The following is a 56,927-nucleotide window of genomic DNA, read 5'->3' as shown; positions in this document are numbered from 1 at the left end:
GGATGCCGGATGAAACCGCTTGCGAGACATAGGCATGCAGGAAGGCGGCAATCGCCTTTTCGGCAGCAATTCCGTGCGCACCGGAAACCGCCCCGACGGCAACGGGATAGGCAACATGCTTCGGCAGGCGCTCGAACACCGCATCGGGCCAGGCTTGCGCGGCCGACAGGAAAGCGTCGCCCAACAGCATCGTCTCCTGATGCCGTTCACGCGAACCGGCCAACGCTTCCGAAAGTTCCGCCACAGCGGCCAAGGCTGCGGCATCGCCCTGCACCCGATGGCTCTCGGCAAGCAGCACCGCATCGTTCCACACCGCGCCATGCGTCAGCAACGCGCCGACCCAGTCGCCGAGGGAGCTGGCGTCCCTGACCAGCCCATCATGCACGGCGCGCTCCAGCCCGCCCGAATAGGCAAAGGAGCCCACGGGAAAGGCCGGCGACAGCCACGCCATCAGCCGCAGCAATGCCTTGAGATCGCCGTCCTCGGTCATGTCGGATCAGTCGTCCTAATGGTCATGCCCATGCGAATGGCTGCCGTGAGAATGATAGGCGCCGCGCGCCGGCTGGAACGGCTCGGTGACATCGGTCACCGTCGCACCCAGCCCCTCGAGCATCGCGCGGATCACGTGATCGCGCAGGATCAGGATGCGTTCGTCCTCGATCTGCGCACCGAGGTGGCGATTGCCGAGATGCCAGGCGAGCTCGATCAGATGCAGGCGATCCCTGGCCTTGATCTCGAACAGTTTCTCGTCGGCGGCAACGATCTCGATCAACTCGCCATCGCCAAGCACCAGCATGTCGCCATTGGCAAACAGCACCGGCTCCTTCAGGTCGAGCATCACCATTTCGCCATTGTCGAGATGCAGCAGCTTGCGCCTCAGATGCCTCAGATCATGCGGCAGAACGACCTTGCCGGTGGGATGAGAGGATGGCGTGCCGGCCGGCAGGTAGGAGGTGATGTACTGCATGATATGTCCATTCGGGTTCAGACCGTGACCATGCAAAATAGCCTTGGGGTAAGCAAGGGCCAAAACACCGGAACGAGCACTATCCAGCGTTCCGGCCAACCGCCATCTAGTGCATGACGGCAGACCGGCCGTCATGCGTGATCTCGTCGGGGTTGCGCAACCGGCGCTGCAATCCCTCGTCTTCGTGAATGACCCGATTGCGACCGAGTGTCTTTGCCAGATAAAGCGCCTTGTCGGCAGCAGAGTAGACCGCCTCCTTGCTCCGCCCCTCACCCAGTTCGGCAATACCGGCCGACACGGTGATGTTGACCATAAGGCCGTCGACGGCGATCGGGTTCTCCGCAAGCGTTGCACAGACCGACTTGATCTGCGCGACCCGTTCCTCTTTCAGGGGGGCGACGACCATAACGCCGAACTCTTCGCCCCCAAGCCGCGCCACCATCGACTTGCCGGTAAAGGCAGCGGCAAGTTCGGCGGAAACCGCAATGATGACGGCATCGCCGCAGGTATGACCGAAGCGGTCGTTGATCGCCTTGAAGCGGTCAACGTCGAAGATGGCAAGACAAGCCTGGCCATCCACCTTGTCGAGCGCCTCGGTAAAGGCGCGGCGGTTGAGAAGCCCGGACAGCATGTCGGTGCGGCTCAGCCGCTCGAACTCGGCCCTGGAGACGCTGAGCTGATGCATGGCATAGCCGGCAACCAGTGCCAGCACACCGGAAACGATTCCGCCGATCAGCCAGGAGAGAGCCACGCCATAGATGACAGCATGCTCCAGCGGCATCGGCAGCACACCGGCCCAATCGAGCGGCAACAGCAACAGCGCGATCACCACCGATGACAGCATCACCGCGACGAAGCTCATCTTCAGTGCATATGTGTAGATCGTCAGGCGATTCCTGAAATCGCCAAGCTCTGCCTGGAGTGAAATGTTCATCCGAATCGACCCTTTTGCCCAGCGCCAGGCATATTGATTAGATGCCAACCGCTGCCGAGTTCTTAAGTGAACCATTCAAAATTGAATGAATTTTGCAAATTGATCATGCGCTGCACAATGGCTCAAAACGCGACGGATTCCTGGCCGAATCGAGCCATTGGGGTTCGAAGCTAAGGAATTGATAAAAAACAAATTTTAGGATTTTAGCCGTCGCAGCGTCTCATTTCGGACGCGCCGCCCCAAGGTGGAGCAACACACAGACGAATAACAACTTTAAGGATACGTTACCGAACGTGTAGCAGGAAGTTGGGCCGGCGCCCGGGCGCCGGCCCTTGCAGGGCTCTAGAACAGGAAGTAGCGCTGCGCCATCGGCAGAACCGTCGCCGGTTCGCAGGTCAGCAGCTCGCCATCGGCGCGCACTTCATAGGTCTCGGGATCGACCTCGATATGCGGCGTCAGGCTGTTGTGGATCATCGACGCCTTGGAGATACCGCCACGGGTGTTCTTCACGGCCACAAGCTGCTTGGCAACGCCGAGGCGGCCCTGCAGGCCGGCATCGAGCGATGCCTGCGATACGAAGGTGACCGACGACGTCGTGCGCAGCTTGCCGTAGGCGGCAAACATCGGCCGGTAGTGCATCGGCTGCGGTGTCGGGATCGAGGCGTTCGGATCGCCCATCGGCGCCGCTGCGATCGAGCCGCCAAGCAGCACCATCTCAGGCTTCACCCCGAAGAAGGCCGGGTTCCAGAGAACCAGATCTGCCCGCTTGCCGACTTCGATCGAGCCGATCTCGTGGCTGAGGCCCTGGGCTATCGCCGGATTGATCGTGTACTTGGCGATATAGCGGCGAACACGGAAGTTGTCGTTCTCGCCCTTCTCTTCCTTCAGGCGGCCACGCTGGCGCTTCATCTTGTCGGCCGTCTGCCACGTTCGGATCGCCACCTCGCCGACGCGGCCCATGGCCTGGCTGTCGGACGAGATGATCGAGAAGGCACCGATATCGTGCAGGATGTCTTCGGCAGCGATCGTCTCCTTGCGGATGCGGCTTTCGGCGAAAGCGATATCCTCGGGGATCGACGACGACAGGTGATGGCAGACCATCAGCATATCAAGATGCTCTGCAATCGTGTTGACCGTGTAGGGCCGCGTCGGATTGGTCGATGACGGAATGACGTTCGACTGGCCGCAAATCTTGATGATATCAGGCGCGTGACCGCCACCGGCACCCTCGGTGTGGAAGGCATGGATGGTGCGGCCCTTGAGCGCGCCGATTGTGTCCTCGACGAAGCCGCTCTCGTTCAGCGTGTCGGTGTGGATCATCACCTGGATGTCGTATTCATCGGCAACCGACAGGCAGCAGTCGATCGCGGCCGGCGTCGTGCCCCAGTCCTCATGCAGCTTCAGCGACGACGCGCCGGCCAGCACCATTTCCTCAAGGGCCGCCGGCAGCGAGGCGTTGCCCTTGCCGGCGAGCGCCAGGTTCATCGGGAAGCCGTCGAAGCTTTCGATCATCCGCTCGATGTGCCAGGCGCCGGTGCAGGTGGTGGCGAGCGTGCCGTGTGCCGGCCCGGAGCCGCCGCCGAGCATGCAGGTGATGCCGGACATCAGCGCTTCCTCGATCTGCTGCGGGCAGATGTAGTGGATATGCGCGTCCATGCCGCCGGCGGTGATGATCTTGCCCTCGCCGGCAATCGCTTCTGTCGATGGGCCGACGATGATGTTGACGCCCGGCTGCGTATCCGGATTGCCGGCCTTGCCGATCGCCGCGATACGGCCGTTCTTCAGGCCGATATCGGCCTTGACGATGCCGCTATGGTCGATGATCACGACATTGGTGATGACGGTATCGACGGCACCCTGCGCCCGCGTTGCCTGGCTCTGCCCCATGCCGTCGCGGATGACCTTGCCGCCGCCGAATTTCACCTCTTCGCCGTAGGTGGTGAAATCTTTCTCGATCTCGATGAACAGCTCCGTATCGGCAAGCCGGACCTTGTCGCCGGTGGTCGGGCCGAACATGCCGGCATAGGCGGCGCGGGAAATCTTGTAGGCCATATGTCAGGCTCCTTGGGAGGAAGAATGGGAGGCCGCCGCGTGGAACCGCGTAACGCGGCCGGCGGCGACATAACTGTCGATGAGCTGCCTTTCGGCAGCGAAGGGATGCCACTCCCAGCCCTGATGGCCGAAGCCTGCAAGCGAGACGTGGGCATCTGGAAATTTGTCCATGACCGCGGCGATCACGATCATGCCGCTGCTCGGCACGATGTAAGGCGCGGGGTCGAAAGCCTTGAGCGCCTGATCGACGCCCTCATGAATCAGTTTGTCAACGACCACATGCGCCTTGCCAGCAATCTCGCAGAAGCTGTTGAATTCGTTGGTGTAGTCATCGCAGAAATCGTCGAGATCCGTGTGTGAAACGGCCAACGACGCGCGCATGGCCGCAAACTTTTCCGGATCGCGCACGCTCCAGATCGCTTCGGCCTCGCGCACAGCCGGATGTCCGGTCCATTGCTCGGAACCAAGCATCGCCTTGGCTGGACGCCCGGTATTGCAGACGGCAACGACGTCGGAGCGGCCGGGGCTGGCTTCATAGGAACGGCACCCGTTGAACCGGATCACGAAGTCGGCTGCAGCGACCGCCGCAGCACCCTTCTCACCGATGTCACCATTGCCGACGATCATGATATTGCCTGTCACCTCAGTTGCTCATCGCGTCTTCAAGTGTTTTCAATTCTTGGGTCCGTGCATCCGTCACGTTGGCGATGCAGCCGGCAACCAGCATCGGCTCCATCGTCCCGCCACGGGCTTGGAACCCCTCCGCCTCGCACTCCGCATCGCGGTAGGCGATCCAGGCGCGCTGCGCAGTGACCAGCACCTTTTCCGCACCCTTCATGTCGCCATCCAGATCGCTATCGGCAGCGACCATCGCAGCACGCGTCTTCTTGTACTGCACGTTCAAAGCCTTGTCGGCCTCGTCCTGACGTACCTTTTCGCACAGCGTCATATCGCTTTGCGTCGTCGGCTCCTTGCAATCAGGCTCCTGCGCACCGGCAGCATCTGCCGCCAGCATCACGACAACACCCGCTGCCATCCACAGTCCAGACCGCATCGTCCTCTCCCGAGATCGGCTCACAGTTTGCCCATCACCAACTGACGGAAGCCGTAGACTTCGCGCTTGCCCGACAGCGGAATGAGCGTCACCGAACGCGTCTGCCCCGGCTCGAAGCGCACCGCGGTGCCGGCCGGAATGTCGAGCCGCATGCCATGTGCCTTCTCGCGGTCGAAAGCGAGGCCGGCATTGGTTTCGCCGAAATGATAGTGGCTGCCGACCTGCACCGGGCGGTCGCCGGTGTTCGACACGTCGACGGTGATGGTCGGCGCACCGGCGTTGAGTTCGATTTCGCCGGATGCGGCAATGATTTCGCCTGGGATCATGGTCTTCTCCTCACGCAGCCTTGACGGGCGCGCAGCCCTCGGCCTTGAGCACACGTTTCGTCGATGCCGGATTTCTGATCAGCGCCGCCACCGGCCGCACCGGTCGGCGAACCAGTTCGCCGCTGCAATTCGGGCAGATGCCGCCAAGCACCGTCTCCGCACAGGATATGCAATAGGTGCATTCGAAGCTGCACATCATCGCCTCCCGGCTTTCGGCCGGCAGGTCCTTGTCGCAGCACTCGCAGTTGGGTCGAAGCTCAAGCATGTCGCAACCTCAGCGAATGGGCTCGTGGACAGTCACCAGCTTCGTTCCGTCAGGAAACGTCGCCTCGACCTGCACGTCGTGGATCATTTCGGCGATGCCTTCCATCACCTGATCGCGACCGACGACATGGGCGCCGGCTTCCATCAGCTCGGCCACCGGCCGCCCGTCACGCGCGCCTTCGACGACGAAATCGGAGATCAGCGCGATGGCCTCGGGATAGTTGAGCTTGACGCCCCGCTCCAGCCGCCGCCGGGCGACGATCGCCGCCATCGAAATCAACAGCTTGTCTTTTTCTCTCGGTGTGAGGTTCATCGTGCATCCATCTGCTTGAACTATAGATTCCAGACTTTCGGCACAGGCGCGCCATTGCGCAAGGCTGAAATGATCGGGATCAGGATTTTTCTAAGGGCAAAGCCATCGGCCGCCGCCAGCCGAACCACGAGCTTGCCCGCCCAGGCGCTGGCGCCGCCCATATGGCCACCGAGCAACGGCCTGATAGCATTGAGATAGGCTTCCGCCTGCGGGCCGACATAGAGCAACGTCGCAAACGCCACCTTGCCCGACAGCACCGCCTGCTCGGCGGAAAGCTGTTCCACGCTACCCGCGAGCCTGAGATCCTCGGCATGGCAAAGCCTGCCTTCGCGGCGTATCCGCCAGCGATCGCGAAAGAACCCTGACACCACCGCCTCGCCCATCATCTTGCGACCGAGCAGCACCGCTTCGACCGCCAGAAACTCGGCGCCCTCGTCAAGATCGACATCGAGCCGGCGATAAAGCGACGAGCGATCGAACAGGATGGTCTCCTGCGGCAGCCAATCGACACGCGCATTGGCGCCGACCTGAATGCGGGTGGTGATCTCTGCTGTGCCGGCAGAAGCCTTGTAGATCTTTTCGCAGGCCTGCGTGGTCACGTCGATGCGCGTGCCGGGACCGGCAACCACGCTCCAGTCCATCCGGTCGCCACCGGTGAGCCCGCCGGCCGTGTTGATGATGACGGCCTCCATCGAGGCATCGAACGTATCGGGCAGGCGGATCTTCGCCGCGCCCTCCTGATAGAGCTCGCGAATGCGGGTGTGGCCACCGAGCGCCTTGGCGGCCAGATGCCCCCGGCCCTCGGCCCTTTGCGGTCGCGTGGTTGCCGCAGCACTCGTCATTTCCACCCCTTCGAAAGCCGCCGGTTTGCCCGGTCGCGCCCATTCAATCCTCTAAGAGATTGAAAGCAAGCAATTTTTATGCCGCTCCACGATCCTTTGGATGACAGGGCAAGTGACCTCGGACTTACCGAGACCTGCTGCCTGCAAAAGCGGCGATTGCCGTTCTGACAGCCAGAAGGCCGGGCAGCCGGGAGACAAAAAGTCAGACGGTCAGGTGGCGACGCGCTTCCGGCGTATCCAGCGTTTCGGCCAGCCCCTCATGCACGATCTCGCCACGGTCCATGATGTAGACATAGTCGGCAAGCTCGCGGCAGAAATCCAGATACTGCTCGACCAGCAGGATCGCCATACCGGTGCTGTCACGCAGATAGCGGATCGCCCGGCCGATATCCTTGATGATCGATGGCTGGATGCCTTCGGTCGGCTCATCCAGCACCAGGATCTTCGGCCGCGTCACCATCGCCCGGCCGATCGCCAGCTGCTGCTGCTGCCCGCCCGAGAGGTCGCCGCCACGCCGTCCGAGCATGGTCTGCAGCACCGGAAACAGGCTGAAGATATCGTCGGGGATGTTCCTGTTGCCGCGCGACAGCGGCGCAAAGCCGGTCTCAAGGTTTTCCTTCACCGTCAGCAGCGGAAAGATTTCGCGGCCCTGCGGCACGTAGCCGATGCCCTGCTTGGCGCGGGCATAAGGAGGCAGCCCGTTGAGCGTGGTGTCGTTGAACGTCACCGTGCCGCCCGATAGCGGATGCTGGCCGGTAACGGCGCGAAGCAGCGAACTCTTGCCGACCCCGTTTCGCCCGAGCACGCAGGTGATCTTGCCCATCTCCGCCTTCAGCGAGATGCCGCGCAATGCCTGGGCGGCGCCATAGTGCAGATTTGCGTTTTCGACTGTCAGCATGATGGCATCTCCTGGCGAATTGCGGGTTCGAAGACCCCTCCCCAACCCCTCCCCACAAGGGGGAGGCACCGACGCGGCGCAACCGCCTCGCATCCCTTCAAACCTTGGAGGATCGACTGGTCATGACAATGAACGGGCATCTCGGTTGAGTCCCTCCCCCTTGTGGGGAGGGGTTGGGGAGGGGTTTTACCCACACTGATAGCGACGAGATCAATCATCCCCTCACCGCCCCAGATAATTCTCGATCACCTTCGGATCGGAACTGACGAAGTCGATCGACCCCTCGGCCAGCACCGACCCTTCGGCAAGGCACGTCACCTTGACGCCAAGGTCGCGGATAAAGCCCATGTCGTGCTCGACGACGACAACCGACCGGGTCTTGGCGATCTCCTTCAGCAGGATCGCCGTCTCCGACGTTTCCGCATCGGTCATCCCGGCCACCGGTTCATCCACCAGCAACAGCTTCGGCTCCTGCGCCAGAAGCATGCCGATCTCCAGCCACTGCTTTTGCCCATGGCTGAGATTGGCGGCTAGGTCGTCGCGGCGATGCGTCAGGCGTACCGTCGTCAGGATCTCGTCGATGCGGTTGCGATCCTCGGAGGACAACCGGTAGAACAGCGTTGAAAACACCCCGCGCTTGCGGTTCAGCGCCAGCTCCAGATTGTCCCAGACCGTATGGCTTTCGAACACCGTCGGCTTCTGGAACTTGCGGCCGATGCCGAGCTGGGCGATGTCGGCCTCGTCAAGCTTGGTGAGATCCGTCTGGCCGTTGAAGAACACCTCGCCGGCATCCGGTCGGGTCTTGCCGGTGATGATATCCATCATCGTCGTCTTGCCGGCGCCGTTCGGGCCGATGATGGCGCGCAACTCGCCGGGCTCGATGACGATCGACAGCGAGTTCAGCGCCTTGAAGCCATCGAAGGAGACGGAGACGTTGTTGAGATAAAGGACACTGCTGGGTTTGACGTCGGGGATCATGGCGCTCACTCCGCAGCCTGGATTTTAGCATCGACGCCGTCTTCCTGCTTGGCGGAAGGAGTGTCGCTCGGGGCAGGCTTGCGCTTGCCGAGATAGGGAGCCAGCGTGCCGACGATCCCCTTGGGCAGGAACACCGTGACGGCCACGAACAGGCCCCCCAGCGCAAACAGCCAGAACTCCGGGAACAGGCCGGTAAAGACCGTCTTGCCGCCGTTGACGAGGATGGCACCGATGATCGGCCCGATCAGCGTCGAACGACCGCCGACCGCCGTCCAGATCACCACCTCGATCGAGTTGGCCGGTGCGAACTCGCCGGGATTGATGATGCCGACCTGCGGCACGTAGAGGGCACCGGCAATGCCCGCCATCATCGCCGAGACGACGAAGGTGAACAGCTTGAAGTGCTCGACGCGGTAGCCCAGGAAACGCGTGCGGCTTTCCGCATCGCGAACGCCGACCAGCACCTTGCCGAATTTTGAGCGCACGATGGCAGATGCCAGGAGCAGCGAGAGCGCCAGGAAGATCGCGGTGGCCGCAAACAGCGCAGCACGGGTACCGTCGGCCTGGATGTTGTAGCCGATGATATCCTTGAAATCGGTCAGGCCGTTATTGCCGCCGAAGCCCATGTCGTTGCGGAAGAAGGCGAGCAGCAGCGCATAGGTCATCGCCTGGGTGATGATCGAGAGATAGACGCCGTTGACGCGAGAGCGGAAGGCGAACCAGCCGAACACGAAGGCGAGCAGCCCCGGCACGACAAGCACCATCAGGGCCGCGAACCAGAAGTGGTTGAACCCATGCCAGAACCACGGCAGCGCCTTGTAGTTCAGGAACACCATGAAGTCGGGCAGGATTGGATCGCCATAGCTGCCGCGCGGGCCGATCTGACGCATCAGGTACATGCCCATCGCATAACCGCCGAGCGCGAAGAAGGCGCCGTGGCCAAGCGAGAGAATGCCGCAGAAGCCCCAGACGAGATCGAGCGCCAGCGCCAGCAATGCGTAGGTCAGGTATTTGCCGAACAGCGACATGATGTAGGTCGGGATGTGCAGCGGGCTGGAGGCCGGCGTCATCAGGTTCAGCGCCGGCACCAAGACGGCAAGCGCCAGAAGGATGACCAGTGCGACGATGATCTTGCGATCGAGAGATCGGAGAAGGAAGGCCGTAATCATGCTTCCACCGCCCTTCCTTTGAGTGCGAAGAGCCCACGTGGCCGCTTCTGGATGAAGAGAATGATGAGAACCAGCACCAGGATCTTGCCGAGCACGGCGCCGGCGAACGGCTCAAGGAACTTGTTGACCACGCCGAGCGAAAGAGCGCCCACCAGCGTCCCCCACAGATTGCCCACGCCCCCGAACACCACGACCATGAAGCTGTCGATGATGTAGCTCTGGCCAAGGTTTGGCGAGACGTTATCGATCTGCGACAGCGCCACACCAGCCATGCCGGCAATGCCGGAGCCGAGCGCGAAGGTGAAGGCATCGACCCAGCCGGTGCGGATACCCATCGACGATGCCATGCGGCGGTTCTGGGTGACGGCACGCATCTGCAGGCCGAAGGCGGAGCGCTTCAGAAGCGCCAGCAGTGCCACGAACACCACCATCGAGAAGACGATGATCCACAGGCGGTTCCAGGTGATCGACAGGCCGCCGAGTTCGAAAGCACCCGACATCCAGCTCGGATTGCGAACCTCGCGGTTGGTCGGTCCGAAGATCGAGCGAACCGCCTGCTGCAGGATCAGCGACACGCCCCAGGTGGCCAGCAGCGTCTCCAGCGGCCGTCCGTAGAGATAGCGGATGACGGAGCGCTCGATCACCAGGCCGACGAAGCCGGTGAACAGGAAGGCTGCGGGAACTGCAAAGGCCAGCGAATAGGTAGCAAGGCTTGGGAAGGCCGAGGTGATGTATTCCTGCACGACATAGGTCGTGTAGGCGCCGATCATCACCATCTCGCCATGCGCCATGTTGATGACGCCCATGACGCCGAAGGTGATGGCCAGACCGATGGCGGCCAAAAGCAGCACCGAGCCGAGCGACAGGCCGTACCAGGTGTTCTGCACGACATCCCAGATCGCCAGGCTGCGGTTGATACCGTTGATATGCGCCTGAATCTCGCCCTTCAGTTCGTTAGGCGCGGTCGCCAGCGCACCGGTCAGGATGGTCAGCGCATTGCGGCCACCGCGTGCGGCAATCGTGTCGATGGCGGCTTTCTTGTCCTCGACGCTGACGTCGCTTTTCAGCATCATCACCGCACGCGCTGCTTCCATCGTTGCCTTGACCTCTCCATCCTTTTCATCGGCCAGGGCCGAATTCAGAAGATCGAGATTTTCAGGATCGGCATCCCTGAGCAGCCCCTGGGCCGCCGTCAGTCTGGCACCGCGATCAGGAGACAGCAGCGTCAGCTGGCTCATCGCCGTGCTGATAACGCCGCGAAGCGTGTTGTTGACCCTCACCTTCGACATCATGTCGGGATCGATGTCGGCAACAGCCTCACCGCTGATCGGATCGGAAAAGGTCGGCTCGTCATCCGTGCCGCCCTGGAGCAGAACCGGGCCACCGCTTTCGGAATTCACATAGAGCAGGCCGTCGCTGAGCTGCTGCAGGATCTGGCTGACATGGGCGTCCTTGGATGCGACCAGCGCCTTGATGGCAGCCTCGCGTTCCGGGAAATCGCCGACGCCGAGCGCATCGATAAGCGGGTGAATATCTTCCTGTGCCTTGAGCACCGTCGCAAAGGCCGGCATGGCCAGGCACAATGTCAAAAGGAAAATCTTGATGGCGCGATACATCGGCGTCTTGCCTCGGTTATCGTTGGCCTACTGCATCGGCCAGAAAATCGGGTTCGATTTTCGAAAAGCTCGATGCCGCAGCTTAAAAAGGGTTAGCGCGTCCTGTGTGCGTCCATTGGGAGGCACGGCGCGCTAGCGGCGCAATCGGGAAAAATATGGCTTCAGGTCGGGGTCGATCCGCAGGATTGGACCGTTGCCGTCCGAAGCATCAAGGCTGCACTTCGGAGTAGAGAACTTCCGCCCGGACAGGAGGGCCGGACGGAAGCTGTTTCAGGCTATCAGAGTGACGGGGTTCGCACTCAGGAGCCCTTGCCGCCGCACTTGCCCGTTGCGACATTGAAGTTGCCGCAGTTCATGGGCTTGCGCCAATCGGAGATCAGATCCTTGGAGTCAGGCAGGAAATCGGACCATTCGTCGCCAACCACAGCAGGGGTCTGCTGGACGATTTCGAACTGGCCGTTTGCCTGGATTTCACCAATCAGAACCGGCTTGGTGATGTGGTGGTTCGGCATGACAGTCGCATAGCCGCCCGACAGGTTCGGAACCGTGGTGCCGATGATCGAGTCGAGGACCTTGTCCGTGTCGGTCGTGCCGGCAGCCTGGACAGCCTTAACCCAGGCGTTGAAGCCGATATAGGCAGCTTCCATCGGGTCGTTGGTCACACGCTTGTCGTTCTTGGTGTAGGCATGCCATTCCTTGATGAACTTCTTGTTCGCCGGGCTTTCGACCGACTCGAAGTAGTTCCAGGCAGCCAAGTGGCCGACGAGCGGCTTGGTGTCGAGACCGGCAAGTTCTTCTTCGCCGACCGAGAAGGCGACGACAGGAATGTCCGTTGCCTTGACGCCCTGGTTGCCGAGTTCCTTGTAGAATGGAACGTTGGCGTCACCGTTGACGGTGGAGACGACGGCAGTCTTCTTGCCGGCACCGCCGAATTCCTTGATCTTCGACACTTCCGTCTGCCAATCGGAGAAGCCGAACGGCGTGTAGTTGACGATGATGTCTTCCTTCGGAATGCCCTTGGCGATCAGGTAGGCTTCCAGGATCTTGTTGGTGGTGCGCGGGTAGACGTAGTCGGTGCCTTCGAGAACGAAGCGCTTAACGCCTTCCTTTTCCATCAGGTAGTCGACAGCCGGAATAGCCTGCTGGTTCGGAGCGGCACCGGTGTAGAAGATGTTGCGCGAGGACTCTTCGCCTTCATACTGAACCGGGTAGAACAGGATGGAGTTGAGTTCTTCGAAAACCGGCAGGACCGACTTGCGCGACGACGATGTCCAGCAACCGAACACGGCCGCGACCTTGTCCTTTTCGATCAGCTCGCGTGCCTTTTCGGCAAACAGCGGCCAATCGGAGGCCGGATCGACGACGACGGCTTCGAGCTTCTTGCCAAGAAGGCCGCCCTTCTTGTTCTGCTCGTCGATGAGCATCAACATGGCGTCTTTCAGCGTCGTTTCGGAGATCGCCATCGTACCGGACAGCGAATGAAGCACGCCGACCTTGATGGTGTCGTCAGCCGCAACGGCTCCATGGAATGCGGCCGAAGCCGACATGACGGCGCCGAGTACGGCACCTGAAACATATGATCTCAGTTTCATCTGGTTGATCCCCTCTTCTTGTTCGACAACAGGCCGAAAACGGACGTTAACTGTTGCTTAAGGGACTATCCGGTGCTGCACTGCGAAAGCGTATACGTAGAATGACGTAAGTGATGGGGCGAAATGTGCAGTTTTGCGTTGCAATGCACTCTTAAGCACCCCAACGATCCGTGTTACGAACATGTCACAAGAAGAATGAGGGGCCGATAGACAGGCATGGCAGCGCGGCAACGCATTATCCCCGTCAGGCGCGAGTACAATCGCTGGGTGGCCAACCAGACGCTCGAAGATTATGCGCTGCGCTTTACCGCGAAGAGCGCCCGGCAGTTCTCGTCGCAGCGCATCTCGCAGACCGCCATCGGCGCCATCTCCTTCCTGGCGCTCGAGGCGATCGGCGGCGCCATCACGCTCTCCTACGGCACCACCAACGCGTTTTACGCCATCATCGTCGCCTCGGTCGTCATGCTCGCCGTCGGCCTGCCGATCAGCCGCTACGCGATCCGCCACGGCGTCGATATCGACCTGCTCACCCGCGGCGCGAGCTTCGGCTATATCGGCTCGACCGTCACCTCGCTGATCTATGCCAGCTTCACCTTCATGCTGTTTGCGATCGAAGCCTCGATCATGTCCGGCGCGCTGGAGCTGACCTTGGGCATCCCCTTGTGGATCGGCTACATCATCAGCGCCGTCATGGTCATCCCGCTGGTCACCCACGGCGTCCGGCTGATCAGCCGCTTCCAGCTTTTGACCCAGCCGTTCTGGATCGTGTTGAACGTCCTGCCCTTCATCTTCATTGCGGTGATGGACTGGGAGAAATTCGACCTCTGGCGCGCCTTCGCCGGTATCCGCCATGCCTCGGGTCCACCCGGCACAATCGCCCCCTTCGATCTTGTCGAGTTCGGCGCGGCGTCCGCCGTCATCCTGGCGCTGATGTCGCAGATCGGCGAACAGGCCGACTTCCTGCGCTTCCTGCCGCCGGAAAAGCAGACCAAGTGGCGCCATCGTTTCGCCGTCTTCCTCGCCGGCCCCGGCTGGGTCATCATCGGCGCGCCGAAGCTTCTGGCCGGCTCCTTCCTGGTCGTCCTGACCTTCGCCTCCGGCGTCCCCGCCGACCGCGCTGCCGATCCGGCGCAGATGTACCTCACCGCCTTCGGCTATATGATCCCCTGGCACAACGCCGCCCTGCTGCTGATGGTCGCCTTCGTCATGGTCTCGCAGCTGAAGATCAACGTCATGAACGCCTATGCCGGCTCGCTGGCATGGTCGAACTTCTTCTCTCGCCTCACCCACAGCCACCCCGGCCGCGTGATCTGGCTGGTCTTCAACGTGGCGATCGCACTGCTTTTGATGGAACTCGGCATCTACAAGCTGCTTGAGGAAACGCTCGGCATCTTCTCGATCATCGCGATGGCCTGGCTCTGCACCATCTCGGCCGATCTGTTCATCAACAAACCGCTCGGCCTTGCCCCTCCCGGCATCGAGTTCAAGCGCGCTCACCTCTACGACATCAACCCCGTCGGCCTCGGCGCCATGACGCTGTCGGCAACAATCGCGCTCACCGCCCATTTCGGTGTCTTCGGCACCATCGCCGCCTCGCTGGCGCCCTACATCACGCTGGTCGTCGCCCTCATTGCCTCGCCGCTGATCGCCTGGGGCACCAAGGGCAAGTTCTACCTCGCCCGCAAGCCGCGCCAGAGCTGGAAGAACCTGACGAACATCACCTGTTCGGTCTGTGAGCATCCGTTCGAGCCAGAGGACATGGCCTGGTGTCCCGCCTATGCGGCGCCGATCTGCTCACTCTGCTGTTCGCTCGACAGCCGCTGCCACGACATGTGCAAGCCGAAGGCCCGCTTCAATGCGCAGGTCGGCACCGTCGCCAAGGCCCTGCTGCCCGAAACCATCGTCCAGAAGCTGACGACACGCCTCGGCCGCTACGGCATCGCCGTGGTGCTGGCGCTGACCGCCGTCGGCGCCATTCTGGCGATGATCGCCCATCAGGTCTCGTCTGCTTCACCGGCGACCGGCGAGGTGGTCAACCGCACCATCCTCATCGTCTTCTTCGTCTTCGCCGTCATCGCCGGCGTCGTCTGCTGGTTCTACGTGCTGGCCCACGACAGCCGCGTTGTCGCCGAAGAGGAATCCTCGCGCCAGAACACGCTGCTCTTGAAGGAAATCGCCGCCCACAAGAAGACCGACGCGGCGCTGCAAACGGCCAAGGAAACCGCCGAAGCCGCCAACCGCGCCAAGAGCCGCTACGTCGTCGGCCTCAGCCACGAACTGCGCACGCCGCTGAATGCGGTGCTCGGCTACGCCCAGATCCTTGAGCGCGACGACACCATCCCGACGCCGCGCCAGTCCTCTATCAAGGTGATCCGCCGCAGCGCCGAGCATCTCTCCGGCCTGATCGATGGCCTCTTGGATATCTCCAAGATCGAGGCCGGTCGCCTGCAGGTCTATTCCAACGAGATCAACATCCAGGATTTCCTCGACCAGATCATCGACATGTTCCGCCCGCAAGCACTCGCCAAGGGTCTGGTGTTCGAGCACCAGCGCGCACCCGCTTTGCCGCAGTTCGTCCGCACCGATGAGAAACGCCTGCGCCAGATCCTCGTCAACCTGCTGTCCAACGCAATCAAGTTCACCGACGAAGGCACTGTCACCTTCGACGTCGGCTATCGCAGCCAGGTCGCCACCTTCACCATCACAGACACCGGCCGCGGCATTGCCGAGAAGGATCTGAGCCGCATCTACGAGCCGTTCCAGCGCGGCGAGGCCGAAAGCATCCGCCCGATGCCCGGCCTCGGCCTCGGCCTGACGATCACCCAACTGCTGACCAACACGCTCGGCGGCGAAATCCTCGCCACCAGCGAGAAGGACAAGGGCTCCATCTTCAAGGTCCGGCTGATGCTGTCTGCCGTGTTGCGCGAGACGGCAGCGCCGCCGCAGGAAAAGAAGATCGTCAGTTATGACGGCCCGCGCCGCACCATCGTCGTCGTCGACGACAATGAGGACCACCGCGAGATGATGCGCGAAATCCTCGTGCCGCTCGATTTCGTCGTCCTGACGGCGGCCAGCGGCACCGATTGCCTGACACTGATCGAGGGCATCCAGCCCGACCTCTTCCTCGTCGATATCCTGATGCCCGGCATGAACGGCTGGCAACTGGTCTCGCGCCTGCGCGAGGCCGGCCAGACCGCCCCGATCGTCATGCTCTCGGCCAATATCGGCGACGCCGCCGCCCATAGCGACAGCGATTACAGCCACAATGACGCGATCGGCAAACCGGTCGATATCCGCCGCCTGCGCGACAAGCTGGCGCTTCATCTCGGCCTCAAATGGATCTACGCCGAGCAGATCCCGCCAACACCGGTGAAAACCGAACTGGTGCTGCAGAGCCCCGGCGACGCCCATGTGCAGGAATTGCTGCGATTGGGCGAAATCGGCTACATCAGGGGTATCGAAGCGAAACTAGCGGACCTTGCCAAGGTGGAGGCAAATCAGCCATTTACGGAAGAGCTTCGCTCCTATGTCGCCGCCTTCGATCTCAACGGCTTCATGACCTTCCTGCAGCGTTTCGACGAAAAGGTAGAACACATTGGCTGAACTCCCGCGCGATATCGTTCTGTTGGTCGATGACTCGCCGGAAGCGCTGGGCTTTCTCACCGATGCGCTGGAACAATCAGGCTTCTCCGTGCTGATCGCCACCTCGGGCGCTGCAGCGCTCAACATCGTCGAGCGCATCACCCCCGACCTGATCCTGCTCGATGCCGTGATGCCTGCCATGGATGGCTTCGAGACCTGCCGGAGACTGAAGGCGAACCCGGCGATCAGCCAGATCCCCGTGATCTTCATGACCGGGCTTACCGAAACCGAACACGTCGTCCACGCGCTGGAATCGGGCGGCGTCGATTATCTCACCAAGCCGATCAATATCGACGAGTTGCGCGCCCGCATCGGCGTGCACTTGCGAAACGCCCGCTCGGCCCAGAGCGCTCGTGTGGCGCTCGATGCTGCCGGCCGCCACCTGCTGGCCGTCAAGGGCGATGGCAACATCCACTGGTCCACCCCGCAGGCAACCCGTCTCGTCAACGCCGCCATGGGCAGCGATGACGGCATGGATACCGTCGTCAGCACCATCGCCGACTGGATGAAAAACCGCACCATTGCCACCCGCGATGCCACGATCTCGGTCAATTATGGCGGCCAGGACGTGCTGCACCTGGCCTTCCTCGGCACCATCGGCCCCGACGAATATCTGTTCCGCCTGACCGCCAACAACCAGCGCGCCAACGACGAGGTGCTGCGCCAGCGCTTTGCGCTGACCCAGCGCGAATCCGAAGTGTTGCTCTGGATCGCCAAGGGCAAGGCCAACCGTGACATCGGCGAAATTCTCGGCCTCTCGGCCCGCACCGTCAACAAGCACCTCGAACAGATCTACGTCAAACTCGGCGTCGAAAACCGCGCCTCCGCCGCCGTCAAGGCAGCCCACGCCCTGCACGAGATGTGAGGCGGCCGTGGCCGTCACAGGGCTGCCCCGCTAGAAAAACGCCAACGCTCACACTTTGGCAAGCTCCAACAGCTACGCTGGAAACCTCGCCGCTTCAGGCAGGCGGGCCCCTCTGCGGGTCGCGGCATCAAGAGATTTGGCGGATCATGACGGACAGGCTTTACTACGTGGACCGGCTGCGGATTTTCGCTTTTGCGATCCTGATCTTCTATCATTCCTCCGCCGCCTTCTTCCCCGACATGCCCTGGCTGATCCACAGCGACAGGACCAGCAGCACACTCGCGCTGATCATGGATTTCCCGCGCGCCTGGCGTCTGGCGTTGCTGTTTTTCGTCTCGGGCATGGGCGTCGCATTCTCGTTCCGCACGGATGCCGGCCTCAAATTTCTGCGCAGGCGGACGGTCCGGCTGCTCGTCCCCCTGCTGTTTGCCATGGCCGTCATCGTCGTGCCGCAGGTCTGGTACGAGCGCATGTATGAGAACGGCTATGAGGGCTCTCTCCTCGAATTCTGGCTGACGCGCTACTTCACCGAGGGCCGTTATCCGACCGGCAACTTCACATGGGCGCATATGTGGTTTGTCGCCTATCTGCTGGTGATGTCGGTGATCTGCTATCCGATCTTTCTCTACCTCTGCCGGCCCGCAAACCCGGTCGCCGCATGGTTCGAGCGCATCGCCAAAACCAACCTCGTCTATCTCCTCTTCCTGCTACCGCTGGCGCTCAATCTGGCACTGTCGCCGATCTTCCCGCGCGAGACCAACGCGCTCTACAATGACGGTGCCTGGTTCGCTGTCTGGGCAAGCTGGTTCGGCCTCGGCTTTCTGACTGCCCGCCATCACCGAGCGCTGATCGGCTCCATCATCGCCAAACGGTTTGTCAGTGCAGCCCTCGCACTCGTCACCACCGTGCTGCTTTATCTCTTCGCCTGGGCAGCACCAGCCGATCAGGCGATCGGCAATTATGTCAACGACACTCCGCTTTTCAAGGCAGCGATCTTCCTGCTTGCCTGGTCGATGATCCTGACGTCGATCGGCTTCGCCGCGCGTCATTTCAATGCGCCAGACGCGCGTCTGTTGGTGATGAACCGGCTGGTCTTCCCGCTCTACATCGTCCACCAGACCGTGATCGTCGCAGCACTCTATTACGTCCTGCCGCTGGATCTGCCCGTCGTCGCAAGCTTCCTCGCGGTATCGGCAGTGACCTTCGTCATATCCGGCGCCTTCGCCGTTGCGGCCGATTTCCTGCCCGGGCCGATGCGACCGCTGGTCGGCCTCACGACCAGCCGGCCCGCAGCGCAAACCCGTCGCCAAGCCGCCAAATTCGAGGCCTGACGCCCACTCTCCGCCTTGCAGAGATCGTCTCAAGCCACCCGGTCAGGCGGCTCCCTGCCCTCGAAGAAAGCGGTGATGTTGTCGACCACCTTCATGCCCATGGCATTTCGGGTCTCTTCGGTGGCGCTGCCGAGATGGGGCAACAGCACGACATTCTCCATGCCACGCAATCGTTCCGGCACATGCGGCTCGGCCTCATAGACATCGAGACCCGCACCACGGATCACACCCGCCTCAAGCGCTACGACCAACGCTGCCTCATCAACAACATCGCCGCGGGCCGTATTGATCAGGAAGGCGCCAGGCTTCATTGCCGCAAACCGCGCAGCGTTCATGAGGTGCCGGTTCTCGGCACCGCCGGGGCAATGCAGCGAGACGAAATCCGCCGTCGCCAGCACATCCTCAACGGTCGGCAACTGCCGCGCGCCATAGCGGGCCGCTTCGGCGGGATCGACGATCGATCGGTTGTAGAACACCACATCCATGCCGACGCCGAAGTGACAACGCTGCGCAAACGCCTTGCCGATCCGCCCGAAACCGATGATGCCGACTGTTTTGCCTGATACTTTCGTCCCGATCATGTGCGTCGGGCACCAGCCCTTCCATGCGTCGGCCCGGATCTGCCGTTCGCCCTCACCGCCGCGTCGCGCTACCGACAGCAGCAGCAGCATGGCGATGTCGGCGGTGCAATCGGTGAGCACTCCCGGTGTATTGGTCACCGCGATGCCATTTGCCTTGGCGGCGGCGATATCGATGTGATTGTAGCCGACGCCGAAATTGCCGAGGATCTTCGCCCGGATCGCACCGCCTTCGAAAACCGACGCCGGCAGCTTGTCCGATACCGTCGGCAGCACGGCATCATGGGTGCGCAACGCCTCGCCAATCGCATCCGCCGTCATCGGCAGGTCATCGATATTGAAGGTTGCATCGAACCGCTCTGCAAGAACAGCCTCGACGGCAGTCGGCCAGCGCCGGGTCAGGAGAATTTTGGGGCGGGGCATGGCAACAAATCCGTATCCTTGCTTGCCGCGTCGCGCCGCACAAGGCGGCGCCGGGACGCGGCAACATGTTGAATCTGCAAGCGATCCTAACCGCATCGGCCCCAATCGCAAGCGCTTTGCGCAAACTGGCAAAACTGCGCCACGAAACCTGCCTGTTGTTGTCCTGCCGACCATCGCACAAAGCAAAGAAGCCCGGCACGAGGCCGGGCTTCCAAGATGATCAGGAGATCAAAGGCTTACATTGCGCCCTGTGGGAAGTAGCTGAACTTGCCGTCCGGGCCCTTCTTCCATTCGTACATGATGTAGCCTGGGATCTTCGGGTCGCCCTTTTCGTCGAACGAGATTTCGCCGAGAACGGTCTTGAACGGACCCTTTGCCTTCATGGCTGCAGCTACGGCTTCAGCATCGGTCGAAGCAGCTGCCTTGGCAGCTTCAGCAATCGTCTGCATCGCAGCGTAGGAATACAGCGTGTAAGCTTCTGGGTTGAAGCCGGCAGCCTTGAACTTCGCAACGAGGTCCTTGTTGGCAGGATCCAGGGTCGCGTCAGGGCCGAACGTGTTCAGCGTGCCTTCGACAGCATCGCCAGCGATCGACGCCAGTTCGTTCGAAACGATACCATCGCCCGATACGAGCTTGGCCTTGAGGCCCTGGTCAGCAGCCTGACGGATGATCAGACCAGCTTCGGTGTGGAGACCGCCCCAATAGATGACCGAGACGCCGGCTTCCTTCATCTTGGCGATGAGGGCCGAGAAGTCCTTGTCGCCGACGTTGATGCCTTCGTACATGACTTCGGTGATACCAGCGGCATTCATGGCCTTCTTGGTTTCGTCAGCGAGGCCCTGGCCGTAAGGTGTCTTGTCATGGACGACAGCGATCTTGGCGTCCTTGAAGTGGTCGGCAAGGTACTTGCCGGCGATGCCGCCCTGCTGGTCGTCACGACCGCAGGTACGGAACGTGTTCCAGAGGCCACGCTCCGTGAACTGCGGGTTGGTCGCAGCAGGCGTGATTTCGAGGATGCCGTTTTCAGCGTAGACTTCGGAAGCCGGGATCGAAACGCCCGAGTTGAAGTGACCGATGACGAACTTGACGCCGTCAGCAGCAAACTTGTTGGCAACCGAGATGCCCTGCTTCGGGTCGGACACGTCGTCGCCGAGCACGATCTTGATCTGCTCGCCGTTGATGCCGCCAGCAGCGTTGATGTCAGCAGCTGCCTGCTCGGCACCCTTCTGGAGCTGAGCACCGAATGCTGCGTTCGGGCCCGTCAGCGGACCGGCAACGGCAACCAGGATGTCGGCCCATGCGTTACCGCTGAAGGCGACCATCGCCGTCAGAGCCACTGCCGACAGAAGAGACTTCTTCATTATGTTACTCCCAATTTTTTAGCGGGTTATGTTCCACTACCCAGCGCATTACCCGCTTTACTGCGCCGGGAAACTTGTTCCACTCGAAGAGGTAATCTGTCCCTAGTTTCAACCGGCTGTCAATGTTTAGCCTTCCAGGAGAAGGCGGAAGTCTTTTCGTAGAGCCAGTAGTAGTTATTGACCATCTGGTTGGTGCGGCGATAGCGATAGCCGGCCGTCGAGAAGATCAAAAGAAGCACCAGGTCGATGACGTAGTAGAAGACGCTGATCACCGGTCCGTCGAACAGCGCGTGATGCAGAAACTGCATCGCTGCGGCCAACAGCACGGTGTAGGCGATGACGATTGGATAGTCGCTCCAGTTTTCGGCCGCAGCCTTGCCGGAGCGCCATGCGGTCCAGAAGCCGATCAGCATCACCAGAAACCGGATGATGCTACGCACGCCGGTGTCGCTTTCAAAGAAAAGTCCCTGCATATCAAAGTCTCCCCTTCGTCATGCTCAATGCCGTCCGCCTTCGAGATAGGCGGCGCGTACCTCGGGATTTGCCAGCAGTTCCCTGCCCGAACCGCTCATCGTCACCTTGCCGTTGACCATCACGTAAGCGCGGTCCGACAGCTTCAGTGCCGCAAAGGCGTTCTGCTCGACCAGGAACACGGTCAGTCCGTCTTCCTTGTTGAGCGTCTTGATCGCCTCGAAGATGCCCTTGACGATCAGAGGTGCGAGGCCGAGCGACGGTTCGTCCAGAAGCAGCAGCTTCGGGCGTGCCATCAGCGCGCGGCCGATCGACAGCATCTGCTGCTCGCCGCCCGAAAGCGTACCGCCGCGCTGTGTCTGGCGCTCCTTCAGACGCGGGAACATCACGAAGATCTTCTCGACGTCTTCCTTGAAGTATTTCAGGTTATCGAGACCGGCACCCATCTGCAGGTTTTCCATCACGCTCATGCGCGGGAAAATGCGACGCCCCTCGGGCGACTGCGCGATGCGCAGGCGGGCGATTTCGTGTGTCGGCATCTTGGTGATGTCGCGGCCTTCGAAAATGATCGAGCCGGTACGCGCCTGCGGGCTGCCGCAGATCGTCATCATCAGCGTCGACTTGCCGGCGCCGTTGGCGCCGATCAGGCTGACGATTTCGCCCTGGTTGACTTCGACGTCGATGCCGGCGAGCGCGCGGATATTGCCGTAATAGGTTTCAACACCCTGGACTTTGAGAAGTGGCTGACCGGTCATCAGTTTGCGCCTCCTTCGAGGCTCTCGACGGCTGCAATCACGTCTTCAACTTCCTCATCCTCGACACCGAGATAGGCCGCGATGACCCTCGGATCGTTTTTCACATGGTCAGGCGTGCCATCGGAAATCTTCTGGCCGTATTCGAGCACGACTACGTGGTCGGAAATTTCCATCACCACCGACATGTCGTGTTCGATCAAAAGGATGGACGTGCCGCTATCGGCCCGGATGTCGCGCAGCAGCGCGTTCAGCACAGCCGATTCACGCGGGTTGAGACCGGCGGCCGGCTCGTCGAGGCACAGAAGCTCCGGCTCGGTGCACATCGCTCGCGCAATTTCCAGACGACGCTGGGCACCGTAAGGCAGATCGCCGGCAGGATCGTCGGCGCGATCGATCAGATCTGCCTTCTCCAGCCAATGGCGGGCAAGTTCGATCGAGTTCTTCGCTTCCGCAGCGTAGCGACCGATGCCAAGCAGGCCGAGAATGGTGTAGCCGGACGCCCGCATCAGCTTGTTGTGCTGGGCCACCAGCAGGTTTTCGAGAACCGTGAGGCCGGAAAACAGCCGGATGTTCTGGAAGGTACGGGCGACCTTGGCTTCCTTGGTGATCCGGAAGTCCGGCAGACGCTCGAGCAGAAATTCCTTGCCGCTCTTCTGCTGCATGGTGATCATGCCCATCGTCGGCTTGTAGAAGCCGGTGATGCAGTTGAACACGGTGGTCTTGCCGGCACCGTTCGGTCCGATCAGCGCGGTGATGTCGCCGCGCTTGGCTTCGAACGAGAAGTCGTTGATGGCCATCAGACCGCCGAACTTCATCGACAGATGCTCGACCTTGAGCAGGGTATCGCTGGTCATGTTGGTTTCCTGGGGGCTCATCAACCGTGGCCCTCCTTGGTGAAGCTTCCGGAAACAGACTTTCGTTCTTTCAGGAAGGCCGTCGGTTCACGCGACCCTACGAAGCCGCGCGGCTTGATCAGCATGACGACGACCATCGCCAGACCGAAGAGCAGCATGCGGTAGAGTTCCGGCGTGAAATCTGGCCCGAAGATCGCCTTCAGGAAATCCATCTCGCGCAGCAATTCCGTACCGCCGATCATCACGATCGCAGCGATGGCGATACCGGTGAGCGAGCCCATGCCGCCGAGAACGACGATGGCAAGAATGACGGCCGATTCGAGGAAGACGAAGGATTCCGGTGATACGAAACCCTGGCGGGCGGCGAAGAACGAACCGGCAAAACCGCCGAACATCGCACCCGTGGCAAAAGCCGTGAGCTTGGTCGTCACCGTGTTGATGCCGAGCGAACGGCAGGCGATTTCGTCTTCGCGCAGCGCTTCCCAGGCACGGCCGATCGGCATGCGGCGCAGGCGGATGGTGACGTAGGCCGTCAGCATGCACAGAGCCAGGATCAGATAGAACAGGAAGATCTTGTAGTAGGCGGACGAAATCGGCAGATGGAACAGCTTGGCAAAGCCATGCGGGCTGGCATCGAAGGGAATGCCGAACAGCGTTGCCTTCGGAATGCTGGCGATACCGAACGTCCCCTTGGTCAGCGCCGTCCAGTTGATTATGACGAGGCGGATGATTTCGCCGAACGCCAGCGTCACGATCGCCAGATAGTCGCCGCGCAGGCGCAGCACCGGAAAGCCGAGAATGATGCCCCAGAGCGCTGCGAAAACACCGGAAAGCGGCAGCAGCAGCCAGAAGGACAGGCCGAAATAGCTCGACAGCAGCGCGTAGGAATAGGCACCGACCGCGTAGAAGGCGACGTAACCGAGATCGAGCAGACCGGCGAGACCGACGACGATGTTCAGGCCCCAGGCCAGCATCACGTAGATCAGGATCTGGATCCCGAAGTTATCGACCCACTTCAGCGAGCCCTGCGCACCGACCAGCGCCACGATGACGACGGGGTAGAGCAGCAGCGCGACAAGCGCAATTTTCAGGAAATGCGTGTGGAAGAAGCCCTTGTCGGTCGAGATCTCCAACTCGCCGCTGCGGGCTTTCGCCAGCTTGCGTGCATCCAGATGCGGACGCAGGAAGACCACGATCGCAAACCGCCCGACCGCTGCAATCGCAACGAAGATGGCCAGCAGGCCCCAGCGCTGCACGATTACAAGTTCGTTGCTGATGTTCTGGTCGGTCTTCAGGCCGACATAGAGCACGAACATGCCGAATGAGATGATGGCGGCGAACAGAGCTTCTTTAATACCCTTCTGGACAAGTCCGGAAGCGGGCTTGCCAGGGGTGTTTTCAACATTTGCCATGACGTTAAACCTTCTCGACTTCCGGCCGGCCCAGGATACCTGTCGGCTTGAAGATCAGCACGAAAGCGAGGATGGCGAAGGTCGCCACGTCCTTGTATGCGATGGTGAAATAGGCCGACCACAGGGATTCGATCAGGCCGATCATCAGGCCGCCGAGAACAGCGCCCGGCAGCGAACCGATGCCGCCGAGAACGGCCGCCGTAAACGCCTTCACGCCCGGCACGAAACCGTCGTTGAAGTTCACCACGCCATAATACATCAGATACATCGTGCCGGCGACGGCCGCGAGTGCCGCACCCATGATGAACGTGACCGAGATGGTCTGATCCACATTGACGCCGAGCAGGGCCGCCATCTTCCGGTCCTGCTCGGTCGCACGCTGGGCGCGCCCGAGGGCCGTATGATTGACGAGATACCAGAACACCGTCAGCAGAACCGCGGTGATGATCATGATGACGATCTGCTTCAGCGAGATCGTGATGCCGCCGACATTGTAGATCGTGCTGATCATTGGCGGGATCGGCTTGTTGCGCGGTCCCTGCGTGACCTGGATGAAGTTCGACAGCGTGATCGACATACCGATCGCGGTGATCAGCGGCGCGAGGCGGAAAGAGCCGCGCAGCGGACGATAGGCGACACGCTCGATCGTCCAGTTCCACAAACTCGTCATCAGCATCGCAACGAGCAGCATCGCCAGCAGCAGAACCGCAACCGGGAGGCCGGCAAACATCGATGTGAGGACCAGAAAGACGATAAGGGAAGCAAAACCGCCGATCATGAAGATATCGCCATGGGCGAAATTGATCATGCCGACAATGCCGTAAACCATCGTATAGCCAATAGCCACAAGGCCATAGATCGATCCAAGAGTCAGCCCATTGACGAGCTGCTGGACAAAATATTCCATATGTCTTTCCCCTGGAAACAGAACCCCGAAAGGCCTGCGTCTCTTGTTATTAGAGCCCTTACTGAGCCCTTGTTTCAAGATTTCATACTGCTTTCAATGCAAAAGGGAAGTGCAAAATTACAAAGCTCCAAAGTTCTTTGCCGTTTTGGTGAAAATGACTTTTTGGAACTCAAAAAGTCGATTTTTTCAACACCAGATAGCCCATAACGCCACTTTTAACCGCAAAGGTAGCTCTCCATTCGAAAACTGACGAAATCACTGGATGATCGCTGCTGATGCATTCACGATACGCCATCGCTACAAAACGCCGCTCATCTCGCTCCTTCCAAAGACTGGCGGTGCAATGGCCGGCGAAAGCGAATATAGCTGAGGGCTGATGGAAAAGGGATCGAAGCGGACTGCGATGCTCCAGACATTCGAACGCGCTGCCCTGGAGGCCGGCAAGGCCATCATGGCGGTCTACATCAAGGGCTGCATGGTTGCCTGCAAGGCCGACAACAGCCCTGTGACGGTCGCCGACGAACAGGCCGAGCGGATCATCCTGGCGCATCTCCACAGCGAGTTTCCCGACATCCCCGTGATTGCAGAGGAATCGGTCGCCGCCGGCATCGTCCCCGCCATTGGCTCGTCCTTCTTTCTGGTCGATCCCCTCGACGGCACCCGCGAATTTATCGACAGGCGACCGGAATTCACCGTTAATATCGCTTATATCGCCGACGGCCATCCGGTCGCCGGCATCGTCTTCGCGCCGGCTTTGGGCATCGCCTTTTCGGGCGAGCGCGGCAACGCCGAAAAACTGTACATCGATAGCGATTTTCAGATCGAGCGCCGGCGTCCGATCAATGTCCGCCTCGCCAAGGCAAAGCGCACGGCGCTCGCCAGCCGCTCACATGACAGCCCACGGACAGCGCGCTTTCTGGCCGAGCAGGCGATCACCGAATGCACCAACATCGGCTCATCGCTGAAATTCTGCCTGCTAGCCGAAGGCGAAGCCGATGTCTATCCGCGCTTCACCCGCACCATGGAGTGGGACACGGCGGCAGGCGACGCCATTCTGCGTGCGGCGGGCGGCTCGACCCTGACGCTCGACGGACGACCGCTCACCTACGGCAAGACGCGGCAGGCCCACGACAGCGACTTTGCAAATCCGGACTTCATTTCCTGGGGCGGCGTGCCCCAGCCCTGACCGGACGGGCATCATTGATCGGAAAAACCGTTTGAAATCAGAGCGCCAACACGCTTTTGATCCCCGCTCCACGACACGCATCTAGGATTTGCGGCAGTGAAAACCTGCCGCAAACACGGGAGCCGCATCGTGTCCGATCAGACCAACAACCTCGCCTTGCCCTACATTCTGCCATCGCAGGCGCAGAAACATGTGCCCCACAACGAAGCACTGCAACGCCTCGACGCCATCGTCCAGCTGACCATCGCCGCGCAACTCCAAACGCCCGCGGAAACGCCCGTGGAAGGTGCATGCTATCTCATCGCCAGCACTGCCGTTGGTGAATGGACCGGCAGGCCGGGCCAGATCGCCGTCAGGCAGGACAGTGCCTGGCTTTACCTGACGCCGAAACCCGGCTGGCGCGCGTTCTTCGCAGACACCGGCCAGGTCAAGGCTTTCGACGGCGCAGCGTGGAGGAACATCGCGATTGGCGCCGATGGCTCGCTGCCGATGCTTGGCATCAATGCCACACCGGATGAGGTCAACCGCCTGTCGGTCGCCGCGCCGGCAAGCCTGTTCAGCCATACCGGGCAAGGCCATCAGCTGAAGCTCAACAAGGCTGAAGCATCTGACACCGGCACCCTGCTCTTCCAGACCGCCTGGTCGGGACGCGCCGAAATGGGCCTTGCCGGTAGCGACGAGTTCTCGATCAAGGTCAGCGGCAACGGCGAAAACTGGCTGACGGCATTGAGCGTTGCCCCAGATGGTAGCGTGCGCACCCCGAACCGTCCGATCGCACGCGCATCACTGGCGGCGAGCTCGGCGACGCCGGCTGCTGCAAGCCGCACCGGCTTTGATGATTTCCAGATAAGGCAGGGTGGCTTCAGCTTAGGTGCAGCCGTGCCTTCGGGCGCCGGCAGCAGGCTGATCGTTCCGGCGACAGGCTTCTATCTGCTGTCGCTCAGTGCCAGCACCCTCACCTCTTCAGGACATGGCGCAGCGATCGAGGCAAACGGCACGACCATCCTGGCATCCACCAGCGGCCCTGCTTCCGCATCGCCAAGCCGCGAAACCGCGACGACGATCACTTTTCTGAATGAAGGAGACTGGCTGGCGCTGCTTCACACGGGAACAGCGCAGTATGAATTCGGATCGGCAAAGACCGAGTTATGCGCGGTAATGCTATAGCGCCTCAGAGCAGCCGATAGCGGAATGCGCGAGCAACCGCCTGCATGCGGTTGACCGAATCGAGTTTGCGCATCGCGCTCTTCAGGTAACCGACGACGGTATGCGGCGACAGATCGAGGATAATGGCGATCTCGTCGCTGCTCTTGCCGGCAGCCGACCAGCGCAGGCATTCGATCTCGCGGCTGCTGAGACTTTCGAGCGGTTGCTCGGTCACCTGTGAGCGGGCATAGAACTCCAGGAATTCCATCGCCCCGAAGACGTGCGCCATCGCCTCATCGCGTGACAGGTTCGCACGTGTGCCGGAGAATGCCAGAATATAGGGGCGGCGATCGGCATCGTGCAGCACGAAGGCAAACGTCCGCCGCAGTGCATTTCCGTGAAACAGCGCGGTGATCCGCTCGTTCTTCAGGTTTGCCGCACTGCTTTCAAAGGCGTTTACCCCGAAAAACACCGGCATGCTGGATTTTCTGAGCTCCGATACCAGTGCGCTATTGTGGAACAGGTCATCGTCATCATAGGCATCTGACATGGCCTTTGGCCAATTGCTCAGCAGAAGGTTGCCCGAGAAGCCGCTGCAATCCCCGCAGGGAAAGGTGGTGAGCAGGTAGTGGCTGAAGCCTGCAGCCTTCGCAAGTCGAGCCAGGCGCTCCTCCGGATCGGCGACAGGCGGGCTGGATTTCCCTGTTGACAAAAAAGCAATATCCGCCGCGCCGTTGTGCACGGCGCGTCCTTCATTCCGCATGAATTTCGTCCTTTACAGGCTGATTTCGCCCCCAAAAGCCCTCCTGCCGGCAATAATCAAAGTATAGAAAGAGAAAAACGGATCGCATCAACGTGACACGATGCCCAAAGTTCCAACTCTAACCGATACGCCAAGAAGAACCCCGATGAGGCCCGGCACGCAAGCTGATGTTCGAATCGACTATAGTTTGACGGCCATCAAACAACTAATATTCATTGTGCATGGCTCCCATGCGCTGATCACAAATTTACGCAAGGGGAGTTGTTTGTGAAGTCCGGACCGAAGCAGCGGTCCGGCGGCGTTTAAAATTCTTATCAAAGTCTTACGACGGGCTTAGGCAATTTTTAAATGTGACAAGCTAGAGTGGCTCTCGTGGTCTTGAGTTGTGTAGAGAGTCCAATGACCGAAATGATACGTCCCCGAGTGAAATATGTCATCGGCCCCGATGGCAGCCCGCTGACGATTGCGGATTTGCCGCCGCCGAATACCAGGCGCTGGGTTATCCGTCGTAAGGCAGAGGTTGTCGCAGCAGTGCGCGGTGGCCTGTTAAGCTTGGAAGAAGCTTGCGAACGTTACACCCTGACGGTCGAGGAGTTTCTCTCCTGGCAGTCGTCAATCAATAGCCACGGTCTTGCCGGCCTGCGCACCACGCGCATCCAGCAGTATCGCCATTGATCAATTTTTGAAGATTATCGCGTTTTTACACGGGCCGAGCGTACACCGAAGGGTGTGACGCCGGCCCGAAGCTATTGATATCCGATCGCGCATCTATTCTTGCCGAATTATCGAACCTTTGCTCAAGCGCGGCCGAAGTCCAAAAAGACCACCCGGACCAAGGCTGCGCGAGCGAGGCAAGCGAATTGATCGCCATTGCCGATCAGCGGTGACAGCCGACGCGGCTTTCTCCCACGGCATGCTCCAGCGAACAGTGCGTCTCCGTTGCCTGTCTTTGCGCAGCCGCAAGCCTGTGCCACTTTCCCTGCCGACAGGGACAAGAGGAAGCTCGCAATGAATATCACCAACGAAGAAAATCCAACCGGCGGTCGCTATGTCGCCGAACTGGAGGGCCACCAGGCCGAGATGACCTATTCCCGCACATCGCCGAAGCTGATCATCATCGATCACACAGGCGTTCCGGATGCCTTGCGCGGCAAGGGTGTCGGCCAGGCGCTGGCGCTGCACGCCGTCGAAGAGGCCAGAAAAGGCGGCTGGAAAATATTTCCGCTCTGCCCGTTCTTCAAGGCGCAATCGCTGCGCCACGAAGAATGGCACGACGTCATCAACGGCTGAAACCCGGATCTGGAAATCAGAAACGCCAAAAGCCATGTATGACGGACAGCACGCCCGTCATGCATGGCTTTTATGAGATGACACCCCGGATGCCCTGAGGCATCCATCATCCTGGCTTAGGCTCGCGCCCGAACCGCTCCGTCGCGCTCTTCGAGCGCGGCAGCGCGTGCATATTCGGCCTGCATCTCTTCGAGCGTCTGCTCCAGGGCCTCTTCCTGCATCTTCAGTTCCTTGATCGAAACCTGAAGATTGTCCGCGCGCTGGCGTGCTGCCTTTGCGAAGGTCGGATAGGCGAAGTGATTCGGGTCGGAAATACCGGACTTCTTTTCCTCGACGACGATCTGGCTCTCCAGATCCTTCGTCATCCGCTCAAATTCAGACATCATCATCTGCAATTGTTGCAGCTGGCGACGCTTTTCGTTCACCTGAAACTCTTTCAGCCGAACTAGGCTCTCACGCGACTTCATACGCATTACTCCAGTGATGCGAGACCCCGGCTTCACTTGAAACCGACCCTTGCTCGCTGCTTTCATGCAGCTTGCCCAAAAAATTTCCGTCGGCGTTAACAAAAACCTACCGCTGGTAACCTTTCGTTTACGGGCATCGTTAATGATAGTCCGTATGATTTAAGGGTCGGTAAACACAACTACGCGATTTCCGGTCCATTTCATTGGTGAGTCGAATGAATCGCTTGCCAGCCTTTCTTAATGTAACAGTTAAGGATTAGGCTTTGCGGATTCTCGTTGGAAAACAGCGGAATGGACAAAATATTTAATAAATTGATTACCTCTTGCCAGAGTGAATCAGAATTTGTTAACCATTTCGTGGCAGCTTCCAAATCACGCAGTGACATATCTGTATCGCGTAGGGGCCAGACCACCTTTCGGCGGCGGTAAAGGGGATAAGAATGCGGGTACTACTCATCGAAGATGACAGCGCGACAGCGCAGAGCATCGAACTGATGCTCAAGTCAGAAAGTTTCAACGTCTACACCACCGATCTAGGTGAAGAAGGCGTCGATCTCGGCAAGCTGTATGATTATGATATCATCCTGCTTGATCTCAACCTTCCAGACATGTCCGGATATGAAGTGCTGCGCACTCTCCGCCTGTCCAAGGTTAAAACACCGATCCTCATCCTTTCCGGCATGGCCGGTATCGAGGACAAGGTTCGCGGTCTCGGCTTCGGCGCCGACGACTACATGACCAAGCCTTTCCACAAGGACGAACTGGTCGCTCGCATCCATGCGATCGTCCGCCGCTCCAAGGGTCACGCTCAGTCGGTCATCTCGACCGGCGAACTGATCGTCAACCTCGACGCCAAGACCGTCGAAGTTGGTGGCCAGCGCGTTCACCTGACGGGCAAGGAATACCAGATGCTGGAGCTGCTTTCCCTCCGCAAGGGCACCACCCTGACCAAGGAAATGTTCCTGAACCACCTTTACGGCGGCATGGACGAGCCTGAGCTGAAGATCATCGACGTGTTCATCTGCAAGCTGCGCAAGAAGCTCGCAAATGCCGCCGGCGGCGCAAACTACATCGAAACCGTCTGGGGCCGCGGCTACGTTCTGCGCGAACCGGATGGCGCCGAATACGCCGAAACTGCCTGATATCGACCTCGGTCCCTACACCGGGTGTCACCAAAATCCCGCCTTCCCGGCGGGATTTTTTTGTTTGCTGCGAACTGCGGCCAGCCATCGGCAAAACAAAAGCCGCCTGGTGAGAGGCGGCCGGTGCAGTCAGGATTTTGCTTTGACGGGTCAGGCGGCGATGGCGCGATTGCCGAAAACAGCCGTGAGGATCTTGCGATCGAAGGGTTTCAGCAGGAAATCGGTGGCCCCTGCCCGCTTGCCCATCATCAGCTTCTTCAGATCGGCTTCGATCACGCAATAGTAGATCTTCACCTCTTTGCCGCCTTCCATGGCGCGAACGGCAACGATCAGATCGATCGCGCCATCCATGCCTGAATCGACGATGAGATAGTCAGGCAGCTCGGCCTGGCAATGAGACAGAGCTTCAGTGGCGCTCGCGGCTTCACTGACCATGAAATCAAGCTCGGAAAGAATACGCTTTCCAACCTTGCGGACAACGTCCGACGAATCCGTGATCATGAACCTCTGCATTGCTGCTCCATCGCCCAGCTTATGTCCCGGCGGGCGTCTTCAAAACGCAAGGATAGAAACATTAGGCTAAGGAATTATTACTTCAATGCACGCAAAACGTCAGTATTTATTGTCCCAAAATCAAACGTCAGGCGGCGACCACTTCTGCCGTGAAGACGATTTCTTCAGCCGACGCACTATGGCCGAGCTTCATGCCGCACTCGTCGGCAAGCAAGACTGCGTAGTAGGGCTGGATCGTGTGCGCGTCGATCGCTTCTTCTATCTCGCCCGTCGAAATCTCCACGAACTTCGGCGGCAGGCGCATCAGCTTGCCTTTGGCGACGAGCGTGAATTTCGCGTCGAGTTCCGGGTTCTCAAGCGTGATATCGATCTGACCGCCGCGCGGGATCGAAGAATAGGCAACCAGAAACAGGTTGAGCAGCAGTTTGACGCGGTTCTTCGGAATGATCACCCGTGGACCGTTCCAGATGACTTCGGTCTTCTTCTCGGCGGCAGCAAAGTCCTTTGCGGCACGCTCGGCTTCACCGGTATCGATCGACGCGCCGACGGAGCCTGAAGCGCCAAAGGCAAGGCGTGCGAATTTGAGACGAACAGAGGCGTTCAGGGCACTTGTGCGAATAAGATCCATGGCGTCTGCATCGGCGCCGCCCTCATCCAGCAATTCAAGGCCGTTGTTGATCGCGCCGACCGGCGAGATGACGTCATGGCAAACACGGCTGCAGAGAAGCGCGGCCAGGTCGGGGCCGGTGAGTGTAAGGTTTGGATTCTTTGACATCATTGTCTCCAGAGGGCGGTGATTCATTCCGCCACACATATTGCTTCATCATTGCACGAAGTTTGCGCGCGTACTCGGCGCCATAATGACACCATATTTGGTAAACCGATTGTTAAGACCATCCGCGCAAAATGACAGAAACGCCGGAAACGGCTCCAAGTATCGACCATGATGAACGGATGACACCATGCGCCCCTCAATCCTAGGAAGATTTCTGGCCTTTTGCCAGCCGCTCGCTGTGCTGACACTGTCATGCCTGATGCTCGCGAGCACGCAGGCATCGGCGCAGCAAGCCGATAGCGGACAGTACACGGTTCAGGAAATCGTCGATGCCGGACACTCGTTCTTCGGCTCCACCAGCGGCGGCCTTGCCAAGGTCGTCGAAGCGGCGTTCCAGAAATACGGATTGCCCAACGGCTATATCCTCGGCCAGGAAGGCTCCGGCGCCTTCATCGCCGGCCTGACATACGGCGAAGGCCAGTTGAACACCAAGAACGCCGGCGAGCATTCGCTTTACTGGCAGGGGCCCTCGCTCGGTCTCGACTACGGCGGCCAGGGCACGCGGGTGATGATGCTGGTCTATGACCTGCCGTCCACCGACGCGATCTACGCGCGCTTCGGCGGCGTCAGCGGCCAGGCTTTCGTCGTTGCCGGCTTCGGCATGACGCTCCTGAAGAACAACAACGTCCTCGTCGTACCGATCCGCACCGGCATCGGCGCCCGCCTCGGCCTCAATGTCGGCTATATCAAGGTAACGCCAAGCCCGACCTGGAACCCCTTCTGATCGCGCGTGACGGCGAACTCTGTCGCGCCGTTACCTTTCCGCCACTTGCCCTAAGCGTCAGCTCCGCATAATCATTGGGCCTGACGCAAATCAACTTCTGGAAGCAGTGGCCTCGTCGTGATCGAATATGCGCTCTTGTTCGGATTGGGCTTCCTGGCCGCAGCGTTCTTGGTTTTCCTCGTATCGCCCGCCGTTCATCGCCGTATCGTCTGGTACACCGAGAACCGCATGCGCGCTACCATGCCGCTCAGCCCGCAGGAAGTGCGCGCCCAGAAGGACATGGTCCGCGCCCTTTATGCCGCTGAAAACGCCCGCACGACGCAGGACCTGATTCGCGAGCGCGAAAAGTCCATGTCGCTACAGCTGAAGCATGATTCCATTGCCCGCGATGCCGGCCACTTCGCATCCGAGATCAGCGCGCTCCAGTCCCAGATCGCCGACATGAGCGTCGAGGCAGCCGAGCTTCGCTCCCGTCTGCGCAAGGACGAGAACTATATCAGCCAGCTGAAGACCAGCCTTCACATTGCCGAGCAGGCTGGCTCCGCCAAGGAGGGCGAGCTCGATGCGCTGCGCATCCGCCTCAACAAGATCGTCGAGCAGACCGACAATCTCAAGATCGACATGGCGGCGCGCGAGACCGAGATCGAAAGCCTCAATTTCAAATCCAGCGCGCTGCGCACCGAGCGTGACGAACTTCGCCAGGACGTGACCCTGCTGCAGAAACGCGCCAAGGATGCCGAACAGAAGCTGACGCAACAGGAACACATGGTCATCCGCCTGGAGGACCGGACGCAGCGTGACAAGGCTTCCATTGCTGACAAGGAGACCCTTCTCGGCCGCCGGCAGCAGGAAGTGACCAAGCTCAAGGAACAGGTGAAAGCCGCCAATGCCGACCTGCGCAAGGCAAATCGTGCCTTGAGGGCAGCGGGCCTTGCCCCTCTCGCTCTGATACCCGCAGTAGAAAAGCCCGCAGCCGAGGATGCGCAGATGTCCGAACTCGACACCGCAGCCGTTGCCGCGCGCCTGGCGGAAGAAGTCCGCGCCCGCAGTGCAGCCGTCTCGGAGGAGATCCTCAGCGCCCGGCTGAATTCCTCTGGCGACAGTGCCATCCGCGCCGAGATCGCCACCATCGCCGCCGACATGGTCGCCCTGACCGCCATCAACGAGGGCCAGGCATCGCCGATCCGCGCATTGCTGCCCGACAGCACCGAAGCCAAGGACGGCGAGCGCATCGATCTCGCCCAGCGCGCCGCAACGATCCTGTCGCAGCCAGGCTGAGTGCAGTTGTAAGCTCTCAGATGCGTTGGGCTGCAGCGGACATGGCAAACAGCGCGATGCCCGCCGCCGTCGCGACGTTAAGGCTATCCAGCCCCGCAGATTGCGGAATGCGCGCGCTGCCGAACCGCGAGAGCACCGCCTGCGGCAACCCCTCGCCTTCCGTGCCGACGACCAGCGCCATACGATCGGATGGCGGTATAGATCGAATGTCGGTCTCGCCGCGTGGCGATAGCGACCAGATCGCAAAATCGCGCTCTGCCAGTTTTGTCAGCAAACCAAGCGCATCGCCGCCACGTTGGTAAGGCACGCTCAGCACAGAACCGACCGAAACGCGCATCGCCTTGCGATAGAGCGGGTCGCACGAGGTCTCGTCGAGAAAGATCGCATCGGCATTGAAGGCGGCCGCATTGCGAAACATCGAGCCGGCATTGTCATGGTTGGAAATGCCGCAACCGACCAGAACCAGCGAACGCGCCGGCAGGCGATCGATCAGTTCGCCCCCCTTCGGCTCCCGCCGCCCCAGCGCCAGCACGCCACGATGCAGATGGAACCCGACGATACGGTCGAGCACCTCGGCTTCCGCGATGTAAACCGGAACATCCGCCGGCAACCGCGCCAGAATGTCGGCAACGCCCTCGACGCGGTTGCGAAGCAGCAGCACCTTCTCGGCGGCAAAATCGCCGTTGCCCAAATGGGCTTCGGCCAACATGCGCAAGACGACGGTACCCTCGGCAATGAAGCGGCTATGCCGGCCGGTCAGATCGCGTTCGCGGATGTCGCGAAACTCGGCGATACGAGGATCGTCGGCACTGTCGATCGCAATCGTCAGGGGCGCCATGGCGGTCAGCCGCCGTTGACGGTCACATCGGCAACGATACGCCCGGCCTTGATATCGAACACCAGTGATTTCAGCACGCCATCGGCGGTCGCGCCGAAGAACATGATCTGGCCACCGGACAGGGATGTGGACTGGACGACGAAGCCGGCGGGCAGGTTTGCTGTCGCCGAAACAGGCGCATCGGACGGAATTCCGGCCGATGTGATGGCTGCCGGCTCCTTGGCCGGCGCGCGCATCGTTTTGTAGACAACAGCGCCGAAGACAGCCATAAGGCTCACGAACATGATAAAGCCCGAGACGATCTGCAGGCGGATCATCTTGCGCCGGACACTTTCCATTGCCGGATCGAGGGGCTTTTCTTCCTGATCGTCTTCTGACTGGACGTTCGTCATATGTGGCTTTCCATTCTATAAAATACTTCGGAGAAGAAGCGTCTTGAGCGACCCCTTTAAACAAGCAGCCGACAATATGAAAGTCCTGACGGCGGATGAAGACGCCGAAGGTCGGCTTGATTCTTGGATGACGGCCCAGCTTGGCGAGGAATTCTCCCGCAGCCGCATCCAGGTGCTGATCAAGACCGGTCAGGTCACCTCCAAGGGCGCCGTCGTCGCCGATCCGAAGAAGAAGGTGCGCCCCGGCGACGTCTTCGAGATCACCTTGCCGGAACCGGAAGATCCGACGCCGCAGGGCGAGAACATCCCGCTCGACATTCTCTATGAGGACGACGACCTGATCGTCATCTCCAAGCCGTCCGGCCTGGTCGTGCATCCCGGCGCCGGCAACTGGACCGGGACGCTGGTCAACGCGCTGATCCATCATTGCGGCGATACGCTTTCGGGCATCGGCGGCGTTCGCCGCCCGGGTATCGTCCATCGCCTCGACAAGGACACCACAGGCGTCATGGTCGTCGCCAAGAACGATATCGCCCACCGCCACCTCTCCCTGCAGTTTGCCGACCACGGCCGCACCATGCCGCTGGAACGCGCCTACCAGGCGATCGTCTGGGGCCGCCCGCGCACGCTGACCGGCAGCGTCGATGCGCCACTCGGCCGCGACAACAGCGACCGCACCCGCCGCGCCGTCAAGCGCCCGGGCACGGCTGATGCCGACGAGGCAATCACCCACTACGAAGTCATCGAACGCTTCCACGAGACGCCGAACGCGCTGTCGCTCGCCTCGCTGGTCGAGTGCCACCTTGAAACCGGCCGCACACACCAGATCCGCGTCCACATGGCCCATATCGGCCATCCGCTGCTTGGCGACATGGTCTATGGCGCAGGCTTCAAGACCAAGGCCAACCTGCTCCCCGAAGATGCCAAGAACGCCGTCAACAACTTCGGCCGTCAGGCGCTGCATGCCTACATGCTGCAGATCGAGCATCCGCGGACCGGCGAAGTCATGCGTTTCGAGACCCCGCTTCCAGACGACATGATCAAGCTGATCGAGGCACTGCGCGACGTCAAATTGTAACAGCATCGTGAACCCGGCCGCAGTCTTGAACTACGGTTCTGCCACACTTATCTTTACACTGACTTCGTGCGGGCTTGAGAAAAGCCGCACGTTCCCGGTCCGCCTTTCAAAACGCAGGGACGCGTTCAAACGGGGATCGGAATTCAGATAGGAGGGTGCAATCATGGCCCGAAGCAGTTTACCGTCCATTACCGCCGGTGAAGCCGGCCTCAGCCGTTATCTCGACGAAATCCGCAAGTTCCCGATGTTGGAGCCGCAGGAAGAATACATGCTGGCAAAGCGGTATTCCGAACACGGCGACCGCGAGGCTGCGCATCGTCTCGTCACAAGCCATCTGCGTCTCGTCGCCAAGATCGCCATGGGCTATCGCGGCTACGGCTTGCCGATCGGCGAAGTCGTGTCCGAAGGCAATGTCGGCCTGATGCAGGCCGTCAAGAAGTTCGACCCGGAACGTGGTTTCCGCCTGGCAACCTATGCCATGTGGTGGATCAAGGCCTCGATCCAGGAATACATCCTGCGCTCGTGGTCGCTCGTCAAGATGGGTACGACCGCCAACCAGAAGCGCCTGTTCTTCAACCTGCGCCGTCTGAAGGGCAAGATTCAGGCCATCGACGAAGGCGATTTGAAGCCGGAACACGTCACCGAGATCGCCACCAAGCTGCGCGTCTCCGAGGAAGAAGTGATCTCGATGAACCGTCGCCTGTCCGGCGACGCATCGCTGAATGCGCCGATCAAGGCAGCCGAAGGCGATTCCGGCCAGTGGCAGGATTGGTTGGTCGATGATCACGAAAGCCAGGAAGCCGTGCTGATCGAGCAGGATGAGCTCGACACCCGTCGCCGCATGCTGGCCAAGGCGATGAGCGTTCTCAACGAACGCGAACGCCGTATCTTCGAGGCACGCCGCCTGTCGGAAGATGCAGTCACGCTCGAGGACCTGTCGACCGAGTTCGACATCAGCCGCGAGCGCGTCCGCCAGATCGAGGTTCGCGCCTTCGAAAAGGTCCAGGACGCCGTGCGCAAGGATGCACTCGAGCGCGCCAAGGCCGTTCGCGTCGTCGAAGCCACGGCATAATCGAAGCATTGCTCAACAGCAAAGGGCGGGTCTCACGACCCGCCCTTTTTGCTTACAGCGTGCCGGCCAGTGCCGCACAGGCCAGTAGCCCGCCGGTCAGGATATTCGCCAGGAAGAGGCGATAGTTCAAGTCCGGCCGGGCAAGGTCGAGCCGGCGCGTCTGCCATGCGAGATGCGCGGCAATCAACAGCATTCCGATTGCGTAGGGCCACGACATGCCCAACAACCAGCCTCCCAGCGCCCATGCGCCGACAGCAAGGCCGTAGAACACACCAATGCAGATCCTGCCGTGCCGGCCGAACAGGATCGCGGTCGATTTCAGGCCGAGCTTCGTGTCGTCCTTCACATCGACATAGGCATAGACGGAATCGTAACCGATCTGCCACGCCAAGGCCCCCGCCCACATGAGGATCGCGCCAACCGGGATATGTCCCTCGACATCGGCCCAGGCCATCAGCATGCCCCAATTGAACGCCGCGCCCAGAACCGCCTGCGGCCAATGGGTGAAGCGCTTGCAGAAAGGGTAGAGAAACACCAACGGCAGAACGCACACCGCCACCAGCCGCGTGTAGGGCGCAATCAAGATCAGCAGCGTTGCGGCCAGGGCGAGCTGGATGGCAAGAAAGACGAGGGCTTGCAAAACGCCGATCTGGCCGCTCGCCAGCGGCCGAAACCGGGTTCGCTCGACGTGACCATCGAATTTCCGGTCGGCAATATCGTTGATCGTCGAGCCGGCACTTCTTATCAGCAGCGCACCGAGAGAAAATATCACCAGTCGTTGCAGCTCCGGAAAACCGTGAGACGCCTGGATCAGCGCCGCCCAGCACGGAAACAGCGTCAGCCATGTCCCGACGGGGCGGTCCAGCCGTGCCAGGCGCGCATAGGGCCGCCATCCGCTGGGCAACCATCGATCCACCCAATCATCCGGGTGGATATCGCTGAGGTCCGGGCGGGTTGACGTGGTCATCAGTTCCAAACTCCTGTTCGAATGAACGCGGCATGCGCCGCTGCTCCCAACCCGTCACAACTGTCGTCAGGTCCCGGAAGAAGAAGCATCGCCGTCAACTCGCGCATGCATTTAAAAAGGGCGGGTCTCGCGACCCGCCCTGCTTGTTGTGTTCGTCGATCAGCCTTACTGGCTGGTCGAGACGTCGCCCGCAGCGTTCCATTCGCGGATCGCCGCCGTGAAGGCTTCAGCCCCTGACGTACCCTTCTGCATGGTCAGCAGCGCGCGACGACCGTTGCGATAGGTGATCGGGATATCGATCCAGTCGCGGGTTGCCAGCAGGTCGAGATTGGCCTTGCGGGCATCCGGATAGTCGTTGAGCGCGATCATGTGGAAATCGTCGGTGATCTTCGCCGGCACTGCAATCAGCGCATCGCCGCGGTCCTGTTCGGTCCGCTTCATCGAGATCCGCTGAACGCTATCGATCGCGCCGCCCTCGAAGTTCTGAGGAAGCGAGAACACCATCTCGACGATATGGCTGGCCGGCAGCGACGGATCGGAATTGCGCTTGAAGGTCAGCTGAGCCGTCAGATTGCGCTCCGGCACCGTCAGCATGCCCTGAACGGATGCTTCCTGCTTGCCGTTGGCGCCTGCCTCGTGCTGCAGGCTCCAGACGATCGAGCCCTGGATTGCTGTCGGCGAACTCTGGCCGATGCGCTCCTCGTAGAGGAACATCTTCTCGCTCGACCCGACAGCTGCTGTCGGCGTCGCAGCAGGAGGGGTGGTCGTGGTCGCCGGCGCAGCGGTGGCTGCTGCGGGATCGGCAGGCGGCGTCGTGGCGGCAGGTGCCGTTGCTGCCGCAGCCGGTGCGACAGGCTCCGACGAAGCGACGTTCTGCTCGGCCACCGATTTGCCTTCGGCGACCTGAGCGGTCGGCGCTGCAGCCGGGCCGCTATCGACTTCCGTGCCATCGGCAAGCAGTCGCTGCGTGAACTTGTTGCTGGCAGCAGAACCGTCGAGCGAAGCGACGTCCTTCTGCCCGTCAGCTGCCGCCGGCTTGGCATCGCTGCCTTGTGCTGCCGGTGCCGTCGATCCGGCCGCCGGCGGTGTCGCCTGCGACGCGGTCTTGGACGGCGCGGCACTGACAAGGCCCTTGACCATATCGGTGAGCGCGCCCTGATGAGTGTAGGCCGCATAGCCGCCGCCACCGACAACGCCCAGCGCAATCAGGATAGCGATGATGGAACCGATGCCGAAACGACGGCGCTTCGGCTCCATGCGGAAATTCTTGCCCTGGAACTTCGACGCGATATCGTCGTCGGTATTTCCAAGCGACAAGCCGTCATCGTCTTCGGCAACGACGCCGCGATTGTCATAGCCACGCAGTTGCGTTGCTTCCTGCCAGTCGTCGTTGCTGCCGATGTCGTTGCTGCCGATGTCGGCGGCCGGCGCTGCAGAGCCATGAATCTCGGAGAACAGATCGCCGTCATCGTAGTGCGCAGCAGCCGGAGCCTTCTTGTCACTGTCGATCGGCGGCAGATCGTCGAACGCTGCGGCTTCCCAGGAGAAGCCCTCGTTGGCCGCTGGCATCTTCGCCGGCTCGGCCACCATGGCAGCAGGCACGGCAACCGGTGCCGGCGTTGCAACAGGCGCAGGTTCGGGTGGGTACTCGATCCCGGAAATGACATCGTCGAAGGCGCGTGCAGCGTCATTGACAGGTGCCGGATGCGAAGCCTCGGAAAACTGCCGCAGTTCCTCGAGCGCCCAGTCGGTAGGCTCAACCGTCCTGGTGGTCGGTTCGGGCACTTCCGCGGCAGGCTCGTTCCACACCGGTTCGAAATGACCGGCCGTGTCGGCATGAAGAGGCGTGTCGTTGACCTGCTCGACAAATTCGTGCGGCGCCTCGAACGCCGCAACCGGCTCGACGAGGCGATGGCTCACATCGAAATCGCGGGCAGCCGGCTGCGTAGCAGCGTAGTCGGCCTCCTCGGCCGGCTCCATATAGGGCTCGACTTCAGGCGAAGCGGCGAAATCATGGCCATCCGCGGCATCAGCGATTTGCTCGCTGCGCTGGTCGTGAACCGGCATCTGCCACGGCTCGACCGGCTGAGGCTCAGCCAGCGAAGAGCCCTGTGGCTCGTCATCAAACACAGGCTCATCATGCACGACCGAAGCGCGGGCTTCGGGCTCGTGAACAACCTCGGGCTCCGGCGCGTGATCGTCTGCCGGTTCCTCGTAAACTGCGGGTTCGTGGTGCTCGACGTGCGTCGCTGCGACCGGAGCCTCCGGCTCGGCAGGTTCCTCGTATGCGGGCTCCTGATAAGCCGCATGCTCGGCAACCTCCTCCGCCTGTTCGGCGATCGGTTCAGGCGCGACCGGAACGTCCGGTTCGGCAGCCTCGATGGGCTCCGCCGGTGCAGTCACCACGGCAGCCGCAACGGCTGCCTCATCGGCAGCCGGCAAAGCATCGGCATGCTCGGCTTCGACTTCGCGAATGGCGGCCTCGAGCTTTTCCAGCTGCCGTTGCAGCATCGCCTCGGGCGGACGCGGCTTCATGTTCTCGAGCTGCCGCTGAACGGCACCGCGAGCACGCTCGTACACCTTCACCCGCATATCGGGAGTATTGTCGGTCAGGCCGTCAACCGCCCGCCGGATAACTGCGATAAAATCCGCCATTCGTACTTTCTCTAAAAGTGTGGTTCGTCAACCGAACCACACAGATAATGACCTTTGACCTTAGTCCTCAAAAGGATCGGTCACAAGTATGGTGTCATCGCGCTCGGGACTTGTGGACAGGAGAGCGACAGGCGCTCCGATCAGTTCTTCGACCTGGCGGACATACTTGATCGCCTGTGCCGGCAGATCGGCCCAGCTACGCGCGCCGACGGTCGATTCCTTCCAGCCTTCGAGCGTGATGTAGATCGGCTCCACACGCGCCTGCGCGCCCTGGCTTGCCGGCAGATAGTCGATTTCCTTGCCGTCGAGACGGTAGCCGACGCAGATCTTCAGCTCTTCCAGGCCATCGAGAACATCGAGCTTGGTCAGCGCGATACCTGTGATGCCGGAGGTGCGAACCGTCTGGCGAACCAGCACAGCATCGAACCAGCCACAGCGGCGCGGACGACCGGTGTTGACGCCGACTTCGCGGCCAACGGTCGAAAGATGCTTGCCCACCTCGTCGTTCAACTCGCAAGGGAACGGACCCTCGCCGACGCGGGTCGTATAGGCCTTGGTGATGCCGAGCACATAACCGATCGCCGTCGGGCCGAGGCCCGAGCCCGCCGCTGCCTGGCCGGCAACGGTGTTCGACGACGTCACGAACGGATAGGTGCCGTGGTCGTTGTCGAGAAGCGCGCCCTGCGCACCTTCGAACAGGATACGGGCGCCGGCCTTGCGCTGCTCGTCGAGCAGGCGCCAGACCTGATCGCTGTAAGGCAGGATCTGGGCTGCCACTTCCATCAGTTCGGCTTCCAGCGCATCGCCGGAAATTTCTTCGAGGTTCATGCCGCGGCGCAGCGCATTGTGGTGCGTCAGCAGGCGTTCGATCTTCGAGCGCAGCGTATCGGGCTCAGCCAGATCGATCAGGCGGATGGCGCGGCGACCGACCTTGTCTTCGTAAGCAGGGCCGATGCCACGGCGGGTGGTGCCGATCTTGGTGCCGCTATTTGATGCAGCGTCTTCGCGCAGCGCGTCGAGGTCGCGGTGCAGCGACAGGATCAGAGGTGCGTTCTCGGCAATGCGCAGGATCTCGGGCGTGACGGCGACGCCCTGGGCGCGCAGCTTCTCGACTTCGGCAACGAAGTGATGCGGATCGACGACGACGCCGTTGCCAATCACGCTCAGCTTGCCGCGCACGAGGCCGGACGGCAGCAGTGCGAGCTTGTAGCTGACACCATCGATAACCAGTGTATGGCCCGCATTGTGTCCGCCCTGATAGCGTACGATTACGTCAGCGCGTTCCGAAAGCCAGTCGACAATCTTGCCCTTGCCTTCGTCACCCCATTGCGAACCGACTACGACTACGTTCGTCATTCACGTCTTCCTGTTAAAGGCGGATTTAACCGCTCCCTGCTCAAACCCGCGCATCTATAAAACTTTGTTTTTGGGAAAGCGACCCTGTATTGCCGCCTGAATTGGCTTTTTACGTGACAAATCGGCTTTGCGCGGGCTATTTGCCCCGATCATGCAATGAAGTCGAGTGCCACTGGAGCGCACCGGGAGAGAATCGGACGTGCAGTTTGCCGCCTACATATGTCTCGTCGTCGCCGCGATGTGCTGGGGCGGAAATACTGTCGCCGGAAAACTGGCCATCGGCCATGTCAGTCCAATGATGCTGACCTCGATCCGCTGGTTCCTCGCAACCGCACTGATTGCGGCGATATCACTGCCGCAATTGAAGCGCGACTGGCCTGTCGTCCGCAAGAACCTCCCCCTCCTCTTCTTCTATGGCATCGTTGGCTACACGCTGTTCAATGCCATGCTCTATTCTGCGGTAAAATATACGACCGCCATCAATGTCGCAATCGAGCAGGCCGGCATCCCGATGCTGATCTTCCTGCTCAATTTCATCTTCTTCCGCACCGGCGTTTCGCTGGCACAGATCATCGGCTTCGCCATGACGTTGCTCGGTGTGGCGCTCACCGCCGCCCACGGCAACCTGACGACGCTGCTTCAACTCGGCCTCAACAGGGGCGACGGCCTGATGCTGGTCGCGGTGGCCGCCTATTCCGTCTATACCATCTTCCTGCGCTGGAAGCCGCCACTCGACTGGCGGACGCTGATGGCGGTGCCGGCGTTTGGTGCCATGCTGAGCGCCATCCCGCTTCTGATCTGGGAAAACGCCAACGGCGAAGCGCGGCTTCCGGATGGAACCGGCTGGATGATTGCGGTCTATACCGCGATCTTCGCCTCGCTGATGGCCCAGGTCTTCTACATCAAGGGCGTCGAATGGCTCGGCGCCAACCGCGCTGCGCTGTTCATCAACCTCGTGCCGGTCTTCGGCACGTTGCTATCGGTGGTGTTGCTGGGTGAAAAGCTGCAGCTGTTTCACGTCATCGCGCTCGCATTGGCGCTTGGGGGCATAGCGATCGCCGAAAAAGGTCGGCCGAAGCGCGTTGCCCCGGCCACGGCCACAGCGGTGGCGGATTAGCCGAGTTCGAGTGTCGTAACGCCGAACACGTTCTTCAGCGGCATGGCCGGGATGACCCCGCGATACATGCGGGCCGTCTCGAACACCGGCGCGAGCCCCATGCCGACGGCAAGCGCAACCGCCTCCTTGTTGTCAGAGGGAATGTCAATGAACACCCGCGCGCCCTTGGCTTCCGGACCAAGCTCGGCCAGCAGCGATGCGGCGCTGTCGGCGTCGGCCGCAAACAGCGGACCGATCTTGTAACCGTCAAAACAGCGACGGATCGTGCCGTAGCCACGAATCTTGCCGCTCTTGCGCACCACGGCGGTGCGTCGATGCTTGCGACTGGTGCACCACGACGTCACGAAATCAGGCCGCGGCGCTGGAAACACGCTGGCATCGTAACGGATCAACCCGTCGAGCTTGTCGGTCGCGGCATGTGCCACCAGCGCTGATGACGGCAGCGACGCGATTACCCCGCCATAGCGAACCGTCCTGAATGCCTCTTCGAAGCCGGCTTTGCGATAATTGTCCTGCTGTGCGACGACGCCGTCGAGCCCGATGCTACGGCCATTCGCCGAAGCGATACCGGCATCCCAAATGGCCCGACCATAGCCCTTGCCGCGAAAATCCGGGTGGACCATGTAAAGGCCCAGAAAGGCAAACGCATCGCCATACTTGACCACGGAAATCGACCCGACAGGAACCTCGCCGAGCGCGCCGACGAAAAATCCGGACGGATCTGCGTCATGGAACGGCAGTGAATCGTCCAGGCCGGGATTCCATCCCTCCTGGCGTGCCCATTCGAGCACTAGCTCCAACTCACCGGGCCGCATCGGGCGAACGGCAAACTCCGAATTCATGCAATCTTCCCAATCAGCCCTACGACAAGTGCGCACAGGCGGCGTAATTTGATAAAACAAGTCTAGCGGCCGCAGGGCGCGATCGATGACCAGGAAACATGTTCATTGCGGAAGCGATCTGCATCGATCGTCATGACATCAGACCCGGAAAACCTTTGGGTCGGAATCATCATGGAACAAGGAAACTGTAATCTCAAGATAATTACTTAAGAGAACATGAAGCCAGCGATGGTTTGGCGCATTTGCCCAACATGGATCTTGCACCGAACAATCATCCACGCCTCCAGAGATTGAATTAGGATAGTTTTCCTATTTTACTTTGGAGACACCAGATGCTTCTCGGTTTCAGCCTCTCGCCAGCCCTGCCAACCTCCCCGCCAGACCCGCGGCCGCGTGCAATCATCGCCTTTGGCGACAGCCTCACCGAAGGCGCCGGCGCATCGTCAGCCGATCACACCTTTCCGGCTGTCGCAGCCGGCCTGTTCGATCCGCCGCGCGCCGTCGCCAATCGCGGCATCGGCGGACAGACCTCCACGCAGATTGCCGCCAGGCAGGGCGGCGTCCCGCTGCTGCTCGGCCTGGCGGGCGCAGAACCAAAAAACCTCTACCCTCATACCCGCGACTGGATGGACATCTTCGAGACCGGCAGCGTCAATGGCCTGACGCATGAATGCGTGCACAGCGGCATGGACGAAAACGGCTTGCCCTACGGCGATGTCAGGCTCCACGGCACCGCCACGGCAAGCTTCAGCGATATCGGCCGACAGATCTACGGCGCCATTGCTGCCAACCTCCCTGCTGAAGCAGGCAGCACCTGGACGATATCGGGCGAAATGCAGGTCATCAGCGGCTCCACCAGCGGCATTTCAGGGTTTCGTCTCCTGCTGATCGAAGCCGACGAACTCGGCGGCTACCTTGCCGAGATCGCAGCCCCTGCCTTTGCGCTGGATGGCACGCGCAGCAAGGCGAGCGCAACGGCCACAGCCACGCGTCCTTTCATCCGCTCCACCCATCTGCTCGACATCACCCTCGGCAGCGCAATCGACATCACCCTGCGCATCTGGCCCGGCCAGTTCGAAGCGGGCGCCACCGTCACATCGCTGCAACTGACGCCCGGCGACGGCGAGATACCGGCCTATCACGCCGCCTTCTCGAGGCTCTATCGCTTCGATCAGGATACCGAAGGCTGGTCGCCCCGAATTCAGGATGGCCACGCGACGCCGATATCGGTGCAGAGCGGACGGCTGATCATCGAAAACGACGATGCCGGCCTTCTGCGCGGATGTGAGATTGCGCTGGAGGAAATTCCCGAAGGCAGGATCATCCGCATCGCCTTCGATATCGAGATCAGCGCCGGCGGCGGCGGCCAGATCCACGCTGGCGGGCTCCAGACACCAGGCGGCAGTTGGGCAACGACCACTGAAACCGGCGAGCCCACCTGGGCAATCTCCGCCAGCGGCCACTACGAAATGGTCTTCACCAGCGGCAACCTCGCGACCGGCAACCCGACTTGCCGTGCCATAACCATGGTCAGCAGCGGCAGCCCCATCACCTGGTCGCTCGACAACATCGTCATCGAGTGGGGCGACGACAGCCCGCAGGTCGATATCCTCTATCAATCCGTCAAAGCTCTCGGCGGCACCAATAGCGCCGCCAGCATCCGCGGCAGACTGGCTGCCATCGAGGGAACCATCACGACGGATGGCGGCGGCAGCCAGCTTTTCACACGCAGCCATCAGGGCGGAGCTGTTGCCGTCCCCTACGCCACGCCTTTCATCCCCGGGGATGCCACCACGCGGGATATCCAGTGGATATGGGCCGGCCGAAACAATGCGGATACGCCGGATACGGTCCTGTCTGATATCGCTTCGATGGCAGACGGCATCGCCGGCAACCGCTACCTGATCGGCTCGATCCTGCCCTCGGCCGAAGACACGATTGCGACCCGACAGACGATCTCGGCATTGAACGCCACGCTGGCGACACGCCACCAGCAACGCCATGTCGATCTGCTCGCTGCGCTGATTGCCGCTTCCGACCAAACGGCTGGCGACCAGCAGGACGCAGCCGCTGGCCTCGTTCCCCGGTCCCTGCGCTCGGACGCCCTGCACCTGAACGACAAGGGCTATGCGATCATCGCCGCGGCATGGGTGGCAGCGACCATCGCTATGGGCTGGTAAGACGCATGCGGATCAATCGCGCCGGGTTTCCGGCATGCACCTCCCAGGCCGCAATATCCCTGACCGCAACACTGCGGGCGCCGAGAACGGCACCCTCCCCCAAAACGACGCCGGGGCATACAAAGGCCTCGGCCGCAACCCAGGCATTGGCGCCGATCACGATCGGGCTGGCCACAAGCTGGAACGAGGGGTCGTCGATGTCGTGCGTGCCGGTGCAGAGATGCGCGCCCTGCGAGACGATGGCGCCGCGGCAGATGCGGATCGGTGCGATATTATAGACGATCGCCCGCTGTCCGATCAGCGTATTCTCCTCCATCGCAAGGTGGGGCGGATACCAGATCCGCGCCGATCCATGCACCCGCACATTCCCCGCCAATTGCGCACCGAACAATCGAAGCAGCAAAGCCCGCCAGCCATGCAGCGGCGCCGGTGTCCATGCCGCCAGCAAACTCCAGGTGACACCCCAAGCAAAACGCAGTGCCCGATGCCTCAGCGCAAAACTCGGCCCACCGCGCCGTGACCCTGATGTGGTGGCATCGAGTATGCCGAAATTGCGCTGATCCGCATCGCTCATGCTCCGGTCGCCTTCTGAGCCTGTCGCCGCCGCACAGCCTTGTCTCTGACCAACAGGGACAGCACCCGAATGACCAACATCTGAGAGACAAACAGCGGCAGCACCGCGCCGACCGGCCCGCGCAGCAGGATCGGCAGCGACGAGGCAATGACGAAACCCGAGATCCCGAAACCACCGAACACGCCCCGGTCCGCCTTGAGTGCCGAGTGCAACGCCAACGCTGCGACAACCCCGCCAAGCGCGACGCCGATGAAACCGAAATCCATGTAGAGATCGCAGCCCATGAAGAACGACAGGTTCGGCGTCCCGTACATGCCCGCCGCAAACAGCTCGTTGCCGATGTCGAGACCACCGACGATCGGCTTGCCCGGCCACAGCGCACGCGGCACGAAGAACAGCAAAATCGCGACCAGCTTCTCGCCCCACATATGCTCATGCACCGACATGAAGCGCACGGCGTGAACCGCCATGTCGAAGACATCGATCGAGGGAATGTCGAAGAAATTGCCGACCACCGAGATCTGCGACAGGTCATCAAACCCATCCAGCCCCGCGCGCGTGGTGACGTTGAGCACCGGAAACACCACCGTCAGCGCCAAAAGGCATCCCGCATAAAACCACGCCACCGGCACCTTGCCGCCGACAAGCGCCAGCATCACCGGCCCCCATACCGCCAGCAGCATGAAGCGCGGCGCATTGAACGGGTTTCGCGCGATCGCCAACAGGCCGATGACGACAAGCAGCGGAGCCAGCGACGCAAGCCAGCGCCGCGAAGCTCGAAACCGCGCGGCAACAAGGCATGCGGTGACCGACTGCACCCCGAGAAACAGCATGCTGCCGATGAACGCCTTCGACGGTTCCTGCTCCAGCCGCGAAGACAACAGTCGATCGATCCCACCTTCCGACAGAACGAAGGCAGCAAATGCCAGCCCGTTGAGCATGAGGAGAACCGGCAGGGGCGGGAACTTTGATGATGTCGCGGCTGGGGGATACGCCTGCTCCATCGGGACCATCAAAAACGGCAGGCTGAACAGCAGCACGACAAGCATGGCCGCGATAAACTCTTCGGGCTCATAGGCGTAGGCTGTAATCGCCGTCGCCCCGCCGATCCGGTCGCCATGGATGCGCTGAAGCGGCGAGATCACGAAATAGAGGAAGAGGCAGAACCAGAAGACATCGCCGATCTGGAATTGCCGCGATCCTATCCTGATCAAACCGGCCATTACCATGACCAGCATCGGCAAGGTCAGCAGCACCACGAACGGACTGTCGGCAAACGGCAGATTGGCCAGATAGAGCGCCAGCACCGCCCAGATCCTGATCATGCGCCGACCCGCATGACCGTTCGAGCCTGCGATTCTCTGAACACCGCGCGATAGACGGTCGCCGCGCCAACCGCATGCGTCAGCACCTCCGCCACAGCCAGACCCGCCAGCCCCATGAGCGAGCCGAGGCCGGCACTTGCGACAAAACCGGCCAGCATCGAAAGCCCCGCAGCGCCAGCCACGACAGAGTAACGACCGAGCCCCTGCGCTGCCTGTGCCAATGTCTGCGACAATGCTCCGGTCAGGACCCCGATCGAAAACAGCGACACCACCAGTCCCGATCGGGCAAACGGGCCGCTCAGGAACAGGAAGCATAACGTGCCGGCAAGGATCAGGCTGAACGCCGAGACAAAGGCAAGAGATGTGGCAAGCCGCTGCGCGCGAAAGGCGGTGTCGAACGACGCGCCGCTGAGACTCATATCTCGAACCATCGCCGGAAAATGCGCCCGCCGCACGAACTCCAGCACCTGCGATGCCGCAGCGGCCACCTGCCTGCCATACAGAAACAGGGCCGTGCTGCCCTCGCCCAGAACCACCGCGCAGACCACGATCTGAAACCGGAACGACATTTGCCCGGGCACGGTGGACAAAAGCACCGCTCCCCCCTCGCAGGCAAATACGCGACATTCCCTGACCGAGACCGCCAACACCTGCGGAAAGCAACCAAGCCGATAGAGCACTGCCAGTTGCGCCGCGACAGCAACGGCATAGCCGACGGACAAGGCGCATCCGAGGATCAGGCCTGCATCCCCAGGAGATCGAACGCCTGTGATGGCCAGCGCCAGGGCGGATGCCACATAGGCGACCATACCCGTCAACCCGCTGACGCCGCTCAATTTCAAGCCGTCAAGCAGCCCCGTGGCATTGAACGACCAGATCGCCAATGCGGGCAGCGCCGCTGGAACATAGGCGCATGAAAACGCGTCCCCGGATACAAGCGCATAGGCAAGCCCGATCAGCCCGACCACGATTGCGAAAGCGAGCCGAACGGCACAGGCCTGCCAATAGTACCGCCTCGCCACCATCACGGCGTCCGGGCCCTCGGCCAGCGCAATCCGCCTTGTAACGACAACAGGCGACCCGGCATCGACGATCATCAATGCCAGGATCGCGAAGGAAAAATGCATCGCGAACTTGGCGAGAAGATCGAGCGCGCCGCGGTCGATCAGCCATGTCTGTGCCAGAAAGATCGAGCCCTGGCCAATTGCGAAACTCAGCACCAGCAGTGCGGCGTTGGTCGATCCGCGCAACCGCTCGCTCCCCACGGCAGAACGATCAGGCGAAGGCGCCCCGCCCGTCACGCCGCACGCCGCAATAGCTGGCTCTCGACCCAGGCATAGGTTTTCTCCAGCCCTGCCATCAGGCTCTGCGTCGGTTGCCAGTCGAGCGTCTCGGCAATCAGCCTGTTGTCGGAGGCCCGCCCGCGAACCCCTGTCGGACCCGCCACATGACGCTTGTGCAACCGCTTGCCGGCGATGTCGCAGACCATATCGACGAGTTGATTGATGCTGACCATCTCCTCGGAGCCGATGTTGACCGGCCCCGCGAAGCCCGATCGCATCAGCCGGAGCGTGCCCTCGATGCATTCGTCGATATAGAGAAACGACCGTGTCTGCCGGCCATCGCCCCAGATCTCGATTTCGCCGCCATGCGCTGCCTGCGCCACCTTCCGACAGATCGCGGCCGGCACTTTTTCCCTGCCGCCATCCCAGGTGCCGGATGGTCCGAAGATGTTGTGGTAACGGGCAATCCGGCAGGTCATCGCGTAATTCCTGCCATAGGACTGGAACAGCCGCTCGGAGATCAGCTTCTCCCAGCCATACTCGCTGTCGGGCGATGCGGGATAGGCGGAGGATTCCACACAGTTGGGATTGTCGGGATTCTGCTGGTTGACGGCGGGATAGACGCAAGCCGATGACGAAAAGAACACCCGCCCGACGGCGCGCCGGCGGCAGAGATCGGCGACATTCAGATTGATCGTCGCCGAATTGTGGATGATGTCGGCATCGTGCTGACCGGTGAAGATATAGCCGGCGCCGCCCATATCGGCCGCCAGTTGATAGACCTCGTGAAAGCCACGGTCGATCACCCGCGCGCAGAAATCCTGCTGCCGGAGATCGCCGACAACGAACTCGTCGGCCTCGCTATCCCCATAGTCCGGCATTTTGAGATCGATCCCGCGAACCCAAAAGCCGTCAAGTTTCAGGCGGCGAACGAGGTGGCTGCCGATAAAGCCCCCGGCGCCACAGACCAATGCAGTCGTCTTCAGCATGCAACGCCCCCCAGCGCTAGATTGCTTGCTTCTCCGTTTGTTGGAAGCCGTCGAAAATTGCCTCGAAGCGATCGGTGATCGGCTCGATCGCAAAATGCGCCTGAGCATAGGCACGACCATTGGCACCGAGCGTTTCGCGCAGGCCGGCATCCTCGGCCAGCCTGCGGAGATTGCCGATGAACTGCGCGTCGTTGCCGGGATCGGACCCCAGACCGGCATGCTCACGCTCGACAAGGCGCCGGGCAAGATTACCTCTGGGAACAGCGGCCAGCACCGGCCGCCCGCAAGCAAAATAGGTCAGCACCTTCGACGGCACCGAGAACATGCCGGCATCCTCCTCGATCATCGCAATCAGGACATCGGCGCCTCCGAGCACCGCCGGCAGATCGGCAAACGGCACCCATGGCCGTACGAGGAGATTGGAAACCCTTTCAGCAGCCGCTTTCCGCGCCAGCCTCTCGGCGACGGTCCCTTCCGAAAACACCTCGATCACGACAGGCAGCGCTTTTGCGGCCGCGAGCAGAATGGCCGGATTGTGCTTGTAGCCAAGCGTCCCGGCGTAAACCGCGCGAACACAATCCGCCTTGGTCTCTGCTTCGGGCGCATGAGACGGGGTCAATGCCATCTCGCCCAGCGGTGCCCAGTTTTCGATGACGGAAATCCGATCGGCCGTGATGCCGTTGCGCCGCAGCATCGGCACGAAGTCGTCGGTGATGGCGACGATGTGATCGCTCGATCTCAGCAGCCCGAATTCGAGCCTGTGATAGCGCCGCGCAACGGCAGCGCCGATCAGCGGAAACGCCTTCGGGACAATGCGGCGGATCGCGTCGCTATAGATATCCTGCAGCCAGAACACCAACCTTGCACCGCAACCGCGCGATGCCTTGTAGATGACCGCCTGTGTATCGAGCGGTGCATTCGCAGAGAGCACGATATCGGGCCGAAACGAGCGGATTTCGTGGGCGACCAGCCCACCGAACGCGATCTCCTGCGAACGCCGCTTCAGGAAGCTGTCTTTGTGAAACGGCTCTGCCAGAGACAGGCCGGTGATGCGAAGCCCCACCGGATCGTCGGGCTTGGCAACCAGATCGCCCTTCGGCGTCTGAAAACTGGCGGAATGGAGATGCAGAACATCATGGCCCCGCCGCGCCAGCGAACGGGAGAGCTCAACCTGAAATGGATGACCGGAATAATCATGAACGAGAATGCGCTTTGCACAGGCCATGCGTCGCTCTCTAACGAATGAGTGAAATCGCTATTTCAAATGCCTGCAATCGAGCGCCTTCGAAAAATACCGGCGCAGCCATGACGGGAATATGGTTGTATTTATGAAGTGACTAAACCTTGAGGAAGGCAACCCGGATGTCAAGCCGGGCCAATTTGCAAACGCCTGTATTGCACCCAAAGAGGTATGCCGGCGCGACAATCGGCATCGTGACGGCCTCTAGCGGGCGTAGGCAGCCCGCCATGAGGACTTGGCCCCAACAGCGAACCAGCGCCGCTGATCCTGCCCGTTCAGCACCGCGATCACAGGCACGCCATTGCCGACGTTTCCCTTGAGCGCCGCCACGGCTTTTCGGGCAACGCTCTGCGGCGTACGCGCCCACCGCACCACAAACAGCACGGCATCGCAGAGACGGGCAAGATAGAGTGCATCCACCGCAGCCTCGACCGGCGGCGTGTCTATGACGATATAGTCGAAATGCACGCGAGCCCGCGCCAGAAGTGTGCGCACCCTGGCACTCATCAGCAACTCGTCCGTCGGAAATTCCGCCGGCCTCGCGCCCAATATCACCGAGAGATTGGTGGCGTGATCCATGGCAACCATATTGGCAAGGCCGGGGTCCGGTTCGCCGCGCAACAGATTGACGAAGGCAGGCGTCGGCTCGCGATCGACATGCCGGTGGATGCTTGGCTTTCTGAGATCGCAGTCGATCAGCAAGGTGCGTTTTCCCGCCAGCGCATAGGTCCGGGCCAGCGCGGTGGCAAGCGTCGATTTGCCCTCGCCCGGCATGCTCGAGGACACCATGATGACGATGCCCTGCTCCCCAAGATCATCGGGCATCGAAGGCCTGCTCAACAGCGCCTGCTCGACGGCAACCCGGATCCGCCGGATGGATTCCGAAAATACCGAAAGCGGCGCCGCCATGATCCGATCCGAGAGCCCGCGCCCATGCGGCCGCTCCAACTCGCTGCCCTCCTCGTGCGGCACCACGGATGCCAATTGGACGTTGAGCACTGCCTCGACCTGATCCTCGCCGGTAAACCCGCCAATGAAAAATTCGCGCAGGAAGCCGGCACCGATGCCCAGTGCAAGGGCCACCAGGCCCATGACAACAAGGATCGCCGCAGTCTTGGGGTAGGAAGGATCGATCGGCGCCAACGCTTTGGAAATCACCCGGCTGTCGGCAAGCTGCAGGCTGGCCTGCGCCTCGAAATCCTGCAGCCTCGTCAGCAGGGTCTGATACTGCGCGCGGGCAATCTGTGCCGATTGCTGCAGGCCGTAAAACTGCGCCAGCGTCTCCGAGGGTGCGCGCAACTGACCTATGCTTCCAGCCGACAAGGTCGCTTCGCCGAATTGCGCATCCGCAATGCGCAGCCCGGCATCGGCATTGGTCGATACCCGCTGCACCGCTCCGTTCGACGCAACGAAGGCCTCCAATCTTCCCTCATGTTCCGATAGACTATCCTTGGCGGCCGTCACCCGCCCCTGAAGGCTGTTGCGTGCCGCAATCGTGCCCGCCACCTTGGCATCGATCTGATGCCTGACATAGACAGACGCCACGAGGTTAGCGAGGCGTGCGGCCTTTTCCGGGTCTTCAGAGGTAACGCCGACGGTGATGAGATAGGTCAGACCCTCGCGGCGAACCCGGACGACATCCTTGAAAGAGGCCAGCGCCTCGCGCAGCGCAGTATCGATGGACAGATCAGGCGCCTTGCCAAAGCCTGCCCAGGCGCTCGCGGTCTCCGCAATGCTGCGCCGTGGCGCGAATTCGGGATCGGCAAGCAAATTTCCATCGCTGACGACATCGAGCAGTACGGCATCGGATTGCGCAATCCGAACCTCTCCCTCGACCCTGGAATTGTCAGTCAGCCCCGTCACCGACGGCGCGTTTGAATCCAGCAGGTTCTTTGAACTGGTATCGACCAGCACAAGCGCTTCTGCCTGATACCGCAGCGTCAACAGCAATAGGGTACCAACAGTCAGTACAAAAAGCGTGGCTGCGGTGGCAAGAACCACCCAGATTTGGCGGCGGAGAAGCCCCGTCAACATTCGAAGATCGGCAATATCGCGCATACGAATGCAAACCCTCGAAAAACGACGACCCTATGCTCGCTGCAGTATTGTAGATAAAAAATTACCACAGAAGATTGAAGATACAACCATAGATGAAAGTGGTATTCGACCGCCAAATCACAATGGAATAAAAGGCATCGGACAGCCTCTCTTCAGAAAGACCATCCGAATGCTTGACGTCTACAGGTATGGCTCAAACAGAGCCTTGATCGCCTCGACTTCGTTCGGCCGGATATCGTGGCCGCCCGGATGCCATACGGTCGTCACATCGGCCTTCTGGCTTTCATAGTAATCCGCCAGGGCCTTGGTGACCGGCATCGGGCTGATCGGGTCGCGCTCGCCCGCCGTGATCAGCACCTTGCGTCCGGCCAGCCCTGCGTTCACCTTCGGCTGGAAGGGGATGAGCGGATGCATCAAGGCGGATGCATCGAACAGCCCTTTTTCGATCAGCACGTTGGCGAGAATGTTCGCCCCGTTCGAAAAGCCGAGCCCAAGGATGGCGGAGGCGCCATGTTCCGCCGCGAGCCGGCTGACAAACCCGGCCATCTTGTCGGTGGCGCGCGCAAGGTCGGCCATGTCGTAGACACCCTCGCCGGTCCGCCTGAAGAACCGCGCCGCGCCATATTCGGAGACGTCCCCGCGTGGCGAAACGATGGTTGCATCCGGCAACATTTGCCTGGCAAAGTCGAAGAACTGGTTCTCGTCCCCGCCCGTGCCGTGCAGCGTGAACAGAATGGGCCGCCCCGGCACACCGGCATGCAGCCGGTGCACATAGTCATGATCAATCATCATAATCTCCCGTCTTAGGCTTCCAGCGGCTCGAGATGCTGTTCGATCAGCGAGCGCAGATGTTCATGCTGGCCCGGCAGCTTCAGCGCCTGGCCGAGGTTTGCCGTATCCTCGTCCCGGTCGAAGCCCGGCTCGTTGGTGGCGATCTCGAACAGCACGCCGCCTGGTGTGCGGAAGTAGATCGCCCAGAAGTAATCGCGATCGATGACCGGTGTCACCTGGTAGCCTGTGTCCATCAGGGCCTTGCGAACCTCCAGCTGCTTTTCACGGTTTTCGACCGCAAAGGCGACATGGTGGACGGAGCCGGCACCGGGCAATGCCCGCGAGATGTTCGGCATCGTTTCGAGATCGACCAGATGCGCACCGTTGCCGCCGGGAATGGTCATCCGCTTGACGCCGTCCCGTTCTTCCTGAACCTCGTAACCCATGAACTTCAGCAGTTCCGACGTGGCGCCGTCATCGCGCAACCGCATGGCAACAGAGTGGAAGCCGCGGATCGCATGATCCTCGCTGATACCACCATGGGTCCAGGGCAGGCGCTTGTCGTCCTTGACCTCGACGAAGGCAAAGCCGTCGCCATCAGGACCTGCAAAGTTCAGGCGCTTCTCGCCGAATGTGTCTTCGGCCTTGAGGCCGGTCGCATTCAACTTGGCGAGATGATCGCTCCAGAAGCCGAGGGAACCCTCAGGCACGGAAAACACCGTCGTTCCGACTTCACCTGTGCCCGGACGGCCCTGCGCCATCTTCGGGAACGGGAAGTAGGTCATGATCGTGCCGGGAGCGCCGGTCTCGTCTCCATAGTAGAGGTGGTAGACATCAGGAGAATCGAAGTTCACGGTCTTCTTGACGCGGCGCAAACCAAGCGCGCTGGTGAAGAACTGGTTGTTCGTCTGGGCGTTCGCAGCCATCGATGTGACGTGGTGAAGACCCTTGATTTGGTTGATCATTTGAGACCCCTTTCTGGCCCGCCTCGCGGGCTGTTCGATGGGTCATAGATGATCCTTATCTCACCGTTGGAATAGCCCCGTTGATCGGAACGGATTGTCTACTTTTAGTGAACAGTGAACAGCAGTCGTTCAACGAAGCTATTCATCCTGCGGATCGGCGGGCAGCTGCCAATCGATCGGCTGGCGCCCGTGGTTTTCCAGAAACGCGTTCGCCTTCGAAAAATGATGGCAGCCGAAAAACCCGTTATGTGCCGACAGCGGCGACGGATGCGGTGAT

Annotated in this window: 55 protein-coding genes (2 of these 55 cut by a window edge); 14 read left to right on the top strand and 41 right to left on the bottom strand. The window is 61.0% G+C overall.

What is annotated here, in order from left to right:
• The 15 genes from GVL52_RS20100 to urtA form a co-directional block, all read right to left on the bottom strand.
• Positions 1 to 490 carry the 5' portion of an urease accessory protein UreF gene (locus tag GVL52_RS20100; RefSeq protein WP_160010411.1) on the bottom strand. Its footprint begins 182 nt before the window's first position, so 490 of the gene's 672 nt are visible here — the first part of the coding sequence; its start codon is at positions 488 to 490; the stop codon falls past the left edge of the window.
• 15 nt (positions 491 to 505) lie between these two features.
• Positions 506 to 967, bottom strand: coding sequence for an urease accessory protein UreE (gene ureE / locus GVL52_RS20095; RefSeq protein WP_160010409.1), 462 nt, complete (start codon positions 965 to 967; stop codon positions 506 to 508).
• A gap of 106 nt (positions 968 to 1,073) precedes the next feature.
• The gene (locus GVL52_RS20090) at positions 1,074 to 1,901 is read right to left on the bottom strand and encodes a GGDEF domain-containing protein (protein ID WP_160010407.1); all 828 of its coding nucleotides are present in this window, start codon (positions 1,899 to 1,901) and stop codon (positions 1,074 to 1,076) included.
• 342 nt (positions 1,902 to 2,243) lie between these two features.
• The gene (ureC, locus tag GVL52_RS20085) at positions 2,244 to 3,953 is read right to left on the bottom strand and encodes an urease subunit alpha (protein WP_160010405.1); all 1,710 of its coding nucleotides are present in this window, start codon (positions 3,951 to 3,953) and stop codon (positions 2,244 to 2,246) included.
• Positions 3,954 to 3,956: 3 nt separating this feature from the next.
• Entirely contained in the window at positions 3,957 to 4,580 is a 624-nt protein-coding gene (locus GVL52_RS20080; RefSeq protein WP_160010449.1) for a Urease operon accessory protein, read from the bottom strand.
• A 16-nt stretch (positions 4,581 to 4,596) separates the two neighbouring features.
• Positions 4,597 to 5,007: a lysozyme inhibitor LprI family protein gene (locus tag GVL52_RS20075; RefSeq protein WP_160010403.1), complete on the bottom strand. Its 411-nt coding sequence runs from the start codon at positions 5,005 to 5,007 to the stop codon at positions 4,597 to 4,599.
• A 20-nt stretch (positions 5,008 to 5,027) separates the two neighbouring features.
• The gene (locus tag GVL52_RS20070) at positions 5,028 to 5,333 is read right to left on the bottom strand and encodes an urease subunit beta (protein ID WP_160010401.1); all 306 of its coding nucleotides are present in this window, start codon (positions 5,331 to 5,333) and stop codon (positions 5,028 to 5,030) included.
• Positions 5,334 to 5,343: 10 nt separating this feature from the next.
• Positions 5,344 to 5,598, bottom strand: coding sequence for a DUF1272 domain-containing protein (locus GVL52_RS20065; RefSeq protein WP_160010399.1), 255 nt, complete (start codon positions 5,596 to 5,598; stop codon positions 5,344 to 5,346).
• Between the two features lie 9 nt (positions 5,599 to 5,607).
• Positions 5,608 to 5,910, bottom strand: coding sequence for an urease subunit gamma (locus tag GVL52_RS20060; protein WP_057472140.1), 303 nt, complete (start codon positions 5,908 to 5,910; stop codon positions 5,608 to 5,610).
• A 20-nt stretch (positions 5,911 to 5,930) separates the two neighbouring features.
• A complete protein-coding gene (locus GVL52_RS20055) occupies positions 5,931 to 6,752 on the bottom strand; it encodes an urease accessory protein UreD (RefSeq protein ID WP_160010397.1) in 822 nt (273 codons plus the stop codon).
• Between the two features lie 202 nt (positions 6,753 to 6,954).
• Complete coding sequence (gene urtE / locus GVL52_RS20050; RefSeq protein WP_160010395.1) at positions 6,955 to 7,650, bottom strand: urea ABC transporter ATP-binding subunit UrtE; 696 nt, start codon at positions 7,648 to 7,650, stop codon at positions 6,955 to 6,957.
• A 222-nt stretch (positions 7,651 to 7,872) separates the two neighbouring features.
• Positions 7,873 to 8,628: an urea ABC transporter ATP-binding protein UrtD gene (gene urtD, locus GVL52_RS20045; RefSeq protein WP_160010393.1), complete on the bottom strand. Its 756-nt coding sequence runs from the start codon at positions 8,626 to 8,628 to the stop codon at positions 7,873 to 7,875.
• Between the two features lie 5 nt (positions 8,629 to 8,633).
• Complete coding sequence (gene urtC / locus GVL52_RS20040; RefSeq protein WP_160010391.1) at positions 8,634 to 9,797, bottom strand: urea ABC transporter permease subunit UrtC; 1,164 nt, start codon at positions 9,795 to 9,797, stop codon at positions 8,634 to 8,636.
• Entirely contained in the window at positions 9,794 to 11,413 is a 1,620-nt protein-coding gene (urtB, locus tag GVL52_RS20035; RefSeq protein WP_160010389.1) for an urea ABC transporter permease subunit UrtB, read from the bottom strand. Before urtB ends, urtC begins: the two co-directional genes overlap by 4 nt.
• 299 nt (positions 11,414 to 11,712) lie before the next feature.
• Complete coding sequence (urtA, locus tag GVL52_RS20030) at positions 11,713 to 13,005, bottom strand: urea ABC transporter substrate-binding protein (protein ID WP_160010387.1); 1,293 nt, start codon at positions 13,003 to 13,005, stop codon at positions 11,713 to 11,715.
• 216 nt (positions 13,006 to 13,221) lie between these two features.
• Here urtA and GVL52_RS20025 point away from each other — a divergent pair, with 216 nt between their 5' ends.
• The 3 genes from GVL52_RS20025 (at position 13,222) to GVL52_RS20015 (ending at position 18,843) form a co-directional block, all read left to right on the top strand.
• Positions 13,222 to 16,608 (top strand): ATP-binding protein, encoded by a 3,387-nt coding sequence (locus GVL52_RS20025; RefSeq protein ID WP_160010385.1) that lies wholly within the window; start codon positions 13,222 to 13,224, stop codon positions 16,606 to 16,608.
• The gene (locus GVL52_RS20020) at positions 16,601 to 17,512 is read left to right on the top strand and encodes a response regulator (protein WP_160010383.1); all 912 of its coding nucleotides are present in this window, start codon (positions 16,601 to 16,603) and stop codon (positions 17,510 to 17,512) included. The genes GVL52_RS20025 and GVL52_RS20020 overlap by 8 nt, the downstream gene beginning before the upstream one ends.
• Positions 17,513 to 17,658: 146 nt before the next feature.
• The gene (locus tag GVL52_RS20015) at positions 17,659 to 18,843 is read left to right on the top strand and encodes an acyltransferase (protein WP_160010381.1); all 1,185 of its coding nucleotides are present in this window, start codon (positions 17,659 to 17,661) and stop codon (positions 18,841 to 18,843) included.
• 29 nt (positions 18,844 to 18,872) lie between these two features.
• On the opposite strand, the gene GVL52_RS20010 is transcribed toward GVL52_RS20015, so the two are convergent.
• From GVL52_RS20010 to GVL52_RS19980, 7 genes are all read right to left on the bottom strand, one after another.
• On the bottom strand, positions 18,873 to 19,844 hold the full coding sequence (locus GVL52_RS20010; protein WP_160010379.1) for a D-glycerate dehydrogenase: 972 nt from the start codon (positions 19,842 to 19,844) through the stop codon (positions 18,873 to 18,875).
• Positions 19,845 to 20,080: 236 nt separating this feature from the next.
• Positions 20,081 to 21,205: a branched-chain amino acid ABC transporter substrate-binding protein gene (locus GVL52_RS20005; protein ID WP_160010377.1), complete on the bottom strand. Its 1,125-nt coding sequence runs from the start codon at positions 21,203 to 21,205 to the stop codon at positions 20,081 to 20,083.
• Positions 21,206 to 21,324: 119 nt separating this feature from the next.
• Positions 21,325 to 21,678: a DUF6867 family protein gene (locus GVL52_RS20000; protein ID WP_160010375.1), complete on the bottom strand. Its 354-nt coding sequence runs from the start codon at positions 21,676 to 21,678 to the stop codon at positions 21,325 to 21,327.
• A 24-nt stretch (positions 21,679 to 21,702) separates the two neighbouring features.
• Positions 21,703 to 22,431: an ABC transporter ATP-binding protein gene (locus GVL52_RS19995; protein WP_160010373.1), complete on the bottom strand. Its 729-nt coding sequence runs from the start codon at positions 22,429 to 22,431 to the stop codon at positions 21,703 to 21,705.
• Entirely contained in the window at positions 22,431 to 23,285 is an 855-nt protein-coding gene (locus tag GVL52_RS19990; RefSeq protein WP_244619237.1) for an ABC transporter ATP-binding protein, read from the bottom strand. Before GVL52_RS19990 ends, GVL52_RS19995 begins: the two co-directional genes overlap by 1 nt.
• Before the next feature lie 20 nt (positions 23,286 to 23,305).
• Positions 23,306 to 24,697 carry a high-affinity branched-chain amino acid ABC transporter permease LivM gene (livM, locus tag GVL52_RS19985; protein WP_160010369.1) on the bottom strand — a complete coding sequence of 464 codons (1,392 nt, stop codon included), beginning with the start codon at positions 24,695 to 24,697 and terminating at the stop codon, positions 23,306 to 23,308.
• 4 nt (positions 24,698 to 24,701) lie between these two features.
• The gene (locus GVL52_RS19980) at positions 24,702 to 25,604 is read right to left on the bottom strand and encodes a branched-chain amino acid ABC transporter permease (protein ID WP_160010367.1); all 903 of its coding nucleotides are present in this window, start codon (positions 25,602 to 25,604) and stop codon (positions 24,702 to 24,704) included.
• Between the two features lie 403 nt (positions 25,605 to 26,007).
• Between GVL52_RS19980 and cysQ the strand changes: the two genes are divergently transcribed.
• Positions 26,008 to 26,790 (top strand): 3'(2'),5'-bisphosphate nucleotidase CysQ, encoded by a 783-nt coding sequence (gene cysQ, locus GVL52_RS19975; RefSeq protein ID WP_160010447.1) that lies wholly within the window; start codon positions 26,008 to 26,010, stop codon positions 26,788 to 26,790.
• Positions 26,791 to 26,919: 129 nt separating this feature from the next.
• The gene (locus tag GVL52_RS19970) at positions 26,920 to 27,957 is read left to right on the top strand and encodes a DUF2793 domain-containing protein (protein ID WP_160010365.1); all 1,038 of its coding nucleotides are present in this window, start codon (positions 26,920 to 26,922) and stop codon (positions 27,955 to 27,957) included.
• A 4-nt stretch (positions 27,958 to 27,961) separates the two neighbouring features.
• Here GVL52_RS19970 and GVL52_RS19965 read toward each other — a convergent pair whose 3' ends face one another.
• Entirely contained in the window at positions 27,962 to 28,699 is a 738-nt protein-coding gene (locus GVL52_RS19965) for a LuxR C-terminal-related transcriptional regulator (protein WP_160010363.1), read from the bottom strand.
• A gap of 399 nt (positions 28,700 to 29,098) precedes the next feature.
• Between GVL52_RS19965 and GVL52_RS19960 the strand changes: the two genes are divergently transcribed.
• A complete protein-coding gene (locus tag GVL52_RS19960; protein ID WP_007533628.1) occupies positions 29,099 to 29,374 on the top strand; it encodes a DUF1153 domain-containing protein in 276 nt (91 codons plus the stop codon).
• Positions 29,375 to 29,707: 333 nt separating this feature from the next.
• Positions 29,708 to 29,989, top strand: coding sequence for a GNAT family N-acetyltransferase (locus tag GVL52_RS19955; RefSeq protein WP_160010361.1), 282 nt, complete (start codon positions 29,708 to 29,710; stop codon positions 29,987 to 29,989).
• A 116-nt stretch (positions 29,990 to 30,105) separates the two neighbouring features.
• Here the strand turns inward: GVL52_RS19955 and GVL52_RS19950 are convergent, their stop codons facing one another.
• Positions 30,106 to 30,456 carry a flagellar export protein FliJ gene (locus tag GVL52_RS19950; RefSeq protein ID WP_160010359.1) on the bottom strand — a complete coding sequence of 117 codons (351 nt, stop codon included), beginning with the start codon at positions 30,454 to 30,456 and terminating at the stop codon, positions 30,106 to 30,108.
• A gap of 440 nt (positions 30,457 to 30,896) precedes the next feature.
• Here GVL52_RS19950 and ctrA point away from each other — a divergent pair, with 440 nt between their 5' ends.
• Positions 30,897 to 31,598, top strand: coding sequence for a response regulator transcription factor CtrA (gene ctrA / locus GVL52_RS19945; RefSeq protein WP_025424706.1), 702 nt, complete (start codon positions 30,897 to 30,899; stop codon positions 31,596 to 31,598).
• 150 nt (positions 31,599 to 31,748) lie between these two features.
• On the opposite strand, the gene GVL52_RS19940 is transcribed toward ctrA, so the two are convergent.
• A complete protein-coding gene (locus tag GVL52_RS19940; RefSeq protein WP_160010357.1) occupies positions 31,749 to 32,111 on the bottom strand; it encodes a response regulator in 363 nt (120 codons plus the stop codon).
• 127 nt (positions 32,112 to 32,238) lie between these two features.
• On the bottom strand, positions 32,239 to 32,889 hold the full coding sequence (chpT, locus tag GVL52_RS19935; RefSeq protein WP_200847861.1) for a histidine phosphotransferase ChpT: 651 nt from the start codon (positions 32,887 to 32,889) through the stop codon (positions 32,239 to 32,241).
• 184 nt (positions 32,890 to 33,073) lie between these two features.
• On the opposite strand from chpT, the gene GVL52_RS19930 reads away from it, so the two are divergent.
• Both GVL52_RS19930 and GVL52_RS19925 read left to right on the top strand, forming a co-directional pair.
• Positions 33,074 to 33,670, top strand: coding sequence for a DUF1134 domain-containing protein (locus tag GVL52_RS19930; RefSeq protein WP_160010353.1), 597 nt, complete (start codon positions 33,074 to 33,076; stop codon positions 33,668 to 33,670).
• A 117-nt stretch (positions 33,671 to 33,787) separates the two neighbouring features.
• A complete protein-coding gene (locus GVL52_RS19925; RefSeq protein WP_160010350.1) occupies positions 33,788 to 34,948 on the top strand; it encodes a hypothetical protein in 1,161 nt (386 codons plus the stop codon).
• Positions 34,949 to 34,964: 16 nt separating this feature from the next.
• Here the strand turns inward: GVL52_RS19925 and GVL52_RS19920 are convergent, their stop codons facing one another.
• Positions 34,965 to 35,786: an RNA methyltransferase gene (locus GVL52_RS19920; protein ID WP_160010348.1), complete on the bottom strand. Its 822-nt coding sequence runs from the start codon at positions 35,784 to 35,786 to the stop codon at positions 34,965 to 34,967.
• A 5-nt stretch (positions 35,787 to 35,791) separates the two neighbouring features.
• Positions 35,792 to 36,178: a hypothetical protein gene (locus tag GVL52_RS19915; RefSeq protein WP_160010346.1), complete on the bottom strand. Its 387-nt coding sequence runs from the start codon at positions 36,176 to 36,178 to the stop codon at positions 35,792 to 35,794.
• A 43-nt stretch (positions 36,179 to 36,221) separates the two neighbouring features.
• Here GVL52_RS19915 and GVL52_RS19910 point away from each other — a divergent pair, with 43 nt between their 5' ends.
• Complete coding sequence (locus GVL52_RS19910) at positions 36,222 to 37,256, top strand: RluA family pseudouridine synthase (RefSeq protein ID WP_160010344.1); 1,035 nt, start codon at positions 36,222 to 36,224, stop codon at positions 37,254 to 37,256.
• A gap of 163 nt (positions 37,257 to 37,419) precedes the next feature.
• A complete protein-coding gene (rpoH, locus tag GVL52_RS19905; protein WP_160010342.1) occupies positions 37,420 to 38,328 on the top strand; it encodes an RNA polymerase sigma factor RpoH in 909 nt (302 codons plus the stop codon).
• A gap of 52 nt (positions 38,329 to 38,380) precedes the next feature.
• On the opposite strand, the gene ubiA is transcribed toward rpoH, so the two are convergent.
• From ubiA to GVL52_RS19890, 3 genes are all read right to left on the bottom strand, one after another.
• Positions 38,381 to 39,295: a 4-hydroxybenzoate octaprenyltransferase gene (gene ubiA / locus GVL52_RS19900; protein WP_160010340.1), complete on the bottom strand. Its 915-nt coding sequence runs from the start codon at positions 39,293 to 39,295 to the stop codon at positions 38,381 to 38,383.
• 165 nt (positions 39,296 to 39,460) lie between these two features.
• The gene (locus tag GVL52_RS19895) at positions 39,461 to 41,950 is read right to left on the bottom strand and encodes a hypothetical protein (RefSeq protein ID WP_160010338.1); all 2,490 of its coding nucleotides are present in this window, start codon (positions 41,948 to 41,950) and stop codon (positions 39,461 to 39,463) included.
• A 60-nt stretch (positions 41,951 to 42,010) separates the two neighbouring features.
• Positions 42,011 to 43,306 (bottom strand): adenylosuccinate synthase, encoded by a 1,296-nt coding sequence (locus tag GVL52_RS19890; protein ID WP_160010336.1) that lies wholly within the window; start codon positions 43,304 to 43,306, stop codon positions 42,011 to 42,013.
• A 199-nt stretch (positions 43,307 to 43,505) separates the two neighbouring features.
• Between GVL52_RS19890 and GVL52_RS19885 the strand changes: the two genes are divergently transcribed.
• Positions 43,506 to 44,423 carry a DMT family transporter gene (locus tag GVL52_RS19885; RefSeq protein ID WP_160010334.1) on the top strand — a complete coding sequence of 306 codons (918 nt, stop codon included), beginning with the start codon at positions 43,506 to 43,508 and terminating at the stop codon, positions 44,421 to 44,423.
• On the opposite strand, the gene GVL52_RS19880 is transcribed toward GVL52_RS19885, so the two are convergent.
• Complete coding sequence (locus tag GVL52_RS19880) at positions 44,420 to 45,265, bottom strand: GNAT family N-acetyltransferase (protein ID WP_160010332.1); 846 nt, start codon at positions 45,263 to 45,265, stop codon at positions 44,420 to 44,422. The genes GVL52_RS19885 and GVL52_RS19880 overlap by 4 nt on opposite strands.
• Before the next feature lie 332 nt (positions 45,266 to 45,597).
• Here GVL52_RS19880 and GVL52_RS19875 point away from each other — a divergent pair, with 332 nt between their 5' ends.
• Entirely contained in the window at positions 45,598 to 47,445 is a 1,848-nt protein-coding gene (locus GVL52_RS19875; protein WP_160010330.1) for an SGNH/GDSL hydrolase family protein, read from the top strand.
• Here the strand turns inward: GVL52_RS19875 and GVL52_RS19870 are convergent.
• From GVL52_RS19870 to ung, 9 genes are all read right to left on the bottom strand, one after another.
• Positions 47,432 to 48,019 (bottom strand): DapH/DapD/GlmU-related protein, encoded by a 588-nt coding sequence (locus tag GVL52_RS19870; RefSeq protein ID WP_160010328.1) that lies wholly within the window; start codon positions 48,017 to 48,019, stop codon positions 47,432 to 47,434. The two genes, GVL52_RS19875 and GVL52_RS19870, sit on opposite strands and share 14 nt — an antisense overlap.
• Positions 48,016 to 49,344 carry a hypothetical protein gene (locus GVL52_RS19865; protein ID WP_160010326.1) on the bottom strand — a complete coding sequence of 443 codons (1,329 nt, stop codon included), beginning with the start codon at positions 49,342 to 49,344 and terminating at the stop codon, positions 48,016 to 48,018. Before GVL52_RS19865 ends, GVL52_RS19870 begins: the two co-directional genes overlap by 4 nt.
• On the bottom strand, positions 49,341 to 50,594 hold the full coding sequence (locus GVL52_RS19860) for a hypothetical protein (RefSeq protein WP_160010324.1): 1,254 nt from the start codon (positions 50,592 to 50,594) through the stop codon (positions 49,341 to 49,343). The genes GVL52_RS19865 and GVL52_RS19860 overlap by 4 nt, the downstream gene beginning before the upstream one ends.
• Positions 50,595 to 50,641: 47 nt before the next feature.
• Positions 50,642 to 51,616, bottom strand: coding sequence for an NAD-dependent epimerase/dehydratase family protein (locus tag GVL52_RS19855; RefSeq protein WP_160010322.1), 975 nt, complete (start codon positions 51,614 to 51,616; stop codon positions 50,642 to 50,644).
• 16 nt (positions 51,617 to 51,632) lie between these two features.
• On the bottom strand, positions 51,633 to 52,841 hold the full coding sequence (locus GVL52_RS19850; RefSeq protein WP_160010320.1) for a glycosyltransferase family 4 protein: 1,209 nt from the start codon (positions 52,839 to 52,841) through the stop codon (positions 51,633 to 51,635).
• A gap of 219 nt (positions 52,842 to 53,060) precedes the next feature.
• The gene (locus GVL52_RS19845; RefSeq protein ID WP_160010318.1) at positions 53,061 to 54,914 is read right to left on the bottom strand and encodes a Wzz/FepE/Etk N-terminal domain-containing protein; all 1,854 of its coding nucleotides are present in this window, start codon (positions 54,912 to 54,914) and stop codon (positions 53,061 to 53,063) included.
• A gap of 180 nt (positions 54,915 to 55,094) precedes the next feature.
• The gene (locus tag GVL52_RS19840; RefSeq protein WP_160010316.1) at positions 55,095 to 55,703 is read right to left on the bottom strand and encodes an alpha/beta hydrolase; all 609 of its coding nucleotides are present in this window, start codon (positions 55,701 to 55,703) and stop codon (positions 55,095 to 55,097) included.
• 14 nt (positions 55,704 to 55,717) lie between these two features.
• A complete protein-coding gene (locus GVL52_RS19835) occupies positions 55,718 to 56,650 on the bottom strand; it encodes a VOC family protein (protein ID WP_160010314.1) in 933 nt (310 codons plus the stop codon).
• Between the two features lie 138 nt (positions 56,651 to 56,788).
• Positions 56,789 to 56,927: the 3' end of a uracil-DNA glycosylase gene (gene ung / locus GVL52_RS19830; protein WP_160010312.1), read on the bottom strand. Its footprint extends 563 nt past the window's final position; 139 of the gene's 702 nt are visible here — the last part of the coding sequence; its start codon lies off the right edge, out of view; its stop codon occupies positions 56,789 to 56,791.

Source organism: Rhizobium sp. 18055, assembly GCF_902706285.1.
In the GTDB taxonomy this organism is placed as follows: domain Bacteria; phylum Pseudomonadota; class Alphaproteobacteria; order Rhizobiales; family Rhizobiaceae; genus Rhizobium.
The sequence above is the reverse complement of the archived record's forward strand: the minus strand, read 5'-3'. Positions and strand labels throughout refer to the sequence as shown.

Excerpts from the sequence above, each read along its gene's own strand:
- GVL52_RS20070 (WP_160010401.1), bottom strand. The coding sequence starts at position 5,333 with ATGATCCCAGGCGAAATCATTGCCGCATCCGGCGAAATCGAACTCAAC.
- GVL52_RS20015 (WP_160010381.1), top strand. The coding sequence starts at position 17,659 with ATGACGGACAGGCTTTACTACGTGGACCGGCTGCGGATTTTCGCTTTT.
- GVL52_RS20075 (WP_160010403.1), bottom strand. The coding sequence starts at position 5,007 with ATGCGGTCTGGACTGTGGATGGCAGCGGGTGTTGTCGTGATGCTGGCG.
- GVL52_RS19850 (WP_160010320.1), bottom strand. The coding sequence starts at position 52,841 with ATGGCCTGTGCAAAGCGCATTCTCGTTCATGATTATTCCGGTCATCCA.
- GVL52_RS19880 (WP_160010332.1), bottom strand. The coding sequence starts at position 45,265 with ATGAATTCGGAGTTTGCCGTTCGCCCGATGCGGCCCGGTGAGTTGGAG.
- GVL52_RS20065 (WP_160010399.1), bottom strand. The coding sequence starts at position 5,598 with ATGCTTGAGCTTCGACCCAACTGCGAGTGCTGCGACAAGGACCTGCCG.
- GVL52_RS20060 (WP_057472140.1), bottom strand. The coding sequence starts at position 5,910 with ATGAACCTCACACCGAGAGAAAAAGACAAGCTGTTGATTTCGATGGCG.
- GVL52_RS20080 (WP_160010449.1), bottom strand. The coding sequence starts at position 4,580 with ATGATCGTCGGCAATGGTGACATCGGTGAGAAGGGTGCTGCGGCGGTC.
- GVL52_RS20055 (WP_160010397.1), bottom strand. The coding sequence starts at position 6,752 with ATGACGAGTGCTGCGGCAACCACGCGACCGCAAAGGGCCGAGGGCCGG.
- GVL52_RS19835 (WP_160010314.1), bottom strand. The coding sequence starts at position 56,650 with ATGATCAACCAAATCAAGGGTCTTCACCACGTCACATCGATGGCTGCG.
- GVL52_RS19955 (WP_160010361.1), top strand. The coding sequence starts at position 29,708 with ATGAATATCACCAACGAAGAAAATCCAACCGGCGGTCGCTATGTCGCC.
- GVL52_RS20000 (WP_160010375.1), bottom strand. The coding sequence starts at position 21,678 with ATGCAGGGACTTTTCTTTGAAAGCGACACCGGCGTGCGTAGCATCATC.
- ubiA (WP_160010340.1), bottom strand. The coding sequence starts at position 39,295 with ATGACCACGTCAACCCGCCCGGACCTCAGCGATATCCACCCGGATGAT.
- cysQ (WP_160010447.1), top strand. The coding sequence starts at position 26,008 with ATGCTCCAGACATTCGAACGCGCTGCCCTGGAGGCCGGCAAGGCCATC.
- GVL52_RS20005 (WP_160010377.1), bottom strand. The coding sequence starts at position 21,205 with ATGAAGAAGTCTCTTCTGTCGGCAGTGGCTCTGACGGCGATGGTCGCC.
- GVL52_RS19890 (WP_160010336.1), bottom strand. The coding sequence starts at position 43,306 with ATGACGAACGTAGTCGTAGTCGGTTCGCAATGGGGTGACGAAGGCAAG.
- GVL52_RS19845 (WP_160010318.1), bottom strand. The coding sequence starts at position 54,914 with ATGCGCGATATTGCCGATCTTCGAATGTTGACGGGGCTTCTCCGCCGC.
- urtC (WP_160010391.1), bottom strand. The coding sequence starts at position 9,797 with ATGATTACGGCCTTCCTTCTCCGATCTCTCGATCGCAAGATCATCGTC.
- urtB (WP_160010389.1), bottom strand. The coding sequence starts at position 11,413 with ATGTATCGCGCCATCAAGATTTTCCTTTTGACATTGTGCCTGGCCATG.
- GVL52_RS19940 (WP_160010357.1), bottom strand. The coding sequence starts at position 32,111 with ATGCAGAGGTTCATGATCACGGATTCGTCGGACGTTGTCCGCAAGGTT.
- GVL52_RS19995 (WP_160010373.1), bottom strand. The coding sequence starts at position 22,431 with ATGACCGGTCAGCCACTTCTCAAAGTCCAGGGTGTTGAAACCTATTAC.
- urtA (WP_160010387.1), bottom strand. The coding sequence starts at position 13,005 with ATGAAACTGAGATCATATGTTTCAGGTGCCGTACTCGGCGCCGTCATG.
- GVL52_RS20090 (WP_160010407.1), bottom strand. The coding sequence starts at position 1,901 with ATGAACATTTCACTCCAGGCAGAGCTTGGCGATTTCAGGAATCGCCTG.
- GVL52_RS19920 (WP_160010348.1), bottom strand. The coding sequence starts at position 35,786 with ATGGCGCCCCTGACGATTGCGATCGACAGTGCCGACGATCCTCGTATC.
- GVL52_RS20025 (WP_160010385.1), top strand. The coding sequence starts at position 13,222 with ATGGCAGCGCGGCAACGCATTATCCCCGTCAGGCGCGAGTACAATCGC.
- GVL52_RS19915 (WP_160010346.1), bottom strand. The coding sequence starts at position 36,178 with ATGACGAACGTCCAGTCAGAAGACGATCAGGAAGAAAAGCCCCTCGAT.
- GVL52_RS19960 (WP_007533628.1), top strand. The coding sequence starts at position 29,099 with ATGACCGAAATGATACGTCCCCGAGTGAAATATGTCATCGGCCCCGAT.
- GVL52_RS19895 (WP_160010338.1), bottom strand. The coding sequence starts at position 41,950 with ATGGCGGATTTTATCGCAGTTATCCGGCGGGCGGTTGACGGCCTGACC.
- urtE (WP_160010395.1), bottom strand. The coding sequence starts at position 7,650 with ATGCTGACAGTCGAAAACGCAAATCTGCACTATGGCGCCGCCCAGGCA.
- GVL52_RS19990 (WP_244619237.1), bottom strand. The coding sequence starts at position 23,285 with ATGACCAGCGATACCCTGCTCAAGGTCGAGCATCTGTCGATGAAGTTC.
- ureC (WP_160010405.1), bottom strand. The coding sequence starts at position 3,953 with ATGGCCTACAAGATTTCCCGCGCCGCCTATGCCGGCATGTTCGGCCCG.
- GVL52_RS19855 (WP_160010322.1), bottom strand. The coding sequence starts at position 51,616 with ATGCTGAAGACGACTGCATTGGTCTGTGGCGCCGGGGGCTTTATCGGC.
- GVL52_RS19870 (WP_160010328.1), bottom strand. The coding sequence starts at position 48,019 with ATGAGCGATGCGGATCAGCGCAATTTCGGCATACTCGATGCCACCACA.
- urtD (WP_160010393.1), bottom strand. The coding sequence starts at position 8,628 with ATGATCCCCGACGTCAAACCCAGCAGTGTCCTTTATCTCAACAACGTC.
- GVL52_RS20010 (WP_160010379.1), bottom strand. The coding sequence starts at position 19,844 with ATGCCCCGCCCCAAAATTCTCCTGACCCGGCGCTGGCCGACTGCCGTC.
- GVL52_RS19980 (WP_160010367.1), bottom strand. The coding sequence starts at position 25,604 with ATGGAATATTTTGTCCAGCAGCTCGTCAATGGGCTGACTCTTGGATCG.
- GVL52_RS19840 (WP_160010316.1), bottom strand. The coding sequence starts at position 55,703 with ATGATTGATCATGACTATGTGCACCGGCTGCATGCCGGTGTGCCGGGG.
- rpoH (WP_160010342.1), top strand. The coding sequence starts at position 37,420 with ATGGCCCGAAGCAGTTTACCGTCCATTACCGCCGGTGAAGCCGGCCTC.
- GVL52_RS19875 (WP_160010330.1), top strand. The coding sequence starts at position 45,598 with ATGCTTCTCGGTTTCAGCCTCTCGCCAGCCCTGCCAACCTCCCCGCCA.
- GVL52_RS19950 (WP_160010359.1), bottom strand. The coding sequence starts at position 30,456 with ATGAAGTCGCGTGAGAGCCTAGTTCGGCTGAAAGAGTTTCAGGTGAAC.
- chpT (WP_200847861.1), bottom strand. The coding sequence starts at position 32,889 with ATGATGTCAAAGAATCCAAACCTTACACTCACCGGCCCCGACCTGGCC.
- GVL52_RS19930 (WP_160010353.1), top strand. The coding sequence starts at position 33,074 with ATGCGCCCCTCAATCCTAGGAAGATTTCTGGCCTTTTGCCAGCCGCTC.
- livM (WP_160010369.1), bottom strand. The coding sequence starts at position 24,697 with ATGGCAAATGTTGAAAACACCCCTGGCAAGCCCGCTTCCGGACTTGTC.
- ureE (WP_160010409.1), bottom strand. The coding sequence starts at position 967 with ATGCAGTACATCACCTCCTACCTGCCGGCCGGCACGCCATCCTCTCAT.
- GVL52_RS19965 (WP_160010363.1), bottom strand. The coding sequence starts at position 28,699 with ATGCGGAATGAAGGACGCGCCGTGCACAACGGCGCGGCGGATATTGCT.
- ctrA (WP_025424706.1), top strand. The coding sequence starts at position 30,897 with ATGCGGGTACTACTCATCGAAGATGACAGCGCGACAGCGCAGAGCATC.
- GVL52_RS19865 (WP_160010326.1), bottom strand. The coding sequence starts at position 49,344 with ATGATCAGGATCTGGGCGGTGCTGGCGCTCTATCTGGCCAATCTGCCG.